The organism is Chitinophaga sp. 22620 (genome assembly GCF_052044405.1).
Taxonomy (GTDB): Bacteria; Bacteroidota; Bacteroidia; order Chitinophagales; family Chitinophagaceae; genus Chitinophaga.
In genome coordinates this window covers 1-57,671 of record NZ_JBQEMV010000006.1, presented here as the reverse complement: position 1 = coordinate 57,671, position 57,671 = coordinate 1, and the positions used below count along the sequence as shown (strand labels likewise).

At 54.2% G+C, this 57,671-nt stretch carries 42 protein-coding genes (1 of these 42 running past the window's edge); 22 read left to right on the top strand and 20 right to left on the bottom strand.

All coding sequences use genetic code 11. The features are described 5' to 3' along the window. The 3 genes from ACTJIK_RS24075 to ACTJIK_RS24065 all read right to left on the bottom strand — a co-directional run. Nucleotides 1–113 carry the beginning of a response regulator gene (locus tag ACTJIK_RS24075; protein WP_440650100.1) on the bottom strand. It extends 526 nt beyond the left edge of the window, so 113 of the gene's 639 nt are visible here — the first part of the coding sequence; its start codon is at nucleotides 111–113; its stop codon lies beyond the left edge, outside the window. Further along, nucleotides 73–2,088: a tetratricopeptide repeat-containing sensor histidine kinase gene (locus tag ACTJIK_RS24070; protein WP_440650099.1), complete on the bottom strand. Its 2,016-nt coding sequence runs from the start codon at nucleotides 2,086–2,088 to the stop codon at nucleotides 73–75. The genes ACTJIK_RS24075 and ACTJIK_RS24070 overlap by 41 nt, the downstream gene beginning before the upstream one ends. A gap of 115 nt (nucleotides 2,089–2,203) precedes the next feature. After that, on the bottom strand, nucleotides 2,204–4,153 hold the full coding sequence (locus ACTJIK_RS24065; protein ID WP_440650098.1) for an ABC-F family ATP-binding cassette domain-containing protein: 1,950 nt from the start codon (nucleotides 4,151–4,153) through the stop codon (nucleotides 2,204–2,206). Between the two features lie 69 nt (nucleotides 4,154–4,222). Here ACTJIK_RS24065 and ACTJIK_RS24060 point away from each other — a divergent pair, with 69 nt between their 5' ends. Together ACTJIK_RS24060 and ACTJIK_RS24055 are read left to right on the top strand one after the other, a co-directional pair. Beyond that, nucleotides 4,223–4,828, top strand: coding sequence for a DUF3347 domain-containing protein (locus ACTJIK_RS24060; RefSeq protein ID WP_440650097.1), 606 nt, complete (start codon nucleotides 4,223–4,225; stop codon nucleotides 4,826–4,828). A gap of 95 nt (nucleotides 4,829–4,923) precedes the next feature. Further along, complete coding sequence (locus ACTJIK_RS24055; protein ID WP_440650096.1) at nucleotides 4,924–7,293, top strand: TonB-dependent receptor; 2,370 nt, start codon at nucleotides 4,924–4,926, stop codon at nucleotides 7,291–7,293. Here the strand turns inward: ACTJIK_RS24055 and ACTJIK_RS24050 are convergent, their stop codons facing one another. Beyond that, complete coding sequence (locus ACTJIK_RS24050; protein WP_440650095.1) at nucleotides 7,294–7,983, bottom strand: SMUG2 DNA glycosylase family protein; 690 nt, start codon at nucleotides 7,981–7,983, stop codon at nucleotides 7,294–7,296. It abuts the gene before it with no gap. Between the two features lie 193 nt (nucleotides 7,984–8,176). Between ACTJIK_RS24050 and ACTJIK_RS24045 the strand changes: the two genes are divergently transcribed. The 8 genes from ACTJIK_RS24045 (at nucleotide 8,177) to ACTJIK_RS24010 (ending at nucleotide 20,163) form a co-directional block, all read left to right on the top strand. Then, nucleotides 8,177–8,812 (top strand): RNA polymerase sigma-70 factor, encoded by a 636-nt coding sequence (locus tag ACTJIK_RS24045; RefSeq protein WP_440650094.1) that lies wholly within the window; start codon nucleotides 8,177–8,179, stop codon nucleotides 8,810–8,812. 75 nt (nucleotides 8,813–8,887) lie between these two features. Further along, entirely contained in the window at nucleotides 8,888–9,946 is a 1,059-nt protein-coding gene (locus tag ACTJIK_RS24040; protein WP_440650093.1) for a FecR family protein, read from the top strand. Nucleotides 9,947–10,162: 216 nt separating this feature from the next. Next, entirely contained in the window at nucleotides 10,163–13,516 is a 3,354-nt protein-coding gene (locus tag ACTJIK_RS24035) for a SusC/RagA family TonB-linked outer membrane protein (RefSeq protein WP_440650092.1), read from the top strand. A 90-nt stretch (nucleotides 13,517–13,606) separates the two neighbouring features. After that, nucleotides 13,607–15,490, top strand: coding sequence for a RagB/SusD family nutrient uptake outer membrane protein (locus ACTJIK_RS24030; protein ID WP_440650091.1), 1,884 nt, complete (start codon nucleotides 13,607–13,609; stop codon nucleotides 15,488–15,490). A gap of 29 nt (nucleotides 15,491–15,519) precedes the next feature. Further along, nucleotides 15,520–16,710, top strand: a complete 1,191-nt coding sequence (locus tag ACTJIK_RS24025; RefSeq protein ID WP_440650090.1) for a DUF5000 domain-containing lipoprotein — start codon at nucleotides 15,520–15,522, stop codon at nucleotides 16,708–16,710. A 19-nt stretch (nucleotides 16,711–16,729) separates the two neighbouring features. Further along, a complete protein-coding gene (locus tag ACTJIK_RS24020; RefSeq protein WP_440650089.1) occupies nucleotides 16,730–17,407 on the top strand; it encodes a DUF4998 domain-containing protein in 678 nt (225 codons plus the stop codon). 17 nt (nucleotides 17,408–17,424) lie between these two features. Beyond that, on the top strand, nucleotides 17,425–18,144 hold the full coding sequence (locus tag ACTJIK_RS24015; RefSeq protein ID WP_440650088.1) for a DUF459 domain-containing protein: 720 nt from the start codon (nucleotides 17,425–17,427) through the stop codon (nucleotides 18,142–18,144). 33 nt (nucleotides 18,145–18,177) lie between these two features. Continuing rightward, on the top strand, nucleotides 18,178–20,163 hold the full coding sequence (locus ACTJIK_RS24010) for an FAD-dependent oxidoreductase (RefSeq protein WP_440650087.1): 1,986 nt from the start codon (nucleotides 18,178–18,180) through the stop codon (nucleotides 20,161–20,163). Between the two features lie 53 nt (nucleotides 20,164–20,216). On the opposite strand, the gene ACTJIK_RS24005 is transcribed toward ACTJIK_RS24010, so the two are convergent. Further along, nucleotides 20,217–21,518, bottom strand: coding sequence for a patatin-like phospholipase family protein (locus ACTJIK_RS24005; protein ID WP_440650086.1), 1,302 nt, complete (start codon nucleotides 21,516–21,518; stop codon nucleotides 20,217–20,219). A gap of 22 nt (nucleotides 21,519–21,540) precedes the next feature. Then, nucleotides 21,541–23,961 (bottom strand): hypothetical protein, encoded by a 2,421-nt coding sequence (locus ACTJIK_RS24000; RefSeq protein ID WP_440650085.1) that lies wholly within the window; start codon nucleotides 23,959–23,961, stop codon nucleotides 21,541–21,543. A 599-nt stretch (nucleotides 23,962–24,560) separates the two neighbouring features. Here ACTJIK_RS24000 and ACTJIK_RS23995 point away from each other — a divergent pair. Further along, entirely contained in the window at nucleotides 24,561–25,445 is an 885-nt protein-coding gene (locus ACTJIK_RS23995; protein ID WP_440650084.1) for a DUF6929 family protein, read from the top strand. A gap of 63 nt (nucleotides 25,446–25,508) precedes the next feature. On the opposite strand, the gene ACTJIK_RS23990 is transcribed toward ACTJIK_RS23995, so the two are convergent. From ACTJIK_RS23990 to ACTJIK_RS23975, 4 genes are all read right to left on the bottom strand, one after another. Further along, nucleotides 25,509–25,907: a SnoaL-like domain-containing protein gene (locus ACTJIK_RS23990; protein ID WP_440650083.1), complete on the bottom strand. Its 399-nt coding sequence runs from the start codon at nucleotides 25,905–25,907 to the stop codon at nucleotides 25,509–25,511. A 232-nt stretch (nucleotides 25,908–26,139) separates the two neighbouring features. Then, nucleotides 26,140–27,480, bottom strand: a complete 1,341-nt coding sequence (locus ACTJIK_RS23985; protein WP_440650082.1) for a RagB/SusD family nutrient uptake outer membrane protein — start codon at nucleotides 27,478–27,480, stop codon at nucleotides 26,140–26,142. A gap of 18 nt (nucleotides 27,481–27,498) precedes the next feature. Next, complete coding sequence (locus tag ACTJIK_RS23980) at nucleotides 27,499–30,582, bottom strand: SusC/RagA family TonB-linked outer membrane protein (RefSeq protein ID WP_440650081.1); 3,084 nt, start codon at nucleotides 30,580–30,582, stop codon at nucleotides 27,499–27,501. Nucleotides 30,583–30,707: 125 nt separating this feature from the next. Beyond that, a complete protein-coding gene (locus tag ACTJIK_RS23975; protein ID WP_440650080.1) occupies nucleotides 30,708–31,451 on the bottom strand; it encodes a DeoR/GlpR family DNA-binding transcription regulator in 744 nt (247 codons plus the stop codon). Between the two features lie 285 nt (nucleotides 31,452–31,736). Here ACTJIK_RS23975 and thrS point away from each other — a divergent pair, with 285 nt between their 5' ends. Together thrS and infC are read left to right on the top strand one after the other, a co-directional pair. Then, the gene (gene thrS, locus ACTJIK_RS23970) at nucleotides 31,737–33,680 is read left to right on the top strand and encodes a threonine--tRNA ligase (protein WP_440650079.1); all 1,944 of its coding nucleotides are present in this window, start codon (nucleotides 31,737–31,739) and stop codon (nucleotides 33,678–33,680) included. A gap of 107 nt (nucleotides 33,681–33,787) precedes the next feature. Next, nucleotides 33,788–34,561 carry a translation initiation factor IF-3 gene (gene infC, locus ACTJIK_RS23965; protein WP_440650078.1) on the top strand — a complete coding sequence of 258 codons (774 nt, stop codon included), beginning with the start codon at nucleotides 33,788–33,790 and terminating at the stop codon, nucleotides 34,559–34,561. 89 nt (nucleotides 34,562–34,650) lie between these two features. On the opposite strand, the gene ACTJIK_RS23960 is transcribed toward infC, so the two are convergent. Then, the gene (locus ACTJIK_RS23960; protein ID WP_440650077.1) at nucleotides 34,651–34,992 is read right to left on the bottom strand and encodes a TfoX/Sxy family protein; all 342 of its coding nucleotides are present in this window, start codon (nucleotides 34,990–34,992) and stop codon (nucleotides 34,651–34,653) included. A gap of 3 nt (nucleotides 34,993–34,995) precedes the next feature. Next, a complete protein-coding gene (locus ACTJIK_RS23955) occupies nucleotides 34,996–35,373 on the bottom strand; it encodes a nuclear transport factor 2 family protein (protein ID WP_440650076.1) in 378 nt (125 codons plus the stop codon). Nucleotides 35,374–35,471: 98 nt separating this feature from the next. On the opposite strand from ACTJIK_RS23955, the gene ACTJIK_RS23950 reads away from it, so the two are divergent. Next, nucleotides 35,472–35,879 (top strand): winged helix-turn-helix transcriptional regulator, encoded by a 408-nt coding sequence (locus tag ACTJIK_RS23950; protein WP_440650075.1) that lies wholly within the window; start codon nucleotides 35,472–35,474, stop codon nucleotides 35,877–35,879. On the opposite strand, the gene ACTJIK_RS23945 is transcribed toward ACTJIK_RS23950, so the two are convergent. The 4 genes from ACTJIK_RS23945 to ACTJIK_RS23930 form a co-directional block, all read right to left on the bottom strand. Continuing rightward, entirely contained in the window at nucleotides 35,872–36,411 is a 540-nt protein-coding gene (locus tag ACTJIK_RS23945) for a hypothetical protein (protein ID WP_440650074.1), read from the bottom strand. The genes ACTJIK_RS23950 and ACTJIK_RS23945 overlap by 8 nt on opposite strands. A gap of 68 nt (nucleotides 36,412–36,479) precedes the next feature. Then, nucleotides 36,480–37,229: a DUF4397 domain-containing protein gene (locus tag ACTJIK_RS23940; RefSeq protein ID WP_440650073.1), complete on the bottom strand. Its 750-nt coding sequence runs from the start codon at nucleotides 37,227–37,229 to the stop codon at nucleotides 36,480–36,482. A gap of 17 nt (nucleotides 37,230–37,246) precedes the next feature. Then, nucleotides 37,247–38,893, bottom strand: a complete 1,647-nt coding sequence (locus ACTJIK_RS23935; protein ID WP_440650072.1) for a SusD/RagB family nutrient-binding outer membrane lipoprotein — start codon at nucleotides 38,891–38,893, stop codon at nucleotides 37,247–37,249. A gap of 17 nt (nucleotides 38,894–38,910) precedes the next feature. Then, nucleotides 38,911–42,018, bottom strand: a complete 3,108-nt coding sequence (locus ACTJIK_RS23930; protein ID WP_440650071.1) for a SusC/RagA family TonB-linked outer membrane protein — start codon at nucleotides 42,016–42,018, stop codon at nucleotides 38,911–38,913. Between the two features lie 412 nt (nucleotides 42,019–42,430). Between ACTJIK_RS23930 and ACTJIK_RS23925 the strand changes: the two genes are divergently transcribed. The 6 genes from ACTJIK_RS23925 to ACTJIK_RS23900 all read left to right on the top strand — a co-directional run bounded on the left by ACTJIK_RS23925 (nucleotide 42,431) and on the right by ACTJIK_RS23900 (nucleotide 47,548). Beyond that, nucleotides 42,431–43,417: a cation diffusion facilitator family transporter gene (locus ACTJIK_RS23925; RefSeq protein WP_440650070.1), complete on the top strand. Its 987-nt coding sequence runs from the start codon at nucleotides 42,431–42,433 to the stop codon at nucleotides 43,415–43,417. Nucleotides 43,418–43,499: 82 nt separating this feature from the next. After that, on the top strand, nucleotides 43,500–44,189 hold the full coding sequence (locus ACTJIK_RS23920; protein WP_440650069.1) for a response regulator: 690 nt from the start codon (nucleotides 43,500–43,502) through the stop codon (nucleotides 44,187–44,189). Between the two features lie 8 nt (nucleotides 44,190–44,197). Further along, nucleotides 44,198–45,568, top strand: a complete 1,371-nt coding sequence (locus ACTJIK_RS23915; protein WP_440650068.1) for a HAMP domain-containing sensor histidine kinase — start codon at nucleotides 44,198–44,200, stop codon at nucleotides 45,566–45,568. Nucleotides 45,569–45,615: 47 nt separating this feature from the next. After that, the gene (locus ACTJIK_RS23910; protein ID WP_440650067.1) at nucleotides 45,616–46,002 is read left to right on the top strand and encodes a DUF2784 family protein; all 387 of its coding nucleotides are present in this window, start codon (nucleotides 45,616–45,618) and stop codon (nucleotides 46,000–46,002) included. A 539-nt stretch (nucleotides 46,003–46,541) separates the two neighbouring features. Further along, a complete protein-coding gene (locus ACTJIK_RS23905; protein WP_440650066.1) occupies nucleotides 46,542–47,189 on the top strand; it encodes an efflux RND transporter periplasmic adaptor subunit in 648 nt (215 codons plus the stop codon). A 164-nt stretch (nucleotides 47,190–47,353) separates the two neighbouring features. Then, nucleotides 47,354–47,548 (top strand): hypothetical protein, encoded by a 195-nt coding sequence (locus tag ACTJIK_RS23900; RefSeq protein ID WP_440650065.1) that lies wholly within the window; start codon nucleotides 47,354–47,356, stop codon nucleotides 47,546–47,548. A gap of 139 nt (nucleotides 47,549–47,687) precedes the next feature. Here the strand turns inward: ACTJIK_RS23900 and ACTJIK_RS23895 are convergent, their stop codons facing one another. After that, entirely contained in the window at nucleotides 47,688–48,899 is a 1,212-nt protein-coding gene (locus tag ACTJIK_RS23895; protein ID WP_440650064.1) for a serine hydrolase domain-containing protein, read from the bottom strand. Nucleotides 48,900–49,144: 245 nt separating this feature from the next. On the opposite strand from ACTJIK_RS23895, the gene serA reads away from it, so the two are divergent. After that, complete coding sequence (gene serA, locus ACTJIK_RS23890) at nucleotides 49,145–50,383, top strand: phosphoglycerate dehydrogenase (protein WP_440650063.1); 1,239 nt, start codon at nucleotides 49,145–49,147, stop codon at nucleotides 50,381–50,383. Nucleotides 50,384–50,603: 220 nt separating this feature from the next. Beyond that, nucleotides 50,604–50,960, top strand: a complete 357-nt coding sequence (locus tag ACTJIK_RS23885; protein WP_440650062.1) for a DUF4260 domain-containing protein — start codon at nucleotides 50,604–50,606, stop codon at nucleotides 50,958–50,960. 8 nt (nucleotides 50,961–50,968) lie between these two features. Here the strand turns inward: ACTJIK_RS23885 and ACTJIK_RS23880 are convergent, their stop codons facing one another. The 3 genes from ACTJIK_RS23880 to ACTJIK_RS23870 form a co-directional block, all read right to left on the bottom strand. Beyond that, nucleotides 50,969–51,367: a hypothetical protein gene (locus tag ACTJIK_RS23880; protein ID WP_440650061.1), complete on the bottom strand. Its 399-nt coding sequence runs from the start codon at nucleotides 51,365–51,367 to the stop codon at nucleotides 50,969–50,971. A 29-nt stretch (nucleotides 51,368–51,396) separates the two neighbouring features. Further along, the gene (locus tag ACTJIK_RS23875; protein WP_440650060.1) at nucleotides 51,397–51,801 is read right to left on the bottom strand and encodes a hypothetical protein; all 405 of its coding nucleotides are present in this window, start codon (nucleotides 51,799–51,801) and stop codon (nucleotides 51,397–51,399) included. A gap of 123 nt (nucleotides 51,802–51,924) precedes the next feature. Beyond that, nucleotides 51,925–57,657: an HYR-like domain-containing protein gene (locus tag ACTJIK_RS23870; RefSeq protein ID WP_440650059.1), complete on the bottom strand. Its 5,733-nt coding sequence runs from the start codon at nucleotides 57,655–57,657 to the stop codon at nucleotides 51,925–51,927. Nucleotides 57,658–57,671: the final 14 nt, after the last annotated feature.

Genomic DNA, 57,671 nt, shown 5'->3' with positions numbered 1-57,671 from the left:
CTGGCGGCCAGCTCTATTTCCGGCTGGTCCAGCATCAGCGACCGGATGCCCTCCAGCATCAGCAGATGGTCTTCAACGATGAGCAGCGATATCGGGTGCGGTTTCCTGTACATGGATATCAATATTTATGGTAGTGCCTTCGCCGGGGGCGGATTGTATGTCCAGCCGGCCTTTGAGATAATCAACACGCGCCCTGACGCTTTGCAGGCCGATGCCATCGGCGGGGGAGAGCGTGTTTGCGTCAAATCCTTTGCCGTCATCTTCTACGATAACAGACAGCTCTTCGCCTCTTTGCAGGCACTGCACGAGTATATTACGGGCGCCGCTGTGCTTCAGGGCATTGCCGAGCAGTTCCTGTACGAGGCGGTAGATCATGATCTGCTGCGATTGGGAAATATCGCCGCGCAGGTCGAAAGCCTGGAATACGATCGTTGCGCCGTTGTGCTGCAAGCTTTCGCAAAGGTCCTTTAATGCCGCTTCCCATCCAAATTTCAGCAAGGCTTCAGGCATCATATTGTGTGCAATGCGGCGCAGCTCATGGGTAGCGCCGTCCAGTTGCGCAACGATCTGCTGCATCCGGGCGTCATTCCCAGGGATATTGTCCGCCAGGTCCGCCGCTTTCACGCGGATGCTTGCCATGGTGCCGCCCAGCCCGTCGTGCAGATCACGGGCAAGCCGCCTGCGTTCCTGTTCCTGGCCTTCCAGCATAGCCGAAAAATGCCGGATGCGCTGGGCTTGTTTCATATTTTCCAGCTCCTGCCGCTGCAGCTGTTCTTTCTGTGTGGCCAGGCGGTGTTTATTCCAGTAAACGATAAAAATGATCAGGGCGACGAGCAGCGCTACGATCAAACCCGCCAGCAGCAGGGCGTTGTAGGCGCGGCTGCGCTGCAATACAAGCTGTTGCTGCCTGCTGGTGCTTTCCAGTACCAGTATCTTCTTTTCTTTTTCCGAAGCCTGGTATTTTATTTCAAGGTTGTGCAGGCGCACCTTGCTTTCTTCACTCTTCACGCTATCGCTCAGCTGAACGAATTCCCGCAGGTAACGCAGCGATGCGGCGTAGTTATGTGTTTTTTCTTCCAGCCGGGACAGTATCTCCAGCCCATGCAGGATATTGGCATGCCAGTTAATGCCGCGTGAGATGGACATGTATTCCTGCATGACCTTCTTCGCTTCGGCGTAACGCCCCTGGGTCTCATACAATTCATTGAGCGACTCCAGCGCGTTGGTCCTGTTCAGGGGCAGGGGCGCGGTAGGGGTATTGACCTGAAGCGCGCGAAGGTAGGCTTTCTCAGCCGCCGCGTAATTTTTTGTTTTAAAATGGTAAAGGCCGCGCGCGATCTCGTATTCTTCTTCCAGCAACGGGTTTGTATGATCCATGACGGCCGACGCTTTATCGAGATACCTGCGCATGGCATCCAGGCTGTCCAGGTTCATAGCGCACCAGGAGGTTACCATATACGCTTCCGTCAGCTGGGCGGAGGGCCTTTTTTCGTGCAGCGCGATGCTTTTCTGCAGGTAACCGAATGCTTTTTTATATTGCTCCCCGTTGTAGAATTTTACGCCGATGTTGAAGTTGGCCACTGCCAGCGCCAGTGTATCTTTTATGCGTTCCAGCATGGGGATCACGCTCAGCACCATTTCCAGCTCTTTCTCCGGCTGTCCTTTCGCGCCATAAACGGCCGCGAGGTTCCCTGTCAGCCTGGCTCTCATGTATACGGCAGGCAGGCTCGAATCCTGCCCGATCGCTTCAAGGCCCTTCTGGTATTGAGGCCCGGCAGCCTCATAGTTGTCGCGGCCATGATAGATCTTCCCAATCGTAAACCGCGCCTGCGCGATGCTGGTATGGGGGCCGTGCTTCGTATAGATGGCCAGGGCCTGTTCCGCCGCCCGCATGGCTCCGGCTGAATCAGCCGCCCGCAGGGTTTCGGCGAGCCGTATCATATGCCTCGCCCTTACCGTGTCCACCCGCTCCGCGGCGATCAGCCGGCGCAGGCTGTCCGCATTGAGGGGCGTGGATTGCGCCATGCAGATACGGCATAGCAGCAACAGCAACACCGCCAGGTATGTCCTGTGAAATAATGTTATCATGAAATGTGCGAAAAAATAAAGATAGTAAAAAAGCCGGGCCGGGAGCGGGGTATGGATCCCATAAAAAAGGGCGCCCTGTTGGCCGCCCCCTGTATAAAGTCGGAAAATGGTATCGTTATCCCTGCATTTTCTCTTCCAGCTCCATCACTTTTTCGAACGCGGATTCGTATTCGGTATTGAGCTTTGCAAGGTCCGCATTCATCTTTTTATACGCGTCTTCGGTGGCGCGGAATTTATCCTTGTGGGCGTAAATTTCCGGGTCCGCCATATCGTTTTCCAGCTGCTTCAGTTTTTCCTTCAATCCCGCGATCTGTTGCTCCAGTTGCTGGAACTGCCGCTGCTGTTTTTGCAGCTCTTTCTGAAGATCCTTGTCTATGGCGGTTTTGGGAGCAGACTGCTGCTTAGCGGGCTGCGGCTGCGCTACCGGAGTGCTTTTTTTTTCAGGTTTCGGGGGAGCGGCGGCCAGTGCCTGGCGCTTTTTCCATTCTTCCCATTCGCCGTAAGTACCCTTGAATTCCTTGATCTCCCCGTCCACGATCTCCCAGATCTTGTTGGCGGTTTTGGACACGAAATAACGGTCGTGGCTTACCAGCACCAGGCTGCCTTCGTATTTGCCGAGGGCGTCTATGAGCATTTCCACGGAATTGATGTCCAGGTGGTTGGTCGGTTCGTCCAGCAGCAGGAAATTGGCCTGGCTGATGATCACCTTGCCCAGCGCCACACGCGCTTTTTCGCCGCCGGAAAGGATGCGGACCTTTTTGAACACATCATCGCCCTGGAACAGGAAGCAGCCGAGCAGTGAGCGGAGTTCCATTTCGGTTTTGCCGCTTCCGCAGCTTTTCAGTTCTTCAAGTATCTCGTTGTCCAGGTGCAGGGCTTCCAGCTGGTGCTGTGCGTAGAAGCTGGTCACCACGTTGTGCCCCGGGATACGTTCTCCCTCGAAAGGTTCTGTGCCCGCGATCACGCGCAGCAGGGTGGATTTACCCTTACCGTTCGCGCCGATGAGGGCTATTTTGTCGCCGCGGTTGATCTCCGCGGTAGCGTTCTTTAATATTTCAAGTTTGCCGAAGGCTTTGCTTACGCCGCTGAGCGTGCATAGGATCTTCCCGGGCATTTTGTCCACGGAAAAGTTCATCCTGATCTTGGCCGGGCCGCCGTCTACCTGCTCCACGCGTTCCAGCTTGTCCAGCCTTTTGGCGATACTCTGCGCCTGCGCGGCTTTGGAGGCTTTGGCTTTGAAGCGTTCAATAAAACGTTCCTGCTGGCGTATGTAATCCTGCTGGTTCTCGTACGCACGCTGCTGCAATTCGCGGCGGAGCACTTTTTCTTCTTCGTAGTCGGAATAATTACCGGCGTAATGGTGCAGCTGTTGCTGGTAGAGCTCTACCACCTTGTTCACCATCCTGTCCAGGAAGAAGCGGTCGTGGCTCACGATGATCACGGCGCCGCTGTAATTGCTGAGGTATTTTTCCAGCCATTCGATAGACGGGAGGTCAAGGTGGTTGGTCGGTTCGTCGAGCATCAGCACATCCGGCTGCTGGAGGATCAGCTTGGCCAGCAGCACGCGCATGCGCCAGCCGCCGGAAAACTGGTTGTAGGGGCGCTCCAGGTCAGCCGTGCTGAAACCAAGCCCTTCCAGTACAGTGGCGGTTTTGTGGCGGATGTTGTACCCGTCGAGCGTATCAAATTCATGCAGCTTGTCCGCATACTCATGCAGCAGCGCATCGTCCTGCGAATGTTCCAGCTTGGCGGTCAGCTCTTCCAGCTCTTTTTCCACCTTCAGCGCCTGCTCAAAGGCGGTCATACCCACGGAAAGAATGGAATTTTCCGTTTCAAAGCTCAGCAGGTCCTGGTTGAAGAACCCGATAGAAAGGTTCCTGATCTTGTTGATGCTGCCTTTGGAAATGGTGTATTCCCCGTTGATAATGCGGAGAAGGGTGGATTTGCCGGTACCGTTCAGGCCGATAAGGCCTACGCGGTCTCCGGGAATGATGTGCCAGGAAGAATCCTCTATAATGGTTCTTGCGCCGAATTCAAATGTAATGTCCTGCAGGGCGATGAGCATACCTAATTGCTATTAAACCCGCAAAGATAGTATATTTTTTGGTCCTATATTTGAGGCTAAAAGCACCGCATGAAAATCAGGCAATATTTATGGATCATCGCCGCCGGCGCAGCCTTCACGGCCTGCCAGCAGGGCGGCCGGCAGGAGGGAACGGGGGAGGATACGGCTTTACAGGCCAGCACACTGCAGGCGCCCTTTACTGATGAGTATTACGACTCGCTGAAAACAGCCATGACGGCCTATTACCAGCTGAGCGACGCCCTGGTGAAAGGCGATACCCTGGCGGCGGACATCGCTGCGGCGGCGCTGAAATATCATGTGGACAGCCTGCCGGTTGCCCGCCTGGGGATAGACAGCAGCCGCGCGGCGGACCTGGCGGTGAGCACCGGGAGCATTTCCGCTGAGCTGGCCGGGCTGATCATCGAAAAAGGCGGGCTGGACAGCCGGAGGTCTTCTTTCCAGATGGTGAGCGACCAGCTGTACGACCTGCTGCAGACCACCGGTTTTAAAGGCAATACCGTCTACCGCCAGCATTGCCCCATGGCGTTCAACAACCGTGGCGCGCACTGGCTGAGCGACACCACTGAAGTGGTAAACCCATATTTCGGCGATGAAATGCTGCATTGCGGTTCCGTAACGGATACCCTGCGTTTCCAGCAGGCTTATCAGCAGTAACGGATAATTTACCTTTCTGATAAATTCAGCGGCGCCGGCAACAAAACGCCGGCGCTGCGCGTATATACCATATTGATATTGAAAAACCTGTAACGATGACCCGCGCTGCCGTAAAGATCCTTCTTTTCGTATATGCATGGCTGTTTGCACAGCAAACCTATGCCCAGCAAGGGTATACGGTGAGCGGCTATGTGCGTGACAGCACCACCGGCGAATCCCTTATCGGGGCGAGCATCGGCATCAAAGGCACTTCAAAGGGCGTACAGACCAATACCTACGGCTTTTTCTCCATCTCGCTCCCCGCCGGGGAGCATACGCTTGTTTTTACCTATATCGGTTACGGGTCGCAGGAAAGGGCCGTGAGGGCGGAGGCAGACCGGAACGTGACCGCTTTGCTGGTGCCGAGGTCTTTCCAGGCGAAGGAGGTCGTGATCACAGACCGGCGTAAGGACGAGAACGTGAAGAACACGGACATGGGGAAGGTGGAGCTGAGCACCGAGCAGATGAAAAAGCTGCCCGCGCTCATGGGCGAAACCGACCCGCTGAAAGTGCTGCAGCTGCTGCCCGGCGTGCAGGCGGCGGGAGAGGGCAACGCGGGCTTTTACGTAAGAGGCGGCGGGCCTGACCAGAACCTCATCCTGCTGGACGAAGCGCCCGTGTACAATACCGGGCACCTTTTCGGCTTTTTTTCCATCTTCAACGCCGATGCCATCAAAAATGTGACGCTCATCAAAGGCGGCATGCCCGCGAATTACGGAGGCAGGCTTTCTTCCGTGGTGGACGTAACCATGAAGGACGGCAATAACCAGCGCTGGCAGGCCGAAGGCGGCATCGGGGCCATCGCGTCGCGGCTGAGCATACAGGGGCCTTTGCAGAAAGACAAATCCAGCTTTATGATCTCCGCCCGCCGTACGTATGCCGATGTGCTGGCCAAACCCTTTGTGCGAAAAAGCAGCTCGTTTTACGGATCGGGTTATTATTTCTATGATCTCAACGCAAAGGCCAATTACCAGTTTTCCCCTAAAGACCGCATCTTCCTGAGCGGTTACCTCGGCCGTGATGTATTCCGCTTCCGGAATTCAGACAGGAGCTTTGAAGCGCACATTCCCTGGGGCAACAACACGGGCACCCTGCGCTGGAACCACGTGTTCAGCAAAAAACTGTTCTCCAACACCTCGCTCATCTACAACGATTATAAATTCTCCTTCGGCGCGTCCAACGAGGGTTTCATGATACAGCTCAACTCCGGCATCCGCGACCTGAACGCGAAGCTGGATTTCGATTATTTCCTGAACCTGAAACACCATATCAAGTTCGGGGGCAATTACATTTATCACACGTTCACCCCCAGCTCGGTTTCCGGCAGGCAGGACACCACGGTGTTCCGGCCGGATAACGCCGTCCGCAAATACGCCCATGAAGCGGCGCTGTACATACAGGACGACTGGGAGATCAGCCCCCGCCTGAAAGTCAATATAGGACTGCGTTACAGCGGCTTCCGGCAGATCGGCCCGTATACGCGCTACACCCGCGACCGCGATGGTAATAAGCTGGACAGCACCGTGTACCGCGGCGGGCAGGAAGTGCGCAGCTACGGCGGGCCGGAACCACGGCTGCTGCTGCGTTACGCCTGGAACGACCGCGAATCCGTAAAGGCCTCCGTTGCGCGGAACAATCAATACATCCACCTGGTGACCAATGCCGGCAGCACTTTGCCTACCGACATCTGGGTGCCCAGCACCTACCTGGTGAAACCGCAGTTCAGCTGGCAGTACTCCGCCGGTTATTTCCGGAACTTCGCGGATAACAGCTGGGAAGCCTCGGTGGAGGCCTATTACAAAGACCTGCGCAACCAGGTGGAATACCGCGAAGGGTATACCCCTTCATTAAAAGACCCTGAAGAAGAATTTGTGTTCGGCAAAGGATATGCCTACGGGGCGGAACTGTTCATCCACAAAATTAAAGGGAAGCTCACGGGCTGGATCGGTTACACCCTTGCATGGACCTGGCGGCAGTTTCCCGGCCTGAATGGCGGCAAACGGTTTCCCGCGAAATACGACCGCCGCCACGACCTGGCCGTGGTAGCCAGTTATGAGCATACTCCCCGCTGGACATTTTCAGGCGTGTTCATTTTCGGCACCGGTAATACCACCACCTTACCTGAAAAATTCTATTTCCTGGACGGCGTGCTGATGCAGGAGTATGGCGCGCTGAACAGCTACCGCATGAAACCCTACCACCGGCTGGACCTTTCCGCCGTTTATACCCCAAAAAAGAAGAAACCCGAACGTAAATTCACCAGCAGCTGGGCGTTTTCCATTTACAACACCTACAGCCGCATGAACCCGTATTTCATCTACTTCGACCAAACGGGGAATGTGCTGGACGGCAACCTGGAGATCAAAGCGAAGCAGGTGTCGCTGTTTCCCATTATTCCCTCCATCACCTGGAATTTCAAGCTGTGATCAGGCGCTGAACGCTTCCAGGTATTTATCAATGTATTCCTGTTTCTTTCTGAGCTTGTACTGCATGATGAAACGCGGGTGCTCCAGGGGGATGATGCGGTCGAAGAACTTTTCCCTTTCATTGAGGCGGAGAATAAAATCCGCGTTCTTGCCGGTGCCGAGGCAGTAGCCCACCGTTCTGTCTATCCCGAAAGCAACCTGTTTGCGCAGGTTTTCCAGCATAAAATCATACACGGCTTCCGTGAGGGCTTTGCTGTCGTAATAATTATAGTTCACCACTTTTCCGCCGGGCTTGTCTACCGTAAAGCCCAGCGGGCTCATGGCGCCGATATAAAAATCCCTGTAAAAAGCGGCGGGCCCTCCGTAGGCGGCGATTACATCGTACACGTACACGCTGCTCACTTCGTAGCTTGGCGGGCCGGGGAATGTAATGCCACAGGGATCTTCCAGCCGTTTGGAATCCGTAAAGGGCACGCCGGTGAGCGCCGCGCCGAAGCGGCCGGGGTTGATGCCGATGATCATCCGGCGGGTTTGGTGGTCGTGATAGTACTTATGGTAGAACTGTTTCATTACGTCCACCACCATGGGCCGCTCCGCGAAAGGATTCATGATATTCACGCCCGGCGGGAGTTTGCCGGTATAATGGAGGTGGGTATTAAAGTAGATAATTTTATCGGCGAAAGTTTGCATCCTCAAAAATACCGATCCGCGGTGAAATATGGATGACCGCCGATAATCTCCGGGGCGGCCTTGGATTTTAAATTAAAACTTGTACTTTAGTTACGTTGAAGACGTCAGTGTGCGACCCGGCTACCAGAATTCCATGTTACAGATTCCTAACTTTTGTTCCACGAGAATGCGCTCATGAATAAATATCCCGGGTATGAAAACTGACAAAACTTACCTGAATACATTATGGCAGAGAATATCCACGGAAAGCGACCAGCGGTCGTTCGAGGAGCTGTTCCACCACTGTTACCAGCGCCTGGTGCGGTTCGCTGTGGAATATGTGCAAAGCCGTGAGTCCGCGGAAGAGATCGTGTCCGACATTTTCCTGAAGCTCTGGGCGGGGAGGGAAACTTACCTGGATGTGCTGAACATCGAAAAATACCTTTTCACCGCCGTGCGCAACCAGTCGCTCAATTATCTCCGCAAATTTTCCGCGTTCAGGGTGGTGAGCACAGACAGTCCTGAACAGTTCAATATCGCCCATATCCACGACCCCTACAAAGCTTCCGAGTGGAAGGAGCTGCTTTCCCGGTTGGACAATGCCGTGGAACTGCTGCCGCCTAAACGGCGCAAGATATTTCGCCTCGTGCGCGAAGAAGGCTTCAAACCCCGTGAAGTGGCCGAGATCATGAATATTTCACCCCGCACCGTGGAAACACAGCTTTTTAAAGCCGTGAAAACCCTGCATGCCGTGCTGCAGCCGTATTTGACGGCCCGGCAAAGAACATCCCCAGCAGCCGTGGATACAGCGGCGCTGCTTTCCCTTTTACTGGCCGCATCGGCTATTTAAATTTTTTTTCATTACCAGTACGTAGACCAGCCTTTTTTTGGTGTCTTGTAATAAACGATCGCAAACGCGGCTTTTATGCAAACGCAAAAAGAACGGTATTTATGGCTGCTTTCCAGGAAGCTTTCCGGCGGTATCACCGAAGAGGAAAAGCAGGAGCTGGAAGCCCTGGCCAAAGCGGATCCGCAGCTCCGCAAAGAGGCGGAGGCCATGCAGGTATTCTGGGGGCGCAGCAGCGGGGAGAACGAAGAAGATACCAGATCGGCCTTTGAACATCTCAAAGCCCGGATGCATGCAACAGACCCGCAGATGTGGCCGGAGGAAGCGCCCGGCACAGCAGGCAGGGGATGGCGTGTATACCTGCTGCGTGCGGCGGCGGCCGTATTTTTTTTGGCGGCGGCCGGTTATATTATAAAGGCCTCCGGCCTGCTGCCCGGCAACGATGGCGGGCTGCGGGCGGATTACAATGTGCGCGGCACACGCTCGCACATCAAGCTGGCGGACGGTACCACCGTGTGGCTGAATTCAGACAGCGAGCTGAAATACCCGATGCGCTTCAAAGGCGCTACCAGGGAGGTGTACCTGAGAGGGGAAGCTTTTTTTGACGTCGCCAGGGATGCATCGAAACCTTTTATCGTTCATACGGAAACCATGCATGTGAATGTGCTGGGCACCAGCTTCAATATCAAAGCCTATCCTGAAGACAGTGCCAGCGAAGCCACGCTCATTACGGGGGAAGTGATGGTGGAGCTGAAAAGCAACCCGGAAAAGAAGATCAGGCTGCGGCCGGCGGAAAAACTGGTAGTGCCCAACAAAACCGATTCCCTGCCTGAAGCTTCCGCCGGTGCGGCGCCCGTTATCATGAAGCCTACTTACTTTTTAAAGGCAGACAGCGCCATTATTGAAACCGCCTGGGTAGATAACCGGCTGATCTTCCAGGATGAATCCTTCGGCCGCCTCGCCTCCAGAATGGAGCGCTGGTACAATGTGACCATCCGCTTCGAGAACGCTTCCATCCAGCACCTGCGCTTCACCGGCATTTTCGGGAAAGAGCAGCTGGAACAGGCGCTCAGGGCGCTTCAGCTTACGGAACATTTTAATTACAGGATAACAGACGATACCGTTACTATTTATTAAACGATCACCAAAATCAATGGCCTATTGACCAGCGTATAAAAAAACGGGAAATGTTGAAGCCATTCCCCGTTCATTAGCCTTTAATGGGAAGCAGTCACTGTGAAGGGTAGGCTGTTTCCGGATATTTAATCAACTAATTCTATACAAGTTATGAAAAAAAAGCATTTAGTGCATGCTTGCAGTCCTCCGCATGTGCTAATAAAGGTATGCCTGATTATGAAACTAGCCTTTAGCCTTCTCCTGCTGTCGTTTTTGCATGTTTCCGGTGCCGTTCGCTCGCAGGAAAAAGTTACCCTTAACATACAGTCCGCCGACCTTCGGAAAGTGCTGATGATGATTGAGGCGCAAACGAAGTATCACTTTATTTTCAGCGAACGCAAGGTGATCAGCGACCGGAAAATAGACCTTTCGGTGAAAGACGAAACCGTGTTCAAAGTGCTGGAAACCGTGCTGCCGCTGGCCAACCTGGAATACAGGCTGCTGGAAGGTAACCTGATCGCCATCACTACCAAAGGTGAAACGGGAAGCCTCGCCATCAAAAAAGATGTGCGCGGCACTGTAACGGATACCACCGGCATGCCGCTGCCCGGCGTGACCATTTCCGTGAAAAGCGCGCCCAGCATAGGTACCACCACAGACCTCAACGGCAAATACGTGCTCGACATCCCCGACGGCGCCACGGTGCTCGTGTACAGCATGATCGGCTACGACCGCCAGGAGATACCCATCAGCGGCCGCGACGTGATCAACGTACAGCTCGCCTTCGCGTCCAGCCAGCTGGAAGAAACGGTGATCGTGGGTTTCGGCACACAAAAGAAAAGGGAAGTGGTAGGCGCCGTGACCACCATCAACCCGAAAGAGCTGAAAGTTCCGTCCAGCAACCTTACTACCGCGCTCGCCGGCAGGCTGGCGGGGGTGATCGCCTACCAGCGCAGCGGCGAGCCGGGGGCGGACAATGCGGACTTCTTCATTCGCGGCGTAACCACCTTCGGTTACAAAAAAGACCCTCTGATCCTGATAGACGGTATCGAAACCACCACCACAGACCTCGCGCGCCTCACCGTGGATGATATCGCCAGCTTCTCCATCCTGAAAGACGCCACGTCTACCGCACTTTATGGCGCCAGGGGCGCCAACGGAGTGATCCTCATCACCACCAAAGAAGGCGTGGAAGGCAAAGCCCGCGTATCCGTCAGGATAGAGAATTCCAATTCCGCGCCCACGAAGAATGTTGAACTGGCGGACCCCATTACCTACATGCGCCTGGGCAACGAAGCCGTGCTCACCCGCGATCCGCTGGGCCAGCTGCCGTATTCAGAGGCCAAGATCGATAATACCATCGCCGGTAAAAATCCATATGTATACCCGGCTACAGACTGGCGCGGCGAGCTGTTCAAAAAATCCACCATGAACCAGCGCGCCAACTTCAACGTATCCGGGGGCGGTAAAGTGGCCCGGTATTACCTGGCGGCGGCCATGAACCGCGACAATGGCATCCTGAATGTAGACAAGCGCAATAATTTCAATAACAACATCCGGCTGAACACCTACTCCCTCCGCACGAACGTCAACATCAACCTCACCAAATCCACCGAAGTAGGCATCCGCCTCTCCGGCGTGTTCGACGACTACAACGGCCCGCTGGACGGGGGCACCAACATGTATAAAAAAGTCGTGCAGTCCAACCCCGTGCTGTTTCCCGCCTATTACCCGGTGGATGATGCGCACCGGTATGTGCAGCACATCATGTTCGGCAACTTTGGCACAGGCAATTACATCAACCCCTATGCGGATATGGTGAAGGGTTACAGGGAATATACGCGCTCCAAACTGCAGGCGCAGTTCGAGCTGAAGCAGAACCTGGCCTTCATCACCGAAGGGCTGAACCTGCATGCGCTGTTCAACACCTCCCGCGCGTCCTACTTCGATGTGTCCCGCTTCTACAATCCTTTCTGGTATACGATCTCCAACTACGACAAGTACGCGGACCAGTATACCCTCACCATGCTGAATCCCAATACAGGTACGGAATACCTGAATTATTCCGAGGGCGACAAAGAGATCAGTTCCACCACTTACCTGCAGGCCACGGCCAATTATAACCGCACCTTCAACGATAAACATAACGTGAGCGGCATGATCGTGTTCCTGATGAACAACAAGGTTGCCGCCAACGCCGGATCGTTGCAGCTTTCGCTGCCGAGCAGGAACATCGGGGTTTCCGGCCGCCTTACCTATGCCTACGACCAGCGTTATTTCTTTGAATACGACTTCGGGTACAATGGTACCGAAAGGTTCTACGAGGCGCAGCGATTCGGCTTCTTTCCCTCTGTGGGCGCGGCATGGCTGGTATCCGCCGAGAACTGGTTCAAGCCTTTCCTGAACACCGTGAGCAACCTGAAGCTGCGCGCCACGTACGGCCTTGTGGGCAACGACGCTATCGGCGATGAAAAATCCCGCTTCCTGTACCTGGCCGATGTGAATATGAACGATGGTTTCCGCAGCATGTCTTTCGGTACCGATTTCGCTTACACCAGGCCGGGCATTTTCATACACCGCTACGGCAACAACGATATTACCTGGGAAACCGCGAAGAAGACCAACTGGGGCATTGAAGTGGGATTGTTCAACAAGCTGAACATCCTGCTGGATATCTACACCGAAGAAAGAACGAATATCCTCATGAGCAGGGCATCCATTCCCGTTACCATGGGGCTGCTCAGCAATGCGGACGTGCAGGCGAACCTGGGCGAGGCTTCCGGCAAGGGCTTCGACCTGTCCATAGACTACAGCCATAGCTTCAACCCGAACCTCTGGCTGCAGGCGCGCGGCAACTTCACCTATGCCACCAGCAAATTCAAAGTTTACGAAGAGCCGGATTATGTGGAGAAATATCTTTCCCGCGTTGGCCACCCGATTTCCCAGCAATGGGGATACATTGCCGAGCGCCTGTTCGGCGACGATGCCGAAGTAGCCAACTCGCCACTGCAGGGCTTTGGCGAATACAAAGCCGGAGACATCAAATACCACGATGTGAACGGCGACGGGCAGATCACCACGCGCGACAGGGTGCCTATCGGTTACCCCACCACGCCGGAGATCGTGTATGGCTTCGGTTTTTCCATGGGGTACAAAAATTTCGATGTTTCCGCTTTCTTCCAGGGCCTCGCCAGGGAATCGTTCTGGCTCGACGCGGATTCCACCGCGCCCTTCGTGAACAACCGCGCTTTGCTGCAGGCTTATGCGGACGATCACTGGTCTGAAAGCAGCCGCGACCTCTACGCCATCTGGCCGCGCCTCAGCTCCAGGCCCATTGCGAACAACACGCAGCAGAGCACTTGGTTCATGCGCGACGGGGCTTTCCTCCGGCTGAAAACCGTGGAGCTGGGCTACAGCATTCCGCCTGCCGTGCTTCGCCGCTACAACATAGACCGCATCCGCATTTACGCCAGCGGCGTCAACCTCCTTTCATTCAGCAAATTCAAGATGTGGGATGTTGAAATGGGGGGCAACGGCCTCGGTTATCCCGTCCAGCGGGTCATAAACGCTGGCGCGCAGGTTTCTTTCTGAACCGGATCAAAAAGACACCTGCTTGAAGAATAAAATTTTAACAGATGAGATTGAGAGGTTTCACCTGGTAATTAAAATAAAATGATGAAAATGTTTAAAAAGTGGCTGATCATATTTTTCGGGCCGTTACTTTTCTCCTGTAACTACCTGGACATCGTGCCGGACAACGTGGCGACGGTGGATCATATATTCCGCATGCGCAGTACGACAGAGCAGTACCTGTTCACCATGTACAGCTACCTGCCCAATTACGTGGACGCTTATAACTACCACGTGTTCCTCGGCGGGGACGAGCTTTGGGCCAACGATTACAACGTGAACCAGCCGGCCCCGGCCTGGCAGATCGCGAAAGGCTTCCAGAACGTCGTGAACCCTTACTCCAACTATTGGATCGGCGCCAACGGCGGCCGCGGCATGTTCGTGGCCATCCGCGACTGTAACACCTTCCTCGAGAACATTCACAAGGTGCCGGACATGGACGATTATGAAAAGAACCGCTGGGCAGCCGAAGCGCTGTTCCTGAAGGCATATTTCCATTTCTATCTTTTCCGTATGTACGGCCCTATTCCGCTGATAGAAAAGAACCTGCCCATTACCAGCAATACCGAAGCGGTGAAAGTGAGCCAGATGCCGGTGGATTCCTGCGTGAATTTCATTGCCCGCCTGCTGGACGAAGCGGCGGTGAACCTGCCGGAACGTATCCTGAATGAAGCGACCGAAAACGGCCGCATCACAAGATCTGCCGCTAAAGCACTGAAGGCCCGGCTGCTGGTAACCGCCGCCAGCCCGCTTTTCAACGGGAACCCGGACTACGGCGCTTATACCGGGAAAGACGGCGTTCAGCTGTTCAACACCGCGTACGACGCCGCCAAATGGGAACGCGCCGCCATTGCCTGCAAAGAGGCGATAGACGAATGCCATGCCGGCGGCCACCAGCTGTATTATTTTAATCCCGCTTTCCTGCCTTTCCCCGGCTCCGCCGAAACGATCACGGAAATGAGCATACGAAACGCGCTCTGCGAGAAATTCAATACCGAAGCCATCTGGACCAGCACCAACAACAGGGCTACCACCTTGCAGCGCGAAAACCTGCCGCGCCTCTATTCCGGCGACAAACAAAGCACCACGCTCTCTTCCTTCGGCGTGCCGATGAAAGTGGCCGAACAGTTCTACACCAAAAACGGCGTGCCCATTTCGGAAGACCTGAACTGGAACTATAATACCCGCTACGCCACAAGGAGCGCCACCACGGCGGAAAAGCTCCGGCTCAAGCCCAATTACACCACCGCCAACCTCAACTTCGACCGGGAAGTGCGCTTTTACGCCAGTCTTGGTTTCGACGGTGCGCGCTGGTTCGGGCAGGGCCGGTTCAACGACGAAGAGCCGGTGTACATGGAAGCCAAGCTCGGCCAGATTTCCAACAACCACGCCTGGGCCTATTCCATGACCGGCTACTGGGCCAAGAAGCTCGTGAACCCGCAATCCGTTTCCTCCGTTACCGAGATCACCATACAGTCTTACCCCTGGCCCGTAATAAGGCTGGCGGACATTTACCTGCTGTATGCCGAAGCGCTCAACGAATGGCAGGGGCCAAGCGGGGAAGCGTACAAATGGATAGACCTCGTGAGGAAAAGAGCGGGCCTGCAGGGCGTGGAAACATCCTGGCAGCAGTTCTCCAAAAATCCCGGCGCGCCCGCAAGCAAAGCAGGCCTGCGGAAGATCATCCGCCAGGAAAGGCTCATTGAGCTTGCCTTTGAAGGGCAGCGCTTCTGGGACCTGCGCCGCTGGAAAGAAGCCGAATCGGTGCTGAACCAGCCTATTACCGGCTGGAACGTATTCGGTAAAACCGCGCCTGATTATTACCAGGTGAAATACATCTACAACCAGGTGTTCCGCAAAAGAGATTATCTCTGGCCGGTTCGCGAAGAAGACCTGATCGAGAACAAAAACCTCGTGCAAAGCCCCGGCTGGTAAGTTTATCACGTTCATCAAACTGCAACACAATGCGAATTTATTTTCTCTGCATAATAACCTTCCTCCTGGCTTCAGGCTGCAAGGAGGAAAAAATGGAACCGCTCACCAAAGGTGGCAAAGCGCCCGGCCCCGTTTCCAACGTGACCGCGGAGGCAAAGCCAGGAAAAGTAGTGCTCCGCTACAACATTCCCGGCGATCCCGAGCTGCTGTACATCAAAGCCGTGTATGAAACGCGCCCGGGCAACACGGTGGAAACCATCGCAACTTTTTACAACAACAGCATAACACTGGAAGGTTTTGGCGATACGGAAGAAAGAGAAGTGAAGCTGTACTCCGTAAGCCGCTCCGAAGTAGCCTCCGAACCTGTAACTGTAAAAGTGCGGCCACTTACGCCGCCTGTGCAGTCGGTATTTGCATCGCTGAATTTTGTGGCCGATTTCGGCGGCATTACCGCGACGTTCGCTAACGAAGATTCTGCCAACATCGCCATAGGCGTGGTGTCCAGGGATGCGAACGGCGACGCTGTGCAGGCCGATATGTATTACACCAACCAGAAAACGGGAGAGTTCTCCGTGCGCGGGTTCGGCGCTACCGAACAGTGGTTCGGCCTGTATGTGCGCGACCGCTGGCTGAACTATTCCGATACCGTCTGGAAGCAGCTCACGCCGCTCTTTGAGGAGCAGCTGGATAAAAAATTATTCCGCGCCTTGAAACTCCCCACAGACGCAGCCACCTTCGGTTCAGGAAAGCTGGAAAACCTCTGGAACAACAAGATCGCCGGCGGCTCCGGTTCAACAGACACCTGGTTCCGCTCCGCCAACGGCTCCGGCGTGCCGCACTGGGTAACATTCGACCTCGGCGTGACGGCCAGGCTGAGCCGCTTCTCCGAGATCCCCCGCGGTGCAACGGACGAAACGAACCTGCTCTACAGCGCCGGCGACCCGCAGCTGTACGAGATCTGGGGAACGGATACCTATAATCCCGACGGCAGCTTTACCGGCTGGACCAAATTGATGGACTGCGAAGTGGTGAAACCCTCCGGTCTGCCAGTAGGCGTGAATTCCAACGAAGACCTGCTGCGCGCGCAGGAAGGCCACCAGTTCAAATTCCCGCCGGGCCTGCCGCCTGTCCGTTACCTGCGCATCAAGCTGGTGCAGACTTTCGGCAATGCGGATTATTTCTGGATGGCGGAGCTCACTTTCTTCGGAGAAAAACAGTAAAACCATGAAAACTGAAAAAATGAAACGGATCATATATACAGGCCTGCTGCTTGCTGCGGTTTCGTACCTCGCGGCCTGCAATAAAGCGGACGAAGATTACAAGGACTTTGTGCCGGGCGGGGAAAAAATATACCCCGGCAAGGTGGACGAGCTGAAGGCCAATCCCGGCAAGAACCGCATCATGCTGGAGTGGCTGCTGAAAACAGACCCGCGCATCGTAAAATGCCGGGTTTACTGGAACCGCAGAAAGGATTCCGCCGATGTAGCCGTAAAGCGCACCAATGGCGTGGATACGATCAGCGCCGTGCTGAACGGTATGCCGGAAGGGCCTTATCTTTTTGAAGTGTATACCTACAATGCGCAAGGCAACCAGTCCATCAAAACAGAAGTGAACGGCGACGTGTATGGCAGCTTCTACGAAAGCAACCTGCTGAACCGCGGCCTGAAAAAAGCGGAAATCGCCAACGGCGGCACCAGGCTGGAATGGGACGAGCCGGACCCGCGCTCGCCGGGCGTAAGGCTCACATTCATGGATGAGGCCGGGGAGACGCACAGCATGCTGGTGCTGCCGGACGAAAACACAACCGTCCTGAATATTATCCCGAAAACAGGTACAATGGAATTCAAAACCTTGTATCTTCCGGTGGCGAATGCAATAGACACGTTTGCAGCGCCCGTTGTGAAAGTGAATCTCTAGACCAGAAAATGTAAATCGTGCAAAGAAGGACATTCCTGTATACAGCCGCCCTGGGCGCCCTCGCCGGGGCGGCGGGCATTCCGGCCCGGGCGAAAGGGCAGGGTACCGATTACACCGTGATCAACGCCGGTATTGGCGGCAACAATACCCTGGACCTGCTGAAGCGCATCGACCGCGATTGCCTGGCCCATCAGCCGGAATTGACCGTGCTGATGATCGGCACGAACGATATGAACAGCATGAAATATGTGCCGCTGGAGCAATACCGCGCCAACGTGGCCACGCTCGTCAAAAAGATACAGGCGCAAAAGAGCCAGGTGCTGCTGATGACCATCTGCCCGTTCATCGAAGAATTCCTCTTTACCCGCCACAAACGCGAACATTACGGCGCGGAAGGGCCTTCGGGGAGGAGAGCTGCGGTGAACAAAACTATCCGCGAACTGGCCACGCACTACAACACCGCCTTCCTGGACCTTGGCGCGTTGTTCGATAAAGCAGGGAAAGTAGGCACAGGTAAGGATTCGCTCATCCAGAACGTAGAGAATTCCAATAAAACGGACGGCGTGCATCCCACCACGGAAGGCTACCGTTTCATCGGCCTGGCTGTATATGACTTTATCGTGTACAACCGCCTGCCGCAGCAGCGCATCGTTTGCTTCGGCGACAGTATCACGGCGGGAGACGGCGGCGTGGAGAAGAACAGCTACCCGGCTGTATTAAAAAGATTGCTCGCGTAAAACATCGTAACATTCATCAACAGATATTCATTCATGAAGTGTAAAATCTTAATCTCCGCCACCGCGCTCCTTTTTAGCCTGCAAACGGCAAAGGCCCAGCATAAGGTGGACGTATGTGTGTACGGCGGCAGCTCCGCCGGTGTAATTGCCGCGTATACGGCACAAAAGGCCGGGCGCAGCGTATTGCTGGTAGAACCCGGAGCGTATCTCGGCGGCCTTACCACAGGCGGCCTCGGGTATACGGATATCGGCAACAAATACGCCATCCGCGGGCTGTCCCTGGAATTTTACCGGCAGATCGGGCAGCATTACGGTAAGTTCGAACAATGGGTGTTTGAACCGCATGTGGCGGACAGCCTGTTCCAGGATTACGTAAAAAAAGGCGGCTTCCCTGTACTTTACAAGCACAGGCTCACCACGGCCAGCACCGCTAATGGCGCCATCAAGGAGATCAAGCTCGATGCGGGCGGCAAAACGGTGACCGTATCTGCGAAGATATTCATTGACTGCACTTACGAAGGCGACCTGATGGCGAAAGCCGGGGTAACCTACACCGTTGGCCGCGAAGCCAATGATGTGTACAACGAAACCTGGAACGGTGTGCAAATGCTGGACGGCCACCAGATCCCCGACGGTGTGGATCCCTACAAAGTGCCGGGCGACCCGAACAGCGGGCTGCTCTGGGGCATCAGTCCTTTGCCGCTGGCGCAGAAAGGCAGTGGCGACAAAAAAGTGCAGGCCTACAACTACCGTATCTGCCTCACGAACGATCCCAACAATATGGTGCCCATCACGCAGCCGGATAACTATGATCCTTCACGCTACGAGCTGCTGGCAAGGCTTTTTAAGGCGCAGCCCAACAGAACAACGCTAAGCGATTATTTCATCTGGAGCCGCATGCCCAACAACAAAACGGACATCAATAACAGGAACGGCTTTTCCACCGATATGATCGGGATGAACTATGATTATCCTGAAGCGGATTACGCCACGCGTGAAAAGATCATCAAACAGCACGAGGACTATACCAAGGGCCTGCTTTATTTCTGCGCTACAGACCGCCGGGTGCCGGTGCCCATGCAGGAAGAGATCAAAAAATGGGGATACCCGAAAGACGAATATGTTAAGAACGGCCATTGGTCGCCGCAGCTGTACGTGCGCGAAGCCCGCCGTATGAAGGGCGCCTACATCATGACCCAGGCCAACTGCACGGGCGAAGAAGTGGTGACGGACGGCGTAGGCATGGCGGCTTATACCATGGACTCCCACAATACACAGCGCCTCGTGATACATAAAGACGGCAAGGACATGGTGAAGAATGAAGGCAATGTGGAAGTAGGCGGTTTTCCGCCGTACCCTGTTTCGTATCGCGCGCTGGTGCCGAAAGAAGGTGAATGCAGCAACCTGCTGGTGCCCGTTTGCCTTTCCGCCAGCCATATCGCCTACGGCTCCATCCGCATGGAACCCGTGTTCATGGCGCTGGCGCAGGCCACTGCCGTGGCGGCGGACCTTGCCATTGCCAAAAACATCCCGGTACAAAAAGTGGACGCCGCGCAGGTGAGCGGCATACTCGCCCGCAACCCGCTGGCAGATGGCCGCCAGGGCGATGTGCTGATGGATAACGCTAGCGCCGCCCTGCAAAAGGAAGGTGAATGGAAAACCATTAAAGGCAGCGGAAGCTACGGCACTGATATGCTTGCAGCGGAGAAAAACGCGAAAGCCGTCTTCAGGCCTGAGATCGCCAAAACCGGTAACTACACGGTATATCTCTATTACCCGCGGCTGAAGAATAATGCAGCGGTAACGAATGTAAAAGTGGTAAGCGGCAAAAACGAACAGCTGGTACCGGTGAAAGCCGAAGAGGTGAAAGTGGTAGGCCAAACCTCCGGTGAATGGGTAAAGCTGGGCACCTTCAATATTGAAAAAGGAAATAAGGCTTATGTGGAAATTTCTGCCGGCAGCGCCGGGGAAGGCCTTGTGGTAGCGGACGCTGTGATATTTGTGCCTGAGAAGAGATAATTCTTACCTGAATAAAAAGAAAGCCCTTGCAAAAGATGCAAGGGCTTTTTTCATTATTGCTGCGCACGTGCCCCGTCAAAATAGTCCGTCACTATTTTATGGTTCTTCTTCACGAGTTCCGCCAGCTCTGTTGGCGTCATGTTGAACTTGAGGAGATCAGTGCCCGTAACATCCAGCTCGATGATGTGTTTATTGAACTGGTAGTTGGTCCTGGTGATCTGCCCGGCGCCGCTGCCGAACAGGCCGAGCTTGAGATAGGTGCTGATATATTGCCCGAAGTTGGTGAGGGCATTGTTTGCCGCACGCGGCCCGAGGCGGAACAGCAGCGCGCTTTCTCCGGGGAAGATGCGGATGGGCGCGTTGTCGAAATACCCGCCGTCTACCCAGGTGCCTTCCCAGGTTTCTTCGGCAACACCGCCAACATTCGTCGGCGCAATATGCACGGCGTAAGTTTTATCTATGATCACCGGCTTGAAGATCAGCGGCAGGCTCATGCTCATGCGCACAGCCGTGGCAATAGGCAGGCTGGGCGTGGTATCCTTGGACAGTATCTGCACATTGCCCGTACGGAAGTTGACGGCCGTGAATTTCAGATCTATCCCGAATTTGTCCACCACCTCTTTCATGGTCCACCATCTTACCCGCGGGTCGCGCTGGAGGCTGAAGCTGCTGGCCCAGCCGGCAAGGGTTTTGGTGGGATCGGGCTGCATTTTCATGCCTATGATATAGTTGAAGAAGTAATGGATCTTCATCCCGTTGAACAGCCCGAAATCCATGAACACGCTGTCCCTGAAATCGCCGAGATTGTCCAGGATCAGGTTCAGCAGCCGCACCTTGTACACGGGTTCATGGGAAATGAAACGTGTGTACCATTCGCTGCCTTCGATCTTTTCGCGGAGCTTGGTGCCATCGTCCATGATAAAGTCTTTCAGCATCATTTTCAGCAAAAAGTCCGGCACCACGGGGATCATGTGCAGCAGCGTGTTCACCAGGTGCTCCTTTTCGATCAGGAAGCGGGAGTAAGCCGGCCCGTTCTTCTGGAAGCCCATCCGCGTGCCGGGTATGAATTTCATGGATGGATCGGGGCCGTCGAAAAATTCCTCGAAATCGGCTTTAAGTATGCTGGCAATTTCGAGGCTGGTGTGCCCGGTGCCGAGCAGCATGGCGGTGATGGCCCCGGCGGAAGCGCCGGATATACCTTTCACGCCGCGGGGCAGGCCGTTCTCGAAACGCAGCACGCTCTGGTCTTCCAGCGCCCGGATGGCGCCGAGGAATGCGTTGCCTTTGCCGCCCCCGCCTTCGAAGGAAAGGTATTCCACTTCCTCCGGGCGGAGGGGTTTATCTAATGAAGTCATGTTGTTGAAATTTGTGCCTTGATCAGTTCTGGGTGTTACGGGGAAGGGTGGCGTCAGCCTGCAACATCACCAGGCTGGTGGGCAGGGTGTATTCCCAGGGTTCATCCACCGGCGTGCCTTCCGCGCCGCCTTCGGTCTGTTCCTGTATTTCCTGGATGATGGAGAGGTACAGCGGATCGTTCACCTGCGGCACCTGGCCGCCTTTCCAGATAATGCCTGTGGCCAGGTAGAAGGCCATGGCCTTTTCGAAATTGCTTCTTACCGGCACTACAACCCTTGCCGCGCCCGCGTCCAGGAAGGCGCCGAACTTCGGGTCCTGGTGGCCTTCGCCGGTGAGTATTTTCGGCCATTCGGCCGCGTCGTTATAGAAGTAAGGGTAGAGGGCGAAGGTAAGGTTCTGCCACTCAAACGCCTGCTCGAACCACTGGATATGATCACGCTCCAGCCGCGCCACGTCGAAGTTGATCCTGCCATCCTGCACTGCTTTCTGGTCGAAAGGCGGCTGGTCGAAATAATGCTGCTGGAGCATGGCTATCACGGAGCGTTTCAGCTCGGTGCGCTCGGTCACGCGGTTATCCGCTGGATGCTTGCCCTGTATGGCAATGTTCTTCTCCATTCCTCGTGAAGCAAGGAACTCGCGCACTTCCTGCTCGTATTGCAGCTGTTGTTTGTTGAGGCTGTCCATGATCTTTGCGTAACCTGCCAGCTGCCATTTTTCAAACTGCTCTTTGCGCAGCCTGCATTCTATCACGAGGTTGCAGGTATAGCCGTATAAAGCATCGCCGCGGAGGCTCACGGGAACGGTTTGCGTTTGTACTTCATGCAGGTCGTGGATGGGTATCTCGCCTTCAGCGTCGCCATCGCCGGTTACGTTTTTATGGAACATCTGGTTGGCCACGGAGATGGTGAACAGGCCGCCCTTGTCTACATGCGTCCAGCAGAGGTAATTGCCCCAGAAGCGGGAACCCTGGTAGTCTGCAGGGATGGTAAGCTCGTTGTTGGATACGAAGCTGCGTCCCAGTTCGGTGTTTTCTTCATCGCTCAGGTGCAACGCTTTACTGACGGTGACCAGCTCGGGCTGCGGTGCGTCCAGCTGGAGGTTGAACTGTTTGCTCAGCTCCAGGTAATTGGCGCGGGTGATGGAATCGGGCCTGAAATCGGGGCCGGGGAATGTGGGTTTCTTTTTCTGGATGTGATCGGGGATCTCCGGGTTATCGAACTTCCCGTTGAGCGCTTTTTTGAGGAAAGCGGCAGGCTCGGGCACGATAAACTCCAGCAGCATGCGTTTGCCGTAGTCGAACACCTGGGCTTTGTAACGTTTGTTCACCCAGCGGTAAATACCGGTTACATGGCGGTCGCCGCGGCTGTTATCTATCGTATGCCGGTTGGTTTCTTCCATGGTAACCACCGTGCGCACCGTGCGCTGCTCTTTCACGCGCTCATTCACACGTTCCGAAGACCGCGCGGTGATTTCCTTCGCGTATTGCGAAGAGGTTTTGTTGGATTCCTCGCGGGAAGTGCTGGTGGCATAATCGAAGGTGGCGGTCGCTTCCTTGATAACGCCGTAAGAGGCCGTTACGCTGGCGCCGATGGACAGATCCGCATCTTCTTTCAGCGTGCGGCTTACTTCAGACTGCATTTCGAAGCGGTCCGTCGTTTCCAGGTCGCGCTGGGTGGTTACTTCCGTTTCTGTTTCCAGGAACACCGTTTCTTCGCGGGTAGAGCTGAGCTTGTGGTTGCGTTCGCGGCTTTCTCCCCTGAGTGCGTTTTCGATATGCGCCACTTCGCCGAGCTCGTAGCTTACCCATTCTTCCTTCACCACGCGCAGGTCGCCCATGGAAGGCTGGCGTGAGAGGGCATTGCCGGGCGCATTGTCCAGCCGGGGCAATACCATGATGCCCTGGGTGAGGAAATTGAAGACGTACTCCGCATCTACGCTGTAGCTCACGTTATTGCCGGTCACTTTTTCCGCTTCCGCGAGTTTTTCCAGCAGGCCGAAAATGTAACGGGCGCGCAACAACAGCTCGCGGAAAGCCTCGCGGCTGGACGGGGTGGACACCACGCCCCAGAGGAGATTGGAAAGCTGGGTTAACTCACTTTTGAATGAATCGAGTTTTACGAGGTCTTTCAGACGCAGATTGGTTTCCTTTTTAACGGTTTCGCCAATGGTTTCAGGACGCAGGCGGTTGTTGCATTTAAGCAGCGCCTGGTCTACCTGGTAGATGGGCGTGGCCAGGTTGAGGTCTTTAATGTCTTTAGGATCTTCGTTGTCGTCCAGGAAATTTTTTACCGCAATGGCCGCGGCTTCGCGGGTGACAGGCGCGGCGGTAAAGGCGGGGCTCTGGCCGGGAGGGAAGAGGGAAATGAGTTGTTGCTTCTCATTTTCTTTGGGCATGCGTTGCACAGACCGCTTGGACATAAAGCGGAACAGATCAGTTCTCATTGTGTGTGGTTATTGGTTTGAGGTTATAAAATACCAACAGGCTATGTCCTTACAGGGGTTATATGCAGCTAACAAACTTGAAAGACGCAAAGGTAGGGCAGGAGCTGTATTTCGGGCAAGGGGGATGTTACGGGGAAAATAAAATGCGTAGAAATACGGGCTACTGTAATCCGTCAGGAAATCTTTCATGTTTCACAGGTATTCAATAGTAAGAAAATCCGGGGAAAAATCTATTTCCGTTAACTCATAGACGTTATCCATTAATCCATCATTCCCCGCCAGTCTCCTCCCCCGCATCTTTGTTGCGGGGAGCACCCGGTATGCAAACGCTGGTGGTAAAGTACCCCGGGAATATAGAACTCAGCATATCCGTTACCTCCTGGCCCGGCGACGATTTCCGGGATCTGGCTGAAGCGGCGGTATTTGCTTATGATGATAGTTGGGAATAAGGGAACGTATGCCCCCAAACCCAATCACAATGGAACATTCAGGCTTGGGCCGTGCGCATTTGGGGCGTACGGCCTTTTTTTCGGCTTGCGTTGTAAGGTTGAGGCTATCTTATTTTTCCCTAGATTTAGACCGAAGTTGATCTACTGATTATGGCAGGAAAAATACAGCTCACGCTCACCCATCATCAACATTTTCCCGGCATCCCCAGCGCCAGCGGGCTTGCTTTTTACAAGGAGCATTACTACATAGTGGGCGACGACGCCACCAGGCTCTTCATCCTCCATGCAGACCTCACGCCCGCGAACCAGCTGCTGATACCCGGCAGCGATCCTGCCGCCACCGGCCGCATACCTAAACCTGTTAAAAAAGACTGGGAAAGCCTCAGCACGATACAAACCAATGGCCGCACAGCCCTGCTGGCACTGGGCTCCGGCTCGCTAAGCCCGCATAGGGAAGCGGCGCTGCTGTTTTTCCCCGATACGCAGAGCATGGAGATAAAAGACCTCCGCAGCTTTTACCGGCAACTGAGCGGTATGGCCGAACTGAATATAGAAGCAGCTACGGAAATAGGAGACTGCCTGCTGCTGGGCAACCGTGGCCACCTGGGCCTGCCCGAAAACCTGCTGGTGCTCACGGATACGCAGGAGATCTGGCAACAGCCAGCGAAACCACATAGCTGCCTCCTGCGCCTTCCCGGGGAAGCAGGGTTTTCAGGGATTTCGGGAATGGCGTGGTACCCTGAGAAAGACTGGCTGTTTTTCACCACCTCCGCGGAAGAAACCGCCAGCACGTACGACGACGGCAAAATAGGAGAGAGCCGTATCGGCATTATCAAAAACGCTACCACCGCCGTACGGCAGCCGGAAGCTGCACCGGATGAATGGTTCCTCCTGGAAAAGGTACATCCCGTTTTCAAAGGCCAGAAAATTGAATCGATCTGCCTGCGCGAAGAGGGCGATGGGCTGGAGATCACGCTGGTAGCGGATAACGACGATGGCGGCAGCCATCTTTTCAGGCTGCGCGCCACGCTTTAATGAATAGGTTTCCTGGCGGAAGAAGAGGTTCCCGGTGTTTAATATTGGTGCATGAAGCTTCGGTCAATAAAAGAATTGCTCCGATATGATCTGCCCGTCTCTCACTTCGTACAGCATGATCTGGTTGATCTGTATCCTTCCATGCGGCCGTACGGTAATGTCTTTCTGCCTTATTACCGCAAAATGATTCGCGCTCACAACCGGTTCGGAGGTGGATAAGCTGTGTACTGCCTCTATCCTTGATACGAAGTCCTCACCTTTTTTCCGGACGTCGGCCTTGCCTTCTGCATACCCGAAATAGGGAGAATCAGCCGGGTCGATGCTTTTTACATTGTCGGCAAAAAATTCGTCCTGGATGTCGAACCATTTTTCCTGCTGCGCCAGTTCGTTGAACCGGTCTGCTATTTCCTGTGTACTAAGCACTTTCTTAGTGGTGGTAGTTGCCAGATCTTGTGCTGCCATTTTGTAGTGTTTTAAACGTTAGGAATTTTACAATACAAAAGTATTGTCCAAATAATACTTGGAAGGGGTGTGAAGTAGACTTTATAGAGGGTCAATTTGGACGGGCTTGGTTGGATTAAAACCTTTTTATGCGGCCGGCAGCAAATGCAGGAAGATGGCTGGTTTCAAAGGATAATGATATTGCCAGTCACTCCTGGCAACCGGGAGTGACTGGCAATAAGATCCTTATTTGTCAGATCGCCGGGTCCGACGGTGTGGATGGGTTATTATCCCTTTCTATCAGGGGATACGGATAGAAATTCCGGTTTCTTTCCTCGCCGGGCTGGTTGGGGCCGGGGCGGCCGAAACGGCGGCTGTCTTCCAGCTCCTGGCCGGAGAGGAATAATTCCAGCCTTCTTTGCTTATAGATGTCCGTGAGCAGCGCGGCCTGCGTCATAGGCCCGCTGTATGCAGGCTGTGCGGCGCCAATGCCATAGATGTCCGTTGCTTTGTTTTTAGTGCGCACCACATCCAGTGCGGTTTTGGCCTGGGGAAACATGTTCTGGCGCGCGTAGTTTTCAGCGGCGATCAGGTCCATTTCACCAGGCAGGTATACCGGGTAAGATGCAGTTGTATTCAGCGCAAATGCCTTCAATGGGTAGGTTGTCGGGCCTGTGCTGTCGATATAAAATCCCACCCTCGGATCGCTGGCGGCGGGCACCGGCGCAAGACCGTTGCGCAGGCCCAGCGTGGAGTCGATGGCGCCGAACACATTTTTCGTAAAGTTCCATTCGCCGAGCGGGTTGGTGGTGGCGGTTGAAAAACGGAACTCTGATTTGACCAGCCTGCTGGCGGCAGCGGCGAACGTAATGGCTTTGTTGCCGGAAGCAGCATCGTAAGTGCCGGCGATCATGCTCTGGATATTATAGTACCTGGCCAGCAAGGCTTTTACAGTGTTCTTAACGTCTATACCGGCGGGCACTTTGCCGAGGAACTTTGTGCTGGGCGCGGTAGCTGCAAGATCCGCATCAACGCTTTCCAGTAAGGCGATGGCTTTTTTCAGCGCTTCCGCCCGCGGGCTGAACGCCGCATTGTCTTCCGTTACCAGCGGTATCTGTTCGTAGAACTGCACCAATGTGCCCATGCTCAACGCGTAAAAGATGCTGCCGTATGCTTTCAGGCCTACTCTGTCGCCCGGTTCCACGGCAACATCCAGGTTGTTCAGCACTGTTTCCGCTTCCACGCGCGTAAGGAGGCACTGCGTCCACATTTGCGTGATCACGGAGTTGTTCAGCGTAATCGCGCCTTTCCCTGTTTCCAGTTCTTTTTCGGTGGTATTACCGATGTTCAGCGTATATAAAGCATACACACTGTAGGCGCCGCCAATGGGCGCGCAATACAGCGGGCTCTGGCGCCCGATGGTAAAGCGCCGCTGGAGCCCTGCGCAGAGCGTCATCAACGCGTCCGCACTGGTAGTGACGCTGGGCACTGAAGCTGTACTGGGATTGATATACTCTTTGTTGCACGATGCAAAGGGGAAGAGGCTTGCCAGCAGGAGCAATAAAGCGGTTCGTTTTATCCTTTGATTTTTCATGATGTTTGGATTTTGAGATTAGAAACTGGCCCTGAAGGTGAACTGGAAGGTTCTGGGAATAGGCACGTTCCCGAAGTCGATCCCCCTCAGCACGGAGCTGTTGCCGCCGGCGTTCGTTTCAGGATCAAACCCGTCGTAATTGTCCCAGCTTATGAGGTTGCGGCCTACCAGCGATACGGACGAAGACCGGATGAACTTCGCGAAGGCGGGCAGCTGATAAGAAAGCGCCACTTCGCGAAGCTTAACATACGAGCCGTCTTCGATCCGCCATTCTTCCGTGTTGTATACCGAGAAGATATATCCCCTGGGCAATTCCCCTTTGATCTCTCTTTCGGAATAATCGCCGATGCCAACGCCCTGGCGGGTTCTCCTGTCTGCATTGAATACCTCCTGGCCCAAAGCGCCGTCTACCAGGAAACTGAAGCTGAGCTTTCTATACGTCAGCAGGCTGTTAAAGCTCAGCAGCCAGTCCGGGTTGGGGTTGCCGATCACTTTGCGCAGCAGCACCTTTGCCGGGCTGATCGCTGCAATGGGCCGTCCCTCGCCATCTACCGCTATACCGCCTTTGGCGTCGCGTTCAAAATAATTGCCGTAAAAAACACCCACGGCCTCGCCCGCCAGTATTACGGAACCTGATCCCGCGGCGCTTGTGAGCGCAATGGGCGTTACCTGGCTGGAGGCTGTTACGAGGTTTTTATTTCTGCTCAGCGAGCCGCCCACGTTCCAGGTAAAGTTCTTATTGCTGACGGGCATGGCGTTGATGCCCAGTTCCCATCCCTTGTTGGTGAGGTCGCCCACGTTCTCGGTACGCGAGCTGCCGCCGGAAGACGGGGCCAGCACACGGTCTACCAGCAGGGAGTTGCCCGTGATCTTTTTGTTGTACACGGTAAATATCACGCCCAGCCGGTTATTCAGGAAGGAGAGGTCTGTACCGAACTCGAACTCGCTGGACCTTTCTGGTTCTACCAGCTCATTGCCAAGGGCTGTATTGATATTGTAAGCGGCAGTTCCGTTAATGCTGCCGGACAGGTAGGTGGAGAACCGGTCGTAAGTGCCGATGCCGGTGAGATTGCCCGCCAGCCCCCAGGAGGCCCTTAAACGGGCGGAGCTGAACCATTTGCCGCCCATGTCGCTCCAGAAGCCCATTTCACTGAGGTTCCAGGAGCCGCTTAACTTGGGGTAGAAGTAGGTCCGCGTGTCCTTGGGGAAAGAGGTGCTGCCGTCTATACGGCCGGCGGCGGTAAGGAAGGCGATGTTCTTATACCCGAACGTTTCCTGTACAAAGCCGCCAAATACCTGGCGCTGATCGTAAATATACCGCGGGTCCAGCCTGGTGGCGGCGCCGTTGATGGTGGTGATGCCGTTCAGCAGGTCGCGCCCTTCGTTGAAGAGGCCGGTGATCTTCTGGTACTGGTGATTAAAGCCTGCCGTGGTAAGAGAAGAGAAATCTCCGAGCTGGGCGTTGTAGGAAATGTTGATGTCGTTGTTGATCTGGAAAGAATTGACCAGTGCGCTCGCTACGTAACCCAGGCCTTCCTGCGCGGAAATGTAAGGGTATCTTTTGATCAGGTTGCTGCCTTCCTGGGAAAAGTTGTCGATACCCAGGATGTAATCGATGCTGAGCCCCTTCACCGGTTTGATCTTCACCTGCAGGTCGCTGATGGTCCTGCTCACCGATTGGGTCAGTTCCATATCTTCTATCACGCTCAGCGGGTTTACGCGGGTGGGCTCCACGCCTTTGAGGTTGCCGGCTGCGTCGCGCTCTTCGATGTTATAGATGTTGTTCGTGATGTTCACGGAATTGATCGGGCTCCAGAACACGTTGCCGTTGGGCTTTTCGTGGGAGAAGCTGTTGGTGTAGGCCACGCCGCCGCTCACGGTGAGATAGTCGTTGATCACCTGTTCGATCCTTGTTTTGAAATTGAACCGCCTGAAATCGGTGTTGCGGATAATGCCCTCGTTCTTATAAAAACCGCCGGAGAAAAAGTATTTCGTTTTTTCCGTGCCGCCGCTGAGCGAAATGTAATTATCGGTGCCCAGGCCTGTCTGGAAGATCTGGTCCTGGTAATCGTAGCGGGTCACATCCACCAGGTCCGTGGAAAGTTTCCGGGTCTGCCCGTCCGGCCGCGTGTACGTGACGATGTTGCCGGGGCCGTCGCTGATGTTGCCCAGGCGCAGGGTAGTGGAGCCGAACTGTTTGCCGTAGGTGGAGATGTAGACCTTTTTACGGAGCTGATTCATAATGATGCCCGTGCTGAAATCGATCGTCAGGCGCCCGGCCTTCCCGGACTTGGTGGTGATGAGCACCACGCCGTTGCTGGCCCTGGAACCATAAATGGCCGAAGCGGATGCGCCCGGGATGATGTCTATTTTTTCGATGTCGTTCGGGTTGATGTCCGCCATGCGGTTGGTGCCTACTTCGTTCGTAGGCACGTTGCTGGAGGTGGCGCCCGCTGTGGCGCCCACGTTCAGGTTGGTCACATTCGTAGTGGCATTGCTGACGATCACGCCGTCTATCACGTACAGCGGCTCGGAAGAACCTTTAATGGTGCTGGTGCCGCGCATCCTGATGGAAATACCGCCGGAAGGATCGCCGGAGGTCTGCGTGATCTGTGCGCCGGGCACTTTGCCCTGCAAGGCGGCGCCGATGTTACCGGAGCCGGTGTTGATGAGCTGTTTGGCGCTGACGGAATTGACCGTATTGCCCAGCTGCTTTCTTGATTGCCGCAGGGAGGAGCCGATCACCACGATCTCATCCATGTTCAGTACATCTTCTTCCATTACTGCATCCGCGGAAGCAGCCGAGCCGCTTACGCTGATGGTTTTACTGACGGATTTGAACCCGATGCCGGTAAATTCCAGTGTATAGGTACCCGGTTGAATGCTGGCCGTAAAACTGTACTGGCCGTTAGCGTCGGAGCTGGCGCCTGTTGCGGAATTGCGGAGCTGCACCGAAATGCCCGGCACCGGCGATCCATCCGGCGCCGTCACCTTCCCGCTGATGCGAACCTGGGCCAGGGCCAGCGTGGCAACCAGCTGCAGCAGCAGGAGCAGCGGAAACGCTTTCCATCTTCCGTGTTGCTGTTTGAGTGAATTTGTCATAACGAATAAAATTTTGGCGTGATAAAAAGAAAGTATTTCGCTTACAGGAAGCGCAGGCACGGCATGCAGGTTGCACGGGGGCTGTTGCCGTTTTCATTGTTCACATTCTTATCGTAAAACCTTTGTCAGAGTACCTCCATACCGGCGGCGCGGTAAGGTTTCAGCAGCATATCGTCAGGGTCCAGTTCCGTAATGAGTGTATCTATATCCGAAGCATCGCAAACTTTGAGTCGCTGGGAGGTATTTACTTTTTCTGAAATAGACAGGGAAACAACCCTGGATGAAGATTCCACCATCGCTTTTTTGACCTGCACCACTTCGAGGTCGTTGTCCGTAAGGCCGGCATGGATGTCTATGGCATTGGTGCCCAGGAAACACAGGTCCGCCTTTACCTGGCGTATTTGCGCGATAGCCGCGCCCCCCACGGTGATCCTGGAGTTTTTGGAAAGGCGGTCGCCGATGATGATGACGTCTATATGCGGATGGGCAGCATATGCAAAAGCAGCGGGCAGGCTGCCGGTAAAGAAAGTGGCATGCAGCTTCTCCGGCAATACCCTGGCCATTTCGAGGATAGTGGTACCGCCGGTGGTGAACACGAACATGCCGTCCTGTATGAGGTTTATCGCCTTGCAGGCGATCAGTCTTTTTTCGGCGAGGGAATAAATGTCGGTGTGGGATGAATTGTGGAACGACCTGGAAAGCGCGCCGCCGTGCACTTTGATGATCCTGCCGGCTTCCGCCAGTTCGTTGAGGTCCCTGCGGATGGTGTCTTCAGACACGGTGAGCTTTTCCACCAGGTAGGTGGTCAGTACCTTGTTGTGAACGTTCACTTCGTGCAGAATAAAGTTCTGTCGTTCTTCCTTCAGCATATAGCAGGTTTGGATTCCTGAATATAACAAATAACAGCCGGAATCCGGCAAAAAAATGCAGTAATCTGCTCTAGTACACGCATGATCCGGCAACATATACGCATGTTTTTGCATTTATTGATGGTTGATTTCGTCTTTCCGGGCAGCGGGTGGCGGTATGGGACGGTTCTTTTCACCACCGCCACCCCATCACAGTCGGATTACCTTATTTCACCATCCGTAAATACCGGCAATTGTGAGAGCAATTTTGTAATTTCGCATGCATTTTATTTACGAACAGGATTTATGATCAACATTACATTCCCGGATGGCGCAGTCAGGCAGTACGAGCAAGGTATTACAGCACTGGACATTGCTAAATCCATCAGCGAAGGGCTCGCCCGCAAAGTATTGGCGGCAAAAGTAAACGGACAGGTGATAGACGCCACGCGCCCCATCACCCAGGATGCAACCCTCCAGCTCCTTACCTGGACGGATGCAGACGGAAAAGCCACCATGTGGCACTCTTCCGCCCACCTCATGGCGGAAGCGCTGGAAGCCCTGTACCCGGGAGTGAAGTTCGGCTACGGCCCCCCGCTGGAAAACGGCGGCTTCTTTTACGATGTGGACCTGGACGGCCGCGCTATCTCCGACGAGGAGCTGCGCAAGCTGGAAGCCAAAATGAGCGAACTGGCCAAACTGAACAGCGGTTACGTGCGTAAAGAAGTATCCAAGGCCGACGCCATCAAATATTTCACTGAAAAGGGCGATCCTTACAAGATAGACCTGCTCCAGAAGCTGGAAGACGGGTCCATCACCTTCTATACCCAGGGCAACTTCACCGACCTCTGCCGCGGGCCTCACATCCCCAGCACTGGTTTCATCAAGGCCGTGAAGCTGACTAATATTGCCGGCGCTTACTGGCAGGGCAATGAGAACAACAAGATGCTCACCCGCATCTACGGCATCACTTTCCCTTCCCAGAAAGAGCTGGACGAGTACCTGGCCCTTATCGAGGAAGCCAAAAAGCGCGACCACCGCAAGCTGGGCAAGGAACTGGAACTGTTCGCCTTCTCCGAAAAGGTAGGCCTGGGCCTGCCGCTGTGGCTGCCCAAAGGCGCCATGCTGCGCGAACGCCTGCAGAACTTCCTGCAGAAAGCGCAGATAGAAAGCGGGTATCTGCCCGTGGTAACGCCGCACATCGGCAGCAAACAGCTGTACGTAACCAGCGGCCACTACGAGAAATACGGGAAAGACAGCTTCCAGCCCATCCATACGCCGGAAGAAGGAGAGGAATTCATGCTCAAACCCATGAACTGCCCTCACCACTGCGAGATCTACAAAACCTCTCCCAAGAGCTATAAAGACCTGCCGGTGCGCTTCGCCGAGTTCGGCACCGTGTACCGTTACGAGCAGCACGGCGAGCTGCACGGCCTTACCCGTGTGCGTGGCTTTACCCAGGACGATGCGCACCTTTTCTGCCGGCCGGACCAGGTGAAGGAAGAGTTCGAAAAAGTGATAGACCTGGTGCTGTATGTATTCAACAGCCTGAGCTTCACCGACTTTACGGCACAGATTTCGCTGAGGGATAAAGAAGACCGCAGCAAATACATCGGTTCTGAAGAGAACTGGAAGATAGCCGAACAGGCCATTATCGATTCCGCCGCGGAAAAAGGCCTTCAAACCGTGATAGAGTACGGGGAAGCGGCTTTTTACGGCCCCAAGCTGGACTTCATGGTGAAGGACGCGCTGGGCCGCAAATGGCAGCTGGGCACCATCCAGGTGGATTATAACCTGCCGGAACGTTTTGAGCTGGAATATATCGGGGCGGACAACAAGCCGCACCGCCCGGTGATGATCCACCGCGCACCTTTCGGCAGCCTGGAGCGTTTTATTGCTGTACTGATAGAGCATTGCGCCGGAAAGTTCCCGCTGTGGCTCACGCCCACACAGGTAAAAATCCTGCCCATCAGCGACAAGTTCCTGCCCTATACAGAAAAAGTAGCAGAATTGCTAAAAAAAGCGGAAATTCGCGCTGAAATTGATGACAGGAACGAAAAGATCGGCAAGAAGATACGGGAGGCGGAATTAGCGAAAATACCTTACATGCTGGTGGTAGGTGAAAAGGAAGAAGCAGAAGGGAAAGTGTCCGTACGCAGGCAGGCAAAAGGCGACCTGGGTGCGATGACCATCGAAGAGTTCAGCGGGATCGTGAGCGAAGAAGTGGCCAGCCGCAAACCTTTTGAATGATCCGTTTGTTTTTATAAAACAATTTTAACCATCGCAATGGCTTGCCGGTTTAAAATAAAAAGTCCACCGTCAGCGCCATTATTTTTATCTAACAATTCAACATTTTAATGCAACAAGGACCAAGACCAAACTTTAACAACCGGGGCAGAAACCCTAATTTCAGAAGAGAACAACAGCAGGAACATCGTACCAACCGTATGATCCGCGTACCCGAAGTGAGGCTGGTGGGCGACAACGTGGAACCGGGCGTTTACAGAACCGATGAAGCGTTGCGCATGGCTGAAGACCTGGCGCTTGACCTGGTGGAGATTTCCCCCAACGCAGTACCCCCCGTTTGCCGCATCATCGACTATAATAAATTCCTTTACGAGAAAAAGAAAAAGGAAAAGGAAATGAAGGCCAACGCTCACAAGAGCGAGGTGAAAGAGATCCGTTTTACGCCTAATACAGACGATCACGATTTTGATTTCAAAGCCAAACACGCCGAGAAGTTCCTCAAAGAAGGTAATAAGGTAAAAACATATGTGCAGTTCAAAGGCCGCGCCATCATGTTCAAGGAACGTGGTGAGCTCATCCTCCTGAAATTTGCCGAACGCCTTGCGGAAGTAGGCGCCCTGGAAGGGATGCCGCTGATGGAAGGTAAGCGTATGATCGCGATCTTCGCGCCCAAATCCGCGAAGAAAAAGCCGGCTGGCGTTCCCAAGGAACCAAAGGAGAACACCGGCGAACCGCAGGCCCCGCGTCCGCCGCAGCCGCCGCGCGAAGAGCAGCCCCAGGCCGCTCCCGTACGCAGGCCCATCGAGATAAAATACGCGAAGCCTCCTGCGCCTAAAACGCCCGCCCCGAACGATAAACCGGCGGAAGGCGGCAGCAGCAACTAAGTTTTAAGTGTTATTTCGAAATAGATTTAATAAAAAGCCCGGGTGATCACCCGGGCTTTTTTATGCATTGTTATGAGCGGAATGATTGATCAGGGCTGCTTTTTGCGGGATGATTTTGCGCGGCTGTTGAAATCCAGCGCCAATGCCAGCCAGTAATTGAAGGCCGCTGCCGGCAGGATAAGCTCCTCGCTTACATGCAGGTACCCTTTGTATTCCCTGCCGCCCATGATCACAGTGCTGCCTCCCCGGCCCGCAGCTTCTTCATGCAAAGCAGGGTCTATACGGCACATCATCCGGCCTTCGCCGGCAGTAAGGCACATTTTTCCGTTTACCATAAAGGCAATGCCGCCGAACATCTTTTTCTCTTCCACTCCCGGCAGATGCGCCAGCGCCTGCCGTATCCTCGCCGCTAATTTCTCATTGTAAGCCATAGGCTATGGTTTGGGTGTATTTTTATCGAAAGTAAGCGTATCGAACCATATTGACAGCGAAACCAGCTTCCCGTTCTCCGCCTTCCATATCTCCGCCACATCGCCGTTGACCCTGATACCGTTGGGGAAGATGAAGTCGTAATTGCCGATCACGCAGGCATTGTCGCCTTCTACGATCATTTCTTTCACACGCATGCTTTGGAACGCGCGCGAAAATCGTTTAATGACCTCGATGTAGGCCGCCTTTCCCTTCACGGGCGCGTTCTTCGTCATATCGCCGCCGGTAAAGGTAAAGTCGTCCGCAATCACCGGTTCCCATCCTTCCTTCCGGGCGAAACCCTGGTAATAAGTGTCAAGCAGCTGCTTTGTGGCGTTTTTCATTTTCCGTGTTTTTAGGATTAATTATCTTTGTTATTGCAATTTGCAAGTACTAAGTTAAAAAGTTATTTCAAATTGCAAGTACTTTTTAAAACAACGGTATGGAAAAAAACAGGTCAGATTGCCCCATCAGCTGCTCGCTCGACGTTTTCGGGGATAAATGGTCGCTGTTGATCATCAGGGACGTGATGCTCAGGGGGAAAGCGTCTTACAGCGAATTCCTGGAGTCCGAGGAAAAGATCGCCACAAATATCCTGGCCAACAGGCTAAGCGTGCTGGAAGCAGAGGGCATCCTTTCCAAACAGGTGTCTCCCGCCAACAGGTCCAAGTTCCTTTACAGCCTTACGCCCAAGGGGATAGACCTGCTGCCAATCGTGATCGAGATCATGGACTGGGGCGCCAAATACAACGCCAATTGCCCGCGCAGGGAACTGGGGAAAAAGATCAAAAAAGATAAAGCCGCGGTGGTGAAGGAATATTACCAGAAATTAAAGAAACAATTCAGCTAAGCTTACCGTTTTTCAGCGCCGCCAGTTCCTTCAATGTTTTCATCCCGCGGCTGCGGATGCCGGGCGTGGCGCCTTCGCGCAGGTGGTCTTCAATCAGCATAACAATTTCATTCCGGATGTCCGGGTAGATTTTTGCCAGCCGGCCAAGAATGGTCATGGAAAAGGCTTTTACAGCCACCGTTTCTTTCGGGTCTTCGAGGAACCGGAAACAAAAATCCATCACCGGCCCTTGCAGGTCTTCCGGGATGGGCATATCGCGAAGGATGCGCACCACATTACGTTTTACGGCCACAGGTATGCCGGGGTGCCCCATGCGTTCCACCATGGCAGCCAGGTGCGGCTCCATGAGCCGGGGATGTTTATCGCCCACGTAACTCAATATCCAGGCCGCGCGCTGTACCACGCGGTATTCGTCTTTCAGGAAAAGGGCCACCAGCTGCGCCAGGCGTTTGGGATTGCCGCCCACCCAGCCGGCAAGGGCTTCCGTATGTTCTTTCGAATTTTCGCGAAGTATTTCGTCCCGCAGTTCCATACTGCTAAGATAAAAAAAGAGCGGCCACAACGAGCCGCTCTTTGGTTTTATAGATTGCACTGGACAGATCACTGTACGATAAGCGCGGATACATGCGGTACAAGGGTTCCTTTCCCGCCCTTGTAACCACGGGCAAAGAAGGTATAGATACGCCGGTTGCCCGTTGCGATGGTCCGGGGGCCGGAGAGCACCGTGCCGGTAGGCCCGCTGCCGGCTTCGCGGATGAAATACTGGAAGCTGCCGTTAGAAATGTTCACATAAGGCGTTACCGTTTTGTAAGCTACGTTTGCTGCCACCAGGGTTGTGCCCTGGTAAAAGTCAACGGCAGGCACATTTGGTATCAGGTTCAGGAATTTGACGCGCGAAAGGCTGTCCGGCGGTGTGGTATCGTCTTCCACCATCACGCCTGTAGCATTGGGAACGGAATCTGTGATGAACAGGGTGTACCGCTTATTGGCCTGCAGCGACTGGGAGTAGCTGAACACCTTCACAGAATCCACGTCAGTTCCGGCTTTCGGGACGGCCACCTCGATATTTGTTTCTCCCTGCGGGATGTTCAGGTAATCGCTGTTGTTGGAACCGCCGGTGTTAAGCCCGCCGCCGGGGAAAGGAGTGGCGTAGCTCACGATGCCGCTCATGCGCTGGCCGTTCACTTTTATCTGCACGCCCTGGTTGGTAATGCTGGGCGTGAAGATGCCCACTTTGAGCCTCACCATATTGTCCACATACGTACGCGCGGTGATGTGGAACTCATTTTTTTTGCAGGCCGCCAGTATGCAAGCGCCTGCCAGTATTGCGATGATATATCTTGCTTTCATAAATTGACAGGTTTACATTAAGGGAGCATGAACCAGATGGGCTTGGTATGATAATTTCCTTCCATGGCGCCGATACGCATCAGTTCATCCTGGTTCCAGACATATTCGGAATTATACCGCGGCCTTGCCCTGAATACAGGAAGGCCGTTGTTCTGGCCGGAGAGGGTAGAGGGCAGCTCAAAACCTTTATATACAGGCTGGCCATTGCGCGGATCCGGTATAACGCCGTAGTAGAACCTGCGAAGGTCCACCCAGGTTTCAGTAAAGCCCCAGCCCCACAAGGCAATGTATTTCTGCAGCATGATATCCGCCAGGGTAAGGGTTGCTTCCGTACGTTTCACAAACGGCGCGTTGAGGTACATATTCCTTGATGAATCCGGGATGGGCTGGCCGTTATACAAGGTTGTGTTACCGCGCGGCATCCTCGTATTATTGATAAAATCGAAATGCGCCCTGATGCCTTTATCGTAAGCATCCAGCGCTGTCGTATAATCGGCCATGCGGTAAGCGGCTTCCGCTTTGATGAACTGGATCTCCGCGTAGGTCATCACGGGTGATACCGCTTTGTCTCTAAACAGGTATTTGCCTGCGTTGGGTGTAAATACAGTCGCGCTGGGGTTGGCATACAGGGTGTCTCCCCAGAGATTTGCCACTCGCTCGCGCCGTTTGGCGGCATCGCTGAAGTTGGGGTCGCCAATGCCGGGGTCCACGCCGCGGTAGCCGCCATTACCATTGGAGGTGTCGTGGCTGGCGGATAACATATGCCTGATGCGCGGATCGCGGTTTTCGTAAACGCTGCTGTCTCCCGCCAGGATAGTGCCATCCAGCAGCTGAACAATAAAATTACTTTGCCTGTAATTGGTGAGGTTATCGCGGTAAGGGCCGAAGAAATTGGAATCGTCGTTTTTGCTCGCATCGAACGGAATCAGGAAGTCGTCTGCAATGGAAGACAACGACAGGTTGCAGAACTCGATCACTTTTGCGGGATCATAGATGCTTTTGTTGGAAAGGTGATGATAGTTCCTGGCCAGTATGCCGTACACGAATTTGATCCATTTCTCCCTGTCGCCGCCCAGCGCAAAATCGCCACGGCTCAGCGGGTTGTTGGCGGGGTTCAGGTCTGTACGGTTCAGGTAATACAACGCAGAATCGCACCATACGCGCACGCCTGCATACACGGTATCCTGCCCGTTGAATTTAAACAGGGCGGTGTTTTCCTTGAATGCTTCTGTAAAGATGATCTCGCCGTGATGATCGGTGCAGCTTTGAAACATCAAAGCCTGCAATGCATAAGCTGCGCCCACATAATCCCACTGGCCTTTCTCGCGGCCTACGCTGATGATGTAACGGAGGTTCTGGCCCAATCCGAAATAGGTCTGCCGCCAGATATCGCCGTTGGCATCGCTGGCGCCGGTATATCCCATCCGGTCCCAGTTGATGTCTGCGGTACGTGTGCTGTTATCCGTCAGCCAGTTCTGGATATACCGGCCCACATACCTGGCGTCGTATTGAATGCCGCGGGGTATGCCTGCAAGCTGGGTGGGAAATACGGAAGCGGGATCCGGGTTCTGGGGAGTATCCGGGTCGCTGTTCACGTCCAGCCACTTTTTACAGCCGGTGAGTGTGACCAGCAATAAGTATAGTATGATGAATATCCTTTTCATGATTTAATTTTTAGGTCTTAGAACTGCACTTTAATACCGAAGTTGATACCCCTGGGCGTGGACAAAGAACCGAAGTCGATGCCCGCTCCGCCGTATCCGCGGTTGGCGGCGGTATTAGCGTTCACTGCGGGGTCTGCCCCGGTGTAATTGGTGATAATGAACAGGTCTGTTCCGGTCACGAACACGGATGCGTTGGTGATCAGTTTCTGCCGGGCCAGCAGGGTGCGCGGCAGGCGGTACATGAGAGTTACGTCGCGCAGGCGCATCCAGTCCACAGACTCGATGAAATCCGCTTCGGTAGCCACGGTGGAGCCCCAGTAATCAGTCCTGTAATAAGGATTGATGGCGATGTTGTTGGTCGTGGGTTTGGCGGTTTCTTCCAGCCCGTCCATCAATACGCCTTCTATTACAAACTGCTGCTCCCTGTTCAGCGTGCGTTTGCTGAGACCGGTCAGGTAGAGGTAATATTCGTTGCCGTTGAATACGTCGCCGCCCCTGCGGAAATCCAGGTTGAAGCTCAGGCTCCAGTCTTTGTACGTGAATTCGTTGATAAGGCCCACTTTAAAATCGGGCTGGCGGTCGCCCACGATCGTGAAATCGCCGGAGGAAAGGGGCAGGCCGGATGAGGGGTTGATGAGCAGCTTGCCCTGGCTGTTGCGGCGCAGGCTGTAACCGCTGAGGTTACCGGTGAATGCGCCTTTGTATGCCTGCGAGCGCAGGTTGCCGAACACCCAGGTGTCTGAATCATAGTAAGTGGGCAGGTTGGCGGGCATTTCCAGTATCTGGCCCCTGTTGCGGTCGAAGTTGGCCAGTACATGCCAGCGGAAATTGCTGGTTTGTATAGGATCGCCGGAGAGTTGTATCTCAATGCCACGGTTTTCCACCAGGCCGCCATTGAGATATTTGATCACATACCCGGTGCCATAGCTGGAACGGGCGGCGAGTATCTGGTTGCTGCTGCGCAGGGAATACCGCGTAATGTCGATCCCCAGCCTGTTCTCAAAGAACCGCAGTTCTGCGCCGAACTCGAAGTTTTTTGTTTTTTCCGGCACCAGCCCCTGGTTATTGCCGGTAAAACCGAAGGCATAACCGCCGCCGGTCGTGATCTGGGACTGCATCGTGTAGTCGATCACGTAAGGCGTGGCGGGGCCTTTGCCGGTGGTGGCGTATGAGATGCGCGCCTTGCCGTAGCTGAACCATTTCCAGTCCTTTAACAGGTCGGAGAATACAAAGCTCAAACCGGCTGCGCCGTAATTGAAGAAGGGATTCTTATCCACGAAGCGGCTCATAAAAGTGGAGTTACCCTCGCGGGAGCCTGCCAGGGACAGGTATAGCAGGCGGTTCCAGCTTACTTCATAGTTACCGAAGAGACGCGTTTTGCGGATATTGCTGAAAGTCAGTTTCGCATCGCGGCTGAGCGGTTCGGTATTATTGATAGATATGAATTCGGGCTCGTAAAACCGTTCGCCTTTGTAAGCGTCGATCTGTGTGGTAAAATCGTCGAACGCAAAGCCGACGGTAAGGATGTTGCCAAACTTGCCGAAGGTTTTGTTGGCCGTGCCGCGCAGGATGCCGCTGAAGTTGCGGGTAAGGATGTCCTGCCCGGAAAGGAAGCCCCTGCTGGCAAAACCATAACGCGATTGCGGGTTTGTCGCAAAATAGCCGTCCGTTGTGTAAATATCTGCGCTGCCGATGCCGCTGAAGGAGAGCCAGTCTGTTGGATTGAGGTTCAATTGCACGTTACCGGTAAAACGCTCGGTATGGTCGTTGGAAAGGTTTTTGTTCACATCCCAGAACGGGTTGTCGAACTCTGTGTTGTAAGCCACGCCACGTAAGGTTTTGCGGCTTCCGTCCGGGTTCATGTAATCGCGCACGTCTTCATCCACGGGCCAGGTAAGCAGTGTGAGGAAGTAGCTGCCCGCGCCTTTGGAACCTTTGTCTGTGGTGGAGTTGGTATAGGTAAAGGAAGCGTTCATGTCGAACAGCTCGCTCACCTTGGCGGAGCCCGAGAGCCGCACGGTGCCGCGGTTGAAGGAAGTGTTGGGTACCACGCCTTTCTGGTCCAGGTAGCTGGAAGAAAGCCGGTAGGTGTATTTCTCGTTACCGCCATCCACTGTCAGGCTGTGCCTTTGCTGGAAGCCTTTCTGAAAAAATGCGTCGAAGTTATCGTAGAACTGTACGGTGTCTGCGTATTTCGGCCCGAAGAAAGCGCTCAGCTGCCCGAATGCGAAGGGGTTCACGGTGGCATTGGGATCAGCTACACCATTCAGCCCGCGGCTGTAAGTGGTCTGTACTTCGGGGAACATATACACGTCTTCTATACGGAAGTTGTTGTCGTAAGTGACAGACGCTCTGCCGGAACGCCCGCGGCGGGTGGTGATGAGGATGGCGCCGGAAGCCCCGTCCGACCCATACAGTGCGGCAGCCTCGGGACCTTTCAGCACGGTGATGTTCTCAATGTCTTCCGGGTTCAGGTCCATGGCGCGGTTGCCGTAGTCTGAGTTGCGGTTGGCAAAGGAAACGCTCTGGCCGCTGATAAGGGCTTCCTGGTTCAGCGTCTGGTTGTCGAACGGCACGCCGTCTACGACGAACAGCGGCTGGTTGTTGCCGCCGATAGAAGTAGCGCCGCGGAGTATGATCTGGGAAGAAGACCCCGGTGCGCCGGAGGTGCCGGTCACTGTAGCGCCCGCGATGCGTCCTGCCAGGCCGTTGATAAAGTTCTCCCGCTGGGTCTGCGCCACGTCCGCCCCGTCTACTCTTTGCACGGAGGAGCTGAGCGAACGCGGGTCTTTGGAGATGTTGTAAGCGGTTTTCACGAACTCTTGCAGGTTCTTGCGGTCAACACTCAATTCCACGTGAATGGTGTTGCTGCTGCCCACGGTAAAGTTCCGCGGAGTGTAGCCGATAAAGCTGAATACCAGCACCTGGCCGGGGCTGGCAGCAATGGCATAGTTTCCGTTAGGATCGGTGGCTGTGCCGGTACTGGTGCCCTGGATGCGCACCGTTACCCCCGGCAGGGGCTGCCGGTCTTCGGCAGCCGTTACGGTGCCCCGCACCATGTTCTGTGCCTGTACGGCGGGGATGATCCCCAGCAATAAAAGGAAGAGGAATAGACTTCTCATCATTAGAACGAGATTTTGGTTATGGAATAAAAGCGATGTCTGTTGCGTAAAGCATGCGGTATACAGGTGTACAAATGAGCGGTGCACCATTTTATAGCCGGGATATGCTGTTAAATGACTCCTTCACGGGAATAATGAATTTGGATTGCTACTGTGTTGACAATTAGATTTCGATTACTTTTTTCGATTACATTTCGATTACTATTTTGACCCTGTTCCGGCTGAATTTCAGATCAGCCGGATGAATGCCTTTGGAAATTGTTTAGATTCTGATCGTTGCTGAAATAATGTAAAAGGGGAATTGGTACAATGTGTAATACAATTTAATGAATTTAAACCGAATAAAAAACCCGGTGTAACTGGTATTGCAACACATTTTGCCGTTTCTTTGCTCCTGTTACCAACAAACCTGAACTTGATAAGAAAAGAACTGCGGATCATCCTGCTTTCCCTTGGAATCAGCCTGCTGTTGACGGTTGCCAAGTTCGTGGCCTACTTTTTCACGCATTCGGTAGCCATTCTTTCTGATGCGCTTGAATCCATCATCAATGTAGTGGCGGGCGGCTTTGCCTGCTACAGTATCTACCTGACCGGTAAACCAAAGGACGAGAACCATCCCTATGGCCACGGTAAGGTGGAATTCTTTTCCATCGGCTTCGAAGGCGCCATGATCTTTATCGCGGGCATCCTCATTCTTTTTAAAGCAGGCCAGTATTTCGTGCTTCAGCCGGCGCTGGAAAAGATAGACCAGGGCATCTGGCTCATTACCGCCGCCTCGGCGGCTAATTTCCTGCTGGGGCTCTACCTGGTCCGGAGCGGCCGTCGGCTCAGGTCCATCACCCTCAGCGGCAACGGGCAGCATATCCTTACAGATGCTTACAGCTCCGTGGCCCTCATCGCGGCCCTGTTCATTATTCATTACACCGGCGTCCGCTGGCTGGACCCCGCCGTGTCCGTCGCCATGGCCATCCTGATCCTCCGTAAAGGCTACCAGCTCATGCGGCAGTCTATTTCAGGGCTTATGGACGAAACAGACATGAAAGTGGTGGACCAGGTGATCGGCATCTTGAACCGCCACCGCCACGAACATCCCAACTGGATAGACGTACATAATATGCGCGTGCAGCAGTACGGCAACAATTATCATATAGACTGCCACGTGACCCTGCCGTATTACCTGGAGCTGACCCTCGTACACGAGGAGATCAAAGCCATGGAAGAGCTGGTAAACAAAGAACTGGAAGGCCATGAAGTGGAGTTTTTCATCCATGTGGACCCCTGCATTCCCGGCAGCTGCCCGCACTGCACCCTGGAAGAATGCCCTGTGCGCCAGCATCCTTTCGAGCATACCCTTGCATGGACGCGGGAAAACGTGCTACCCAACCGCAAGCACACCGCATAATGCCGTTTATAAGACAAACAAGACATCCTTTACCGTTACTCCGCTTCCCCGGTTATTTCATTTTTTCCTAGCTTAGCAGATTATGCAAAGGATCCTGATCGTGGAAGATGAAGTAAAAGTGGCCAACGCCGTGAAAATGGGGCTGGAAGAAAATGGCTTCGAGGTAGACGTGGCGTACGACGGCCGCATCGGCAAAGGCCTCGCCGCCAGCCAGGATTACGACCTGGTGATCCTCGACCTCAACCTCCCGCACCACAACGGCTACGAGATCTGCGAAGTGATCCGCCGCCGCAACAGCAAAGTGCCCGTTATCATGCTCACCGCCCTCGGTGGCATGGACGACAAGATGCAGGCTTTTGAGCTGGGGGCAGACGATTACCTGGTAAAACCCTTCGACTTCCGGGAGCTGCTGGCCCGCATCCGCGTATTCCTGAAGCGCGCCGGGGCGGACGTATCGGCCGCACAGCGCTACAAGCTCATGATCGCGGACCTGGAAATCGACCGGGAGCGGAAAGAAGTGACCCGCGCCGGAAAAAAGATCCCGCTTACCGCCAAGGAATTCCAGCTGCTGGAGCTGCTCGCCCTGCATAAAGGAAAAGTTATTTCCAAGCTCACCATCGCGGAGAAGGTCTGGAATATCGATTTTGATACGGGAACCAACGTGATAGAGGTGTACATGAACTTCCTCCGCAAAAAGATCGACAAGGATTTTGAACTGAAGCTGCTCCATACCAAAACGGGGATGGGGTATTATATTTCGGAAGACCAATAACGCCCGGGTTGAACATTAAATATAAAATAGCCGTCTATTATACGCTGTCCGCCGCAGTACTGCTGATCGCCTTTGCCGTGCTGTCTTACTACTTTTCCGCTGAAAGCAGGCGCGCAGAGTACCAGGACCGGCTTGAATACCGCGCCCGCTCTATCGGCAGCGTGATCATCGAGAATGACCATGTGCAGATCGGCCTGCTGCGCAAGCTGGACAAAACCACTTTCCAGGACCTTTACAACGAAACCATCCTCGTATACAACGGTCACTACGACCTGCTCTACACCAATATGCGCGATACCGCCGTGCGTACACCCAAATACCTGCTGGATTATATCAAAGAACACAAATATTACATCCAGAACGACGGCAACGGCGAAACGGCGGGCATTTATTACACGGAAGACAATGTGTCCGTGCTCGTTATCGTGTCTTCCTTCGACAAATACGGTTTCCAGAACCTGCAGAACCTTAGCCGCATCCTCGTCATAGAATTGATGGTGGCCGTAGTGATGCTGATAGGAGTGGGGTATTTTTTCGCGAAAAAAATGGTGCAGCCCATAGACAGCCTTGTGCAGCAGGTGGATTCCATCAACGCCAATAACCTGCAGGACGTGAAGGTGGACGTAAAGGGCAAAGACGAAATAGCCCAGCTGGGCGCCAACTTCAACACGATGCTGCAACGCCTCAGCCATAGTTTCCACCTGCAAAAGAGTTTTGTGAGCAATGCTTCGCACGAGCTGAGAACCCCGTTGGCGGCCATTATCAGCCAGCTGCAGGTAACCCTCGCCAAAGACCGGACAGGAGCGGAATACGCCATAGTGCTGCATTCCGTACTGGAAGACGCGCAGAGCCTTTCTGATCTTTCCAACGGTTTGCTGCAGCTGGCACAATCGGAGCTGAACCGGCAGGAATTCGTGTTCACCCCCGTGCGGGTAGACGAGCTGCTGTGGGAGGCCGGGGAGCAAGTGCGCGAAAAAAGGAAACCGGACGGGAAGGTGGAGATCCAGTTTCTGCGCGAGCCTGAGCTGGAAAGTTATCTCACCTGCAACGGCAACGAAGCGCTGCTGAAAGTGCTTTTCCTCAACCTGCTGGACAATGCCTGTAAGTTCTCCGCAAACCAGTCCGCCAGTGTCGCCATCGACTTCAACGACAGGTATATCATCGTGCATGTGAAAGACCAGGGCATGGGCATACCGGCGGATGAGCAGGGCCGCGTGTTTGAACCTTTCTTCCGCGGCAGCAACGGCCAGTCCGTGAGAGGGCATGGGCTGGGACTGTCTATCTGCAAAAAGATCGTGGAGCTGCATGAAGGGCGGCTGAGTTTGTTTTCCGTGCCGGGCGAAGGATCCACCTTCACGGTACAGTTGCTGCATGTATAGAACTTTTTGCATCAAATGTCATATTCAAACAAACCCATAATGGCAGCATGACCTGGCAACTGATAAATATCTTTTTCTTTGCCTTCCACACAGCATGGACGCTGTTCAATGTGCTCGGCTGGATATTTCCCCAAACCCGGAAATGGAACCTGGTGACGCTTTTGCTGACCACCTTTTCCTGGTTTGTGCTGGGTATCTGGTTTGGATGGGGATTCTGCCTGTGCACCGACTGGCATTGGCAGGTAAGAGCGAGATTGGGCTACCATGATGAATCATATTCCTATATTCATTTCCTGCTATTAAAGCTGACCGGCCTTAATTTTCCACCGAAGCTCGTGGATGGCGTGACACTGGCTGCCTTTATCATCAGCCTGGTCATGAGCATATGGCTCAACCTGCGCGACAGGCGTAAACGGTCAGCAAAAATTCCGTGATCTCCAAAACATATGTGGCGTTCATATCCCTTTACCGCAGCGGGATCTGCATGTCCGTGATATGCCCTGCGGACAGAAAGACGGCGCCGCCGGTGAATAAAATCCCTTAAATTTTTTTAATTCTTTTTTAAGCCGCCTTAAAGCCCTCTTTAATCCCCGGTTGGGAGCTTTGTATTCAAATGAAACAGCGCCGGCACCAATAGGGTGCAGCCCTTCAATACAGGCGGCGGCGGACAAATTTGAAGGCAATATAGACCAGCTGATCTCACTGGCAGGCAAAAGGAACAAACAGGTACAACTGGCTCAATGAAAAGCAGCCTCGTCCGCCGCCGCCTTTAATGAACTGAGGCGCACTCTGCGCCTGCAAACCTTGTTGGGAAGTCCGCTCCCGGTTATTCCAGCGGCGGGCGGTGATGTGATGCAGTATTATTCATCAGGGTCATACACGCTGCAACCGCTTACCAGCACCGCCCTGGCTAACCGGCCGGACCTTGCCCGGCACGCAATTATTCAACACCGTGAATTAACCGTTTTTCACAATGAGAACATATGCACTTCCTCTTGCGCTTGCAGCTGCCTTTCCCATATGGTTTGGGTGCAGGCACACGCAGGTGGAAGCCGCTGAAGCTGCCACCTTTGTGCTCAGCGATACCATGCTGGCCGCTCTTAAGATAGACACTACTGTTATCCGGCCTGTCGAGAACGAGCTGCGCCTTCCCGGTAAAGTGACGCCCGGTATGAGGATCATGGCCAACGTGTCCGAAACCGGTGTTTCCTTCCTGAAGGAAGGGTACCCGGTGGATATTTCCACCATCAGCTACCCCGATAAAATTTTCCACGGCAGGATAGACAAAGTGTATAACATGGCGGACCCCGGAACCGGGACCATGCGGGTGCGCATCCGACCGGACAATGAAGGCATGCTGCTGAAACCTGGGAAGTCTGCCTCCGTGCTGCTGCGGTACAACGAAGGCGTTGAAATGCCCGCCATTCCCAGTTCCGCGGTCATTTTTGATAAGGGGAAAAACTTTGTAATGGTGTTCCGGGATAAATTCAACATACACACGCGCGAGATAAAAGTAGCCAGGGCTTTGAACGGAACATCGTACGTCAGCCGCGGGCTGCAGCCCGGTGAAATGATCATTTCCCGCAACCAGTTACCGATATACGACGCGCTGAATAACTAACTGACAGGACATGAACCGTTTCATCGGGATATTGCAGGCTTTTCGCCCGGGAACAAATTCTGCCGCGCGCACAGGCATACATCGAAGAGCTAATACTTATCAATATCAAATAAAAAAATGAGGCTGCAAGGCCCCATCTTCCTTAACAATTAAAAATTAATACAATGAAAAAGATCATGTTTCTGATGGCCGCCGCAATGATCACCTTTGGTGGCATTTCCGCAGCCAACGCACAAACCAAACCCGCTGCAAAAACAGAGCAGAAAGCAGAGAAAAAAGAACATAAAGCAGAAAAGAAAGCCGGGCATCTTCACGCTAAAAAACATGAGGCGAAAAAGGAAACGCCGGCCAAACAATAGTCACAGGTTACAGGTTTTAGTTCGCATAAATAGGTTGATAGAATGGTCATGAAACAGCTCGTTTCATGGATTAATCCTCTCCGCCCTGCCGTAGATGAGAAAACGCAGGGCGGATTTTTTATGCGGTATAGTCAAAGCTTTATTCTTCCCCGGCTTCCTCTCCATCACTATGCCCGATGATCTCGCGCAGCGGCTTCACAGCCTGGTAAATGCCGCGGTTGTAACGGTTCCCCAGGATGATCACCGTAGCGGAGTCTTTCACGAAGCGGTAAAAAACAGTGTTGTTGCCATGCCACCAGCCATTGTGGTAAATGATCTTTTGCGTACTATCGGGGTATACGAGCAGCCGCCAGCCGAGGCCGTAGTTGCGGATACCGGGCTTTTCGTTGCTGTAAGGCGTGAATGCTTCCTGGAGAGTCTCAGGTTTGAAGAGTTTGCCGGAATACAGCGCCTGGTCCCATTTAAGCATGTCCTGCGCGGTAGAATAAATGCCTTTGTCACCCACGGCGCCGTCGAAGCTGTTGTCCGGCTCGGGCCGCCAGCTGGATAGATGGCTGATGGTCTGGTGCGGACGCGGAGTTTTTGAAGGATCCGCCACAAAAGTGTTGTTCATTTGAAGCGGGATGAAGAAGGTTTCCTGGAGGTAATCCGTATAGGTCTGGCCGCTCACTTTTTCGATAATGGCGCCGAGGATCAGGTAATTGGTATTGCAGTAGTTAAAATGCCTGTCCGGCTGGTACTGCACCTTCGGTTTATGCACCGTCATCAGGCTGATCACTTCTTCGTTGGTGAGGAAGTGCGATTTATCTTTGATAAGGCTGTCGCAGAAATAAAGATAATTGGGCAGGCCGCTGCGATGGTTCAGCAGCATGCGGATCGTGATGCCGGGATACGGGAAATCGGGGTAATAACGCTGGATGGAATCTTCCAGGCCGAGTTTCCCTTTTTCAAGCAGGCTCAAAACAGCCATACCGGTAAAGGTCTTGGAAACAGAAGCCAGCTGGAACATGGAACTGTCGGACACCGGGGTTTTGGTGGCATGGTTCTCCAATCCCTGGTAATGTTCATATAAAATGACGCCTTTTTTGGCCACCAGCACAGCGCCGCTGAATGAAGAGGCAGACAGGCGGGCACGCACCAGGTCAGCCACTTCGCGGCTGATACGTTTATTGCGCGGATCGTTGAGAACGGCTTTTTTTTCTTCGGCTGAAAGCCCGAGCGTATAAATAGAGGCTGATTTTTCGGGAGCGTTTTTTTCTTTGTTCCGGTGAGCAGAGCTGCTGTTGCACGCGGAATAAAAAAGTGTACCGGCGGATATGGCCAGTATTACAATTGCCTTCGAACGGTTCATTTAGTGCTACTGATAAGTATATTTAAAATCAGATTGTTAGCAATTTTCATGCCCTTTATACGGCTGAAGCGTGAAAATTATTCAAAAAAGGCTAAAGAAGAGGCTTCTTTTTTCATCAATCTCTAATTTGCCGGGCTTCTTATTTGATTTCTGCTCAAACTCCGCTAGGTTTGCGGTGACTTTTGAGGACAAAACCCTCGCTATTTTTGTCAGGTTATTGTCATTGACCGTAATATACCAGCACCATGAGCCAAAGAAAATTAACGAGTTATCCGAAAGAGAAGATCAACATCCTTTTATTGGAGAACATTAGTGATGCCGCGGTGGCGGAGTTCAAAGAAGCGGGTTATGTGAACACCCGTAAAATTACAGGCGCCCTCAGCGAGGCGGACCTGATCAGGGAAGTGAAAGATGTTCATTTACTGGGCATCCGGTCCAAAACCCAGGTAACCTCGGCCGTACTGGCCGCGGCCAACAAGCTCCAGGGAATTGGCTGCTTCTGTATCGGCACCAACCAGGTGGACCTGAAAAGCGCCACTGAGCATGGAGTAGCCGTATTCAACGCCCCTTATTCCAACACCCGTTCGGTGGCGGAGCTGGTGATCGGCCTGTCGATCATGCTGATCCGCCGCATTCCTGATAAGAATACGGCCGCCCACCAGGGTACCTGGATGAAAGAAGCCACCGGCAGCTACGAACTGCGCGGCAAAACCATCGGCATCGTGGGTTATGGCAACATCGGCAGCCAGGTGAGCGTGCTGGCGGAAGCGCTGGGTATGAACGTGCTGTATTATGACGTGGAAACCAAGCTTCCCATGGGTAATGCCGTTCAGATCAGGACCTTGAAAGACCTTTTCAAACAATCCGATATTATTTCGCTGCATGTGCCTTCCAACAAGAGCACATTGGATATGATCAATAAAGAGACGCTGAAGAATGTGAAGAAAGGCGCTATTTTCCTGAACTACGCGCGCGGGGAAGTGGTGGTGCTGGAAGATCTGAAGGAAGCGCTGGAAAAAGGCCAGCTGTCCGGCGCGGCGATAGACGTGTTCCCGGTGGAGCCTGAAAAGAACGGCGCCGCTTTCACCACGCCGCTGCAAAAGCTGCCCAACGTGATACTGACCCCGCACATCGGCGGCAGCACGGAAGAAGCACAGCACAACATCGGGCTGGACGTGAGCAGTAAAATGCTGAACTATCTCGAAAAAGGCGCTTCATTCGGCTCGCATACCGTTCCGGCGCTGAGCGTGCCGGCTATTGAGAACACTCATCGCATCCTGCACATCCACCGCAACGTGCCGGGGGTATTGTCCGAGATCAACAGTGCTTTATCCGGTAAGAACATCAACATCCTGGGCCAATACCTCAAAACGAACGAACAGATCGGTTACGTGGTGCTGGACGTGGATTCCAAGCTTTCAGCGGAAGCGTTTGCGCTGCTGAAAGAGGTGAACCATACCATCAAGACGAGAATGTTGTATTGATATTTCACCAATAAAGAAAAGCCTCCCTGTTATCCGGGGAGGCTTTTTTAATGCTTTTTTATCTCCGGATCTGGTCCATATCCACCATTTCTCCTGGTATCATCGGACTTTCTTTCATCTGTCCTTTGGTGGTAATTGCAGCTAATATACTATCACCCGGCATTATTTTGTTATCCCGCTAAAACTGCTGAGCTTTGCCCTTCAAATGACCGATCGAAATATGACCAAATTGCTGAAACTGGAAGAAGCGGCCATGTTTGTACTGGCTTTGCTGATGTTTTATCAGCAGTGCGCCATGTCGTCCTGGTGGTTCTGGGGTTGCCTGCTGTTGCCTGACCTCAGCATGCTGGGTTACCTGGCAGGCGCACGCACAGGAGCTTACATTTATAACTTTTTTCACCACAAAGGGGTGGCTTTGCTGATCTACTTCATCGGCACCTGGTTCCTGGTGGAGCCGCTGACCTTTGCAGGCATCGTGTTGTTCGCCCATTCTTCCATGGACCGTGTTTTCGGCTACGGCCTCAAGCTGGTGACCGGCTTCCAGGATACCCACCTGGGGCGTATCGGGAAGAAATAACCCAGGCTTTATGGGATCACCGTGATCGTATCGCGATGTAAATAGCCATTGAACCGCAGGAATTTCAGATAATGTGTACCAGGAGAGGTAAATGTATGCGTCAGGCTCCTGGTGATGTACACCATTTGTTTAGTACAGGCAGAATCACGCGGAACAAGCCCCCATACCTTTACCACCAGGGTATCCGCCTCTTTCCAGGTCTCAAAGGAATCGAATGAGCTGCAGCTGGTGGGCAGGTTAAATGTCACATCTATTTTGAAAGGTTTGCCGGCCTGGGCAGGCTCTGCCGATTGCGTGGAGGAAACGGACCCCGGTTCTTTTACCCACCTGATGGGGTCAGTAACGGGATCGTCGCTGCAGGAAACAGCCAGCAGCAATACAGCAGCCAGAAGCATGTACGTTTTCATATGTGTTTGTTATAAGGGTGTTGAATATTTTACCTCACTATAATAGTATCCCGGTGAACCTGGCTTTCATATCCGTCCTTGGCCGGGCCTACCCATTTGATATAATAGGTACCTGCCGCGGAATATGTTTTGGTGAAAGTGGTTGTGCGGCGCGGGAGATCATCGGTGCACAGGGCATCCTGGGGGTAACGGGCCACCACCTGCATAACCAGGGTATCCGCCTCAATGGAACTTGAAAAAGAATCGAACTGGCCGCAGCCGTTGAAAACGATAAAGGTCACCTCCATTTTGATGCTCCTCGCAACGCCGGCGTCCTGCAGCTCAGTCTTCACTACGGGGCTGATCTCTTTATTGAACTTACCATGATCTTTCCTGTTCTTTTTGCAGGAGGTGGAAGCCAGTAGCACGGCCGCGGCTATGAGGTATAATTTCATGGTATCCGTTTCAGGTTAAAACGGGGCCGTATGTTTAAAAGTTACAATGTTCCCAAAAAAGAGAGACCGCCCTGATGGGCGGCCTCTTCCAGTGAAAGGACCGGTTTCCTGTTTGCCGGGTTATTATCTTACTACGGTCACATCGCCTTTAAGGATGAAGGCAGGGCCGTTTGCTACTTTTTTATAGGTGAGCCACCATACAAAGGTTCCTACGTCTACCGGGCGGCCTTTGTAAGTGCCGTCCCAGCCCTGGTGCTGGTCTTTGCTGATGTACACCAGTTCACCCCAGCGGTTGAAGATGCGCAGTTCATAGTCGTACATCGGGCCTCTTACCACGGGGCGGAACAGGTCGTTGTTTCCATCTCCGTTCGGCGAGAAGGCGTTCGGTACTTCAGGTTTGCTGTCGCACTCTTTCACATCGATGGTGATCTCGTCTGTTGTGCTGCCGCAATCGTTGAACACTGTCACGCTGTAAGTGCCCGGCTGGGTCACCTCGATGGTGGCGGTGGTTGCACCGGTGCTCCACCTGTAAGCTGTGGCGTTGGTCGCGTTCGCTTTCAGGATGTGGCGGCGGCCGTTACAGATGATGGTATCGTTACCCAGGTTCACCGTCGGCGGGCCTGCGATGGTCACCCTGATGCTGTCTTCCTGGTACCTGTCGCAGTAGCGGTCCAGTATGCCCAGCTTGTACACGCCGCCCGTGCTGATGCTCTTCACAGGGTTCAGGTCTCCGTCGTTCCAGCGGTAGGTGGCCGCATCCGGGTTACGTGCGTCGATGATGATGCTGCCGCCGGGGCACATGATGCGGTCCGGCCCGAGATCAAAGGTCATGTTCGGGCGTTCTGCCACTCTCACGGATTCCCTCACCACGCAATTGTCCCTGTACACAGCCACTGAGTAAGTACCGGCCCTGCTTACGAGGATGGAGTTGCCCATCTCGCCGGTGCCCCACTGGATGCGTCCCGCATTCGTGTTCACGGTCAGCATGACGGTCTGGCCCGGGCAGATAGTGGTATCCCTGCTCAGCGTGATATCCGGCGGCGGGTTCACGGTTACGTTGATGGTATCTATCGTGATACAGCCATTCTTGATCACCTGCACCCAGAAGCGTTCATGTGTGCTCACATTAATGCTCGGCGTAGTGGCGCCGGTGCTCCAGAAGTAGCTGGAAGCGCCTTCAACGGTGGCGTTGAGCGTAACGCTCTGGCCGCGGCAGATGGTGGTGTCCGGAATATCGATCAGCGGCATCGGGATCACGCTCACGTCTATCGAATCGATGGCGGTACACATGCCGTTGCTTATGGTCACGCTGTATTTGCCGGCCTGTGTTACCCTGATGCGCTGGGTGGTTTCGCCGGTGCTCCAGGTGATGTTGTACCCGAAGTTGGCCGGGCCTGCGTCCAGTACCATACCGTTACCGCCGCAGAGGCTGGTGTCTTTGCCAAGGTTTACCACCGGCATAGCCAGGTAGTTGATCGTGTAGGTCATGGTGTCGGACACACAACCGGTTACACCGTCGCGTACAATGAAGGAGGCTGTGGTGGCGCCGTTCACGTTGAACCTTGGGTTGCCGGATGTGATCGGTACCTGTACTGCATTGGCAGGAGTAACGCCTACCAGTGTGTATACCGGCCTGTTCACATTACCGCGCGTTCTGAGGGTGATGAACGGAGTGGTGCTACAGTTAGTGAATACATCCGCTTCAAGCTCAGGTTTCGGGCAAGGCATCACGATGATGCGCTGTATCACGTCCCGGGCTGCATTGCCGCACTCGTCTGTAATGCTCCATCTTCTGATGATGGTGTAGCCGTTGCAGAGGTCCGGCGTATACGGATCCACGGTGTATCTCACTTTTTTCGGGAAGCTGGCGTCGCAGTTGTCTGTGGCGTTCAGCTCTATCATTGTTGTAGGTATCGGCTGGCCACAGGTCAGTGTGATGTCTGCCGGCGGCGTTTCGATCACAGGTCTTGTAGTGTCCCTTACCGTGATCACCTGGCGCATTACAGCGGTGTTGCCGCATTCGTCTTTGGCCGTCCAGGTGTAGATGAGGCGGTAGTTGCTGGTACAAGCGCCCGGGATGTTCTCACGCTGCTGGTTGAAGCTCACGCTTACCGCGCCCGGCATGCTGCAGTTGTCTGATGCAGTGATGCTGATGGGTGAGGGGATAGCGTCGCAGCTCACCATCGTGTCTGCAGGGGCTGCCATGTTAAATACAGGCCTGGTGGTATCTATCACCGTGATCACCTGTGTGGCCGTGGCCGTGTTGCCGCACTCGTCGCGGGCAATCCAGGTGCGGGTGAGCCTGTAGTTGTTGATGCAATCGGCGGACAGCTGCATTCTCCTGAAGCTGTACGTTACGGTTACATTGTTGCCGGAACAGTTGTCGGTTGCGGTCATTACCGGCGCGCCAGGTACCGCGTCGCAGTTTACGGTGATGTTGGTGGGCGGCTGCATGGTAAATACCGGTGCAGTTCTGTCTTCCACGGTCAGGGTCTGGCTTACGGCGGTGCTGTTGCCACACTCGTCGGTCACGGTCCAGGTGCGTATGAGGCGGTAGTTGTTCGCACATGCGCCCGGGATATTCTCGCGCACTTCGTTCTTCACAATGGTCAGCATGCTCACCGGAGAACAGTTGTCTGTCGCTGCCAGGTCCGGCTGTACGGGTATCGCATCGCACGGAACGGTGATGTTGGCAGGGGCGGAAGCGGTGAACACCGGGGCTGTATTGTCCTGAACGGTGATGATCTGTTCAACCGTCCTGCTGTTGCCGCACTCGTCTGTTGCGGTCCAGGTACGTACCAGGCGGTAGTTGTTCGCGCAGGCGCCGGGGATGTCTTCGCGGCGTTCTGCTTTCACGATACGTATGCCGGCAGCGGGGCTGCAATTATCGATGGCGGTCAGGTCCGGCTGCATGGGTATGGCGTTACATTCCACGGTAGCGTTGGCCGGGGTGCTCATGGTGAACGTAGGCGCAGTGCGGTCTGTCACGGTCAGTACCTGTGTTACGGTAGTGGTGTTGCCACATTCGTCAGTAGCGGTCCAGGTGCGTACCAGGCGGTAGTTATTCGCGCATGCTCCCGGGATATCTTCCCTCCGTTCTGCTTTCACGATCGTTACGCGGTTGGATGGCGTACAGTTATCTGTCACGCTCAGGTCCGGCTGCGCGGGTATATTGCTGCATTCCACGGTAGCGTCTGCCGGCACGGATACGGTGAAGGTCGGCCTTGTGGTATCCTGTACGGTCAGCGTCTGTGTAACTGTTCTTGCGTTGCCGCATTCGTCTGTCGCGGTCCAGGTATGTACCAGGCGGTAGTTGTTCACGCAGGCGCCGGGGATGTCTTCACGGCGTTCTGCTTTCACAACGCGTATGTTGTTGGTAGCGGAACAGTTGTCTGTTGCGGTCAGGTCCGGCTGCGCGGGGATGTTGTTGCAATCCGCGGTAGCGTCTGCCGGTACAGGCATGGTGAATGTCGGCGCAGTGGTATCTGTTACGGTGATCACCTGCGTTACGGTGGTGCTGTTGCCGCACTCGTCTGTCGCGGTCCAGGTGCGAACCAGGCGATAGTTGTTCGCACAGGTTGTCCCTGGTATTTCTTCCCTGCGCTCAGCGCGGGTGATGGTCACGTTTGCGGACGGGCTGCAGTTGTCGGTAGCGGTCAGCTGGGGCTGTGCCGGGATGGCGTTACATTCTACGGTCACGTTCGCCGGTACCGGCAGGGTAAACGCCGGCCTGGTGGTATCCTGAACGGTTACGATCTGCATACCGGTAGAGGTGTTGCCACATTCGTCAACGGCTGTCCAGGTGCGTATCAGGCGGTAGTTATTCACGCAGGCGCCGGCGATGTTCTGGCGTACTTCGTTCCTGGTCACGGTTACATTGGCAGCAGGGCTGCAATTGTCCGTGGCGGTCAATACCGGCTGCACCGGGATGGCATCGCAGTTCACGATAGTGTCGCGCGGAATCTGCATGGTGAATACCGGCCTGGTCGTATCCTGCACGGTGATCAGCTGGATCACGCGGGTGATGTTGCCGCATCCGTCGTTAGCCGTCCAGGTGCGCAGCAGCCTGTAATTATTGGCGCAGGCGCCCGGTATATCCACGTGTTGCTCATCGTAAGTGATGCTCACGGTGGATGCGCAATTGTCTCTTGCGGTCATTGCCGGCGCTGTCGGGATCGCGTCGCAGTTTACAGTGGTGTCGCGCGGGATCACGGTGGTGAACACCGGTTTGGTGCGGTCTGCCACGATAATGGTCTGCGTAAGGGTGGTGGAATTACCACACACGTCTGTCGCGGTCCAGCTGCGGATCAGGCGGTAGGTGTTGGCGCAGGTGCTGCCTATCCTTTGCTGCGCTTTGGTGATGCTCACAATGCCGGAGCAATTGTCCGTAGCGGCCAGGTCGGGTTGTGCAGGCACTGCGTCGCACTCAACGGTGATGTTCGCGGGAGCCGGGGTGGTGAACACCGGCGGCCTTGTATCCTGTACGGTGATGACCTGTACAGCGGTGGTAAAGTTGCCGCACTCGTCGGTAGCGGTCCAGGTTCTGCGGAGCTGGTAATTGTTCACGCAGGCGCCCGGGATATTTACGCGGGTTTCGTTGAAAGTAATGGTGATCCTGTTGCCCGGGCTGCAATTGTCTCTTGCAGTCATCGCCGGTGCGGCCGGGATATTGTTACATTCTACCGTTACGTTGGCCGGGATGGCAGATGTGAATACAGGTGCTGTACGGTCTACCACGGTAATGGTCTGTGTTACGGTAGTGGCGTTGTTACATTCATCCAGCGCTGTCCAGGTACGTATCAGCAGGTAGTTATTGGCACAGGCGCCGGGTATGTTCTGCCTGATCTCGTTCTTCAGTATCCTGATGGTATTGGCAGGGCTGCAGTTGTCGGTAGCAGCCAGGTCCGGCGTTGCGGGGATGGCGTTACATTCCACGGTCACGTTGGCAGGCGCCGCAATAGTGAATACCGGCGGCCTTGTATCCTGAACGGTGATGGTCTGTATCACGGAATCACGGTTACCGCATACGTCAGCAGCGATCCACACGCGGCGGAGCTGGTAGTTATTGCGGCATGCACCGGCGGCGCGTACCGTATCCTGCCGTCTGGTGATGGTCACCAGGCCGTTACAATTGTCGGTGGCAGCCAGGTTTGGCATTACAGGGATGGCACTGCATTCCACGGTTACATTGGCCGGAGCCGGCGTTGTGAACACAGGCGGACGGGTATCACGAACGGTAAGGATCTGAATTACGGAGTCACGGTTACCGCACACATCCGCAGCGATCCATACGCGGCGGAGCTGGTAGTTATTCAGACATGCACCAGCAGTGCGTACGGTGTCCTGGCGTCTGGTGATGGTCACCAGGCCGTTACAATTATCGGTGGCGGCCAGGTTGGACATTACCGGGATGGCGCTGCATTCTACGGTCGCATTGGCAGGTGCGGGCGTTGTGAACACTGGCGGACGGGTATCACGAACGGTGATGATCTGTATCACCGAATCACGGTTACCGCACATATCGGTGGCGATCCATACACGGCGGAGCTGGTAGTTATTCAGACAGGCACCGGCGGTGCGTACCGTATCCTGGCGTCTTGTTACTGTTACCGAGCCGGCGCAGGCGTCATTACCTGTAAGGTTGGGCATTACCGGTATGGCGTTACATTCCACAGTCACATTAGCAGGAGCAGGGGTTGTGAACACCGGAGGACGGGTATCACGAACGGTGATGATCTGTATTACAGAGTCGCGGTTACCGCACACATCGGCAGCGATCCACACACGGCGGAGCTGGTAGCTATTCAGGCAGGCGCCGGCAGTGCGAATGGTATCCTGACTTCTGGCAATCGTCACAGCACCCATACAGG

Coding starts and splice junctions, on each gene's coding strand:
- thrS (WP_440650079.1), top strand. CDS start 31,737: ATGATCAACATTACATTCCCGGATGGCGCAGTCAGGCAGTACGAGCAA.
- ACTJIK_RS23955 (WP_440650076.1), bottom strand. CDS start 35,373: ATGAAAAACGCCACAAAGCAGCTGCTTGACACTTATTACCAGGGTTTC.
- ACTJIK_RS23910 (WP_440650067.1), top strand. CDS start 45,616: ATGACCTGGCAACTGATAAATATCTTTTTCTTTGCCTTCCACACAGCA.
- ACTJIK_RS24040 (WP_440650093.1), top strand. CDS start 8,888: ATGCAAACGCAAAAAGAACGGTATTTATGGCTGCTTTCCAGGAAGCTT.
- ACTJIK_RS23985 (WP_440650082.1), bottom strand. CDS start 27,480: ATGAAAAATCAAAGGATAAAACGAACCGCTTTATTGCTCCTGCTGGCA.
- ACTJIK_RS24000 (WP_440650085.1), bottom strand. CDS start 23,961: ATGAGAACTGATCTGTTCCGCTTTATGTCCAAGCGGTCTGTGCAACGC.
- ACTJIK_RS24065 (WP_440650098.1), bottom strand. CDS start 4,153: ATGCTCATCGCCCTGCAGGACATTACATTTGAATTCGGCGCAAGAACC.
- ACTJIK_RS23900 (WP_440650065.1), top strand. CDS start 47,354: ATGAAAAAGATCATGTTTCTGATGGCCGCCGCAATGATCACCTTTGGT.
- ACTJIK_RS23930 (WP_440650071.1), bottom strand. CDS start 42,018: ATGATGAGAAGTCTATTCCTCTTCCTTTTATTGCTGGGGATCATCCCC.
- ACTJIK_RS24005 (WP_440650086.1), bottom strand. CDS start 21,518: ATGACTTCATTAGATAAACCCCTCCGCCCGGAGGAAGTGGAATACCTT.
- serA (WP_440650063.1), top strand. CDS start 49,145: ATGAGCCAAAGAAAATTAACGAGTTATCCGAAAGAGAAGATCAACATC.
- ACTJIK_RS24025 (WP_440650090.1), top strand. CDS start 15,520: ATGCGAATTTATTTTCTCTGCATAATAACCTTCCTCCTGGCTTCAGGC.
- ACTJIK_RS24050 (WP_440650095.1), bottom strand. CDS start 7,983: ATGCAAACTTTCGCCGATAAAATTATCTACTTTAATACCCACCTCCAT.
- ACTJIK_RS23905 (WP_440650066.1), top strand. CDS start 46,542: ATGAGAACATATGCACTTCCTCTTGCGCTTGCAGCTGCCTTTCCCATA.
- ACTJIK_RS23895 (WP_440650064.1), bottom strand. CDS start 48,899: ATGAACCGTTCGAAGGCAATTGTAATACTGGCCATATCCGCCGGTACA.
- ACTJIK_RS24045 (WP_440650094.1), top strand. CDS start 8,177: ATGAAAACTGACAAAACTTACCTGAATACATTATGGCAGAGAATATCC.
- ACTJIK_RS23940 (WP_440650073.1), bottom strand. CDS start 37,229: ATGAAAGCAAGATATATCATCGCAATACTGGCAGGCGCTTGCATACTG.
- ACTJIK_RS23935 (WP_440650072.1), bottom strand. CDS start 38,893: ATGAAAAGGATATTCATCATACTATACTTATTGCTGGTCACACTCACC.
- ACTJIK_RS23980 (WP_440650081.1), bottom strand. CDS start 30,582: ATGACAAATTCACTCAAACAGCAACACGGAAGATGGAAAGCGTTTCCG.
- ACTJIK_RS23995 (WP_440650084.1), top strand. CDS start 24,561: ATGGCAGGAAAAATACAGCTCACGCTCACCCATCATCAACATTTTCCC.
- ACTJIK_RS23990 (WP_440650083.1), bottom strand. CDS start 25,907: ATGGCAGCACAAGATCTGGCAACTACCACCACTAAGAAAGTGCTTAGT.
- ACTJIK_RS23945 (WP_440650074.1), bottom strand. CDS start 36,411: ATGGAACTGCGGGACGAAATACTTCGCGAAAATTCGAAAGAACATACG.
- ACTJIK_RS23880 (WP_440650061.1), bottom strand. CDS start 51,367: ATGAAAACGTACATGCTTCTGGCTGCTGTATTGCTGCTGGCTGTTTCC.
- ACTJIK_RS23975 (WP_440650080.1), bottom strand. CDS start 31,451: ATGCTGAAGGAAGAACGACAGAACTTTATTCTGCACGAAGTGAACGTT.
- ACTJIK_RS24035 (WP_440650092.1), top strand. CDS start 10,163: ATGAAACTAGCCTTTAGCCTTCTCCTGCTGTCGTTTTTGCATGTTTCC.
- ACTJIK_RS24055 (WP_440650096.1), top strand. CDS start 4,924: ATGACCCGCGCTGCCGTAAAGATCCTTCTTTTCGTATATGCATGGCTG.
- ACTJIK_RS24070 (WP_440650099.1), bottom strand. CDS start 2,088: ATGATAACATTATTTCACAGGACATACCTGGCGGTGTTGCTGTTGCTG.
- ACTJIK_RS24060 (WP_440650097.1), top strand. CDS start 4,223: ATGAAAATCAGGCAATATTTATGGATCATCGCCGCCGGCGCAGCCTTC.
- ACTJIK_RS24020 (WP_440650089.1), top strand. CDS start 16,730: ATGAAACGGATCATATATACAGGCCTGCTGCTTGCTGCGGTTTCGTAC.
- ACTJIK_RS23920 (WP_440650069.1), top strand. CDS start 43,500: ATGCAAAGGATCCTGATCGTGGAAGATGAAGTAAAAGTGGCCAACGCC.
- infC (WP_440650078.1), top strand. CDS start 33,788: ATGCAACAAGGACCAAGACCAAACTTTAACAACCGGGGCAGAAACCCT.
- ACTJIK_RS23875 (WP_440650060.1), bottom strand. CDS start 51,801: ATGAAATTATACCTCATAGCCGCGGCCGTGCTACTGGCTTCCACCTCC.
- ACTJIK_RS24030 (WP_440650091.1), top strand. CDS start 13,607: ATGTTTAAAAAGTGGCTGATCATATTTTTCGGGCCGTTACTTTTCTCC.
- ACTJIK_RS23885 (WP_440650062.1), top strand. CDS start 50,604: ATGACCAAATTGCTGAAACTGGAAGAAGCGGCCATGTTTGTACTGGCT.
- ACTJIK_RS23950 (WP_440650075.1), top strand. CDS start 35,472: ATGGAAAAAAACAGGTCAGATTGCCCCATCAGCTGCTCGCTCGACGTT.
- ACTJIK_RS23960 (WP_440650077.1), bottom strand. CDS start 34,992: ATGGCTTACAATGAGAAATTAGCGGCGAGGATACGGCAGGCGCTGGCG.
- ACTJIK_RS24010 (WP_440650087.1), top strand. CDS start 18,178: ATGAAGTGTAAAATCTTAATCTCCGCCACCGCGCTCCTTTTTAGCCTG.